The sequence below is a fragment of the Ensifer sp. Root1252 genome (genome assembly GCF_001425885.1).
Lineage (GTDB): Bacteria > Pseudomonadota > Alphaproteobacteria > Rhizobiales > Rhizobiaceae > Ensifer > Ensifer canadensis.
Genome location: NZ_LMDT01000022.1, coordinates 1 through 54,427 on the forward strand (window position 1 = coordinate 1; position 54,427 = coordinate 54,427).

Here is a 54,427-nt window from a genome sequence, read left to right on the forward strand (position 1 = left end):
CCGTTCGGGGCATACAGTGTCGCCAGCGCAATGCCGGCGACCGCCGTCGGCAGCGCGAACGGCAGGTCGACCATGGCGTCGATCACCCGCTTGCCGGGGAAACGATAGCGCACCAGCACCCAGGCGAGGATGACGCCGAAGATCAGATTGACGATGGCGGCGACAAAGGCCGTGCCGAAACTGATGCGCAAGGCATTGAGCGTGCGGGTGTCGAGCGCCAGCGTCATGAACTGCGACCAGCCGAGGCCGCTCGAGCGCCAGATCAATCCCGACAAAGGAATGAGGATGATCAGCACCAGCCAGGCCAGCGTGACGCCGAGCGCCAGACCGAACCCCGGAAGCACGCTCGGCTGACGAAACCGCCAGCGCCTGTTGTGGCCATGCTTTCTCAAATCCAACTCACCTCTCATGCCCAAGGTAAAAAGACCAGGCGGTCCTCAATGATCGACCCGGCCGTTTCCAACCAGGCGATCGCCATTCCGATCAAGCTCAAACAAACCCGACGCCTTAGCACCGCCGGTCGGGCAAAACCTATCTGGTCCGCCGCCAACCTTGCTGTTCTTTCGCCCGGCTTGTCGAGTTGGCCGAACACAGCACCACTCCTCAAAACTTCGATTGCGCTTGCCGCCGAAGTCCTCGCGTCAAATTATCAATTTCGCAGGCACCAACAACGCAATTTTTGACTGCCGGGGGCCTCAAAACGAAACTGATTTCGCTGAGAAGCGCGACAAAAGAAACACTCTGCCTCAAGCATTGTTCCACAGCCGATACGGCAATTTCAGTGGGCTGAATCAAAGTCGAAGAAAGTGATGCTATAGATTTTATGGATAATGGGTATTCCTTGCTTACTTCGTGCCAGTTGCCTTCGCATAATCGCCCCATGAATTGTTTGATAGGAAGACGATCGGCGCACCGTCACTTGGCCCGTGTCGCAAGAGGCTGATACCATGGCAAAAACCTTGATCATCCCCGGTCTTTTCGGCTCGGGCGCGGGGCACTGGCAGCGTCACTGGCTGGACGACCAGCCGCGGGCGACGCTCGTCGAGCAAGATGACTGGGACCATCCGGTGCTCGAGCGGTGGCGTGACGCGCTGGAGCGCGCCATTCTCCGTCACGGTGTTGTGGACGTTGTTGCCCACAGCCTGGGCTGCATCCTCGTTGCCAGCCTGGCGCGAAGACCGCTGGCACGGCAGATCAGAAGCGCGCTTCTGGTGGCACCCTGCGATCTAGACGTGACGGGGCGGCTGCATCCCGGCTCGATCGCGTTCGGCGCCATGCCCGAGCATCCGTTCCCGTTTCCGAGCCTGATCGTCGGCAGCCTCAACGACCCCTATATGTCGTTTGATCGATTGCGGCATATCTCGACCCGCTGGGGCAGCCGGCTCGTCGATCTCGGTCATGCCGGGCACATCAATGTCGCCAGCGGTTTCGGCCGGTGGTCGCGCGGCTATGACCTGCTGACAGTCCTGAATGGCATCGCACGGCGCGAACAGCCCCCGGCGAGCGCTGCACAAATCGCTGAAAACCGAGAGGGTCGCGTCGTCGCTGGCTGATAAATACCGGCGCGGTCTCACCTTGTACTTGCGGTCTCGAAACACAGTGGCGACACAAAGGGCTTGATGTCCGCTGGAAATCGCGTTCTAATAGCGCATAAACTTTATAGAGTATGCCGTATAGGGATGACCATGTGCCGAGGTGCCAGGCCAGCCAGAACAACGGATACCTACTCGCCGGCCCATGCGGCTGGCGGCACCATCCCCGACACTGCAGATTTGAGCCCCGTCAGCGGCCGATCTCGGTGCTGGGCGATACCCCAAGGTCCGATCCGTGTTCGGGATCGGAACAGCCATGCGTTTCAAACTTTGCCGGCTGACCGCAGTCAGGCTACAAGGGAGCTCACATGACTGTCCACGGATTGTTTGCCAAGATTTCGCCCGACAGTGACAGCCCTCGGGAAAAGCCGCGCATTGCCATCATTGGCCGCGGCTTCTCGGGGATCATGATGGCGATCGCGCTGATGAAGTCGGTGCGAACAGCATTTCATGTTCATCTCTTTGACCCGCAACCAACCATCAGTGGCGGGCAGGTCATGGCCGCCGCCCAGAGCGGCGAAATCCTCAATAGCCGCGTGCGCGATCTGTCGGTGGCCGCCGGACAGCCGGAGGATTTCAACGAGTGGCTTTGTGCCAACCAGGATTTTCGCTCCGCCGTCTCTGCCGCCATTCCAGGCTTCCAGCAGATCTTCGTGCCGAAGAGTATCTTCAGCGACTATGTCTACCAGCGCTTTTCCGAAGCGTTGACGCGGCGACCGGATATCTCCATGCAGCTCTCCTGCCAGGCGGTGCTGGGCCTGCGAAAGCTGCCATCCGGGCGTTTTTTGGTTGTGCAGGAAGAAGGCTCGATCGAATGCGACGTTGCGGCACTCGCCACCGGATTCGGTATCCGCACGCTTGAAATGGAGGTTGCGGACGATGAGCGTCCCCTGGTGAGAGCGCGGCGTCTGGTGGTGCCGCGCCATGCGGTGCTGCTCGGCAGCGGGGTGCGTGTCGTCGATCGCCTGCTGCAAATGCGCGACAACGGCTATGCCGGCGAGATCACCATCATTTCGCGGCATGGGTTTCTGCCGCAATCGCACACGCGGCTTTCAGCAGCGCCGACTTTCCCGGTGGATCCGATGCCGACGAGGCTACGCGACATCGTCCGCTTCGTCAGGCAAGCCTGCGCCGAGGCAGAGGCCAACGGTCTGAGCTGGCAGGCCGCCATGAACGGGCTCCGGCGCCGCGCGCGTTCTCTGTGGCAAGCTCTGCCAGAACAGGAGAAGCGTCAGTTCAACCGTCATCTGCGCTCGATCTACGACAGCCATCGCAACCGCCTGCCGGCGCCAATGCACCTGCGACTGCAGCAGGAACTGGCCGACGGCCGCACCGTGGTACGCAAGGGCTGGGCCGGGCGGCGCCGGCCCGACGGGCTCATGGTTCGCTGGGCAGGAGCGCCGAAGGAAGATCTGCTGGTGGCAGATCAGGTCATCGACTGTCGCTGCTCTGCGCCTGACCTCAAGGCCCCGGTCATTCAGAACCTCTTTGCCGGCGGTCTGGCGCAGCCGGACGAGCTCGGGCTCGGCCTCGCCGTCAGCCCGGCCGGCGAGGTGCTTTCGGACAGCCATCCAACGGCCAACCTCTACGCGATCGGCCCCCTGGGTCTCGGCAGCCTGCCCGATATCGATCTGGTGCCCGAGATCGTCACGCAAACCTATGCTGCCGCCCGATTGATCGCCACGCGCCGCCGGGCGACGCAGAAGTCTGCATAGGAAGAGCCGTGGTTGCCCGTCAGCGGTGGTGCGACCACGGCACCAGCCGCCGCTCGATCCGTCGTGCAACGACTTCAAACAGGAAGGCGACGGCAGCGATCACCACGATGCCGGCTATGACGATGTCGGTGACCAGGAACTGGGCCGCCGATTGGATCATGAAACCGAGGCCGCGTGTTGCCGCCACGAGCTCGGCGGCAACTAGGGTCGACCAACCGGCGCCGAGCGCAATGCGTGTGCCGGTGAGAATGGATGGCAGCGCGCCCGGCAGGATCACATGCAGCAGCAATTGCCGTCGCGATGCGCCGAAGGCGCGCGCGGCATTGATGTGGTCGGGCGACGCGGATTTCACGCCCGCAGCCGTCGAGAGAATGATCGGCGGCAGCATTGCGAGCGCAATCACGGCAATCTTCGATGCCTCGCCGATACCAAGCCAGATGATGACGAGGGGCAGATAGGCGAGCGGCGGCAGCGGACGCAGAAACTCGACGATCGGATCGAGGATGCCCTTGCCCCAGCGGCTGGTGCCGATCGCCAGGCCTGCAGGCACGCCGAGGATGAGTGCCACGCCGAGCGCACCGAAGATGCGCGAAAGGCTGGCGGCGATATGCTGGACGAGCGTCGCGTCGACAAAGCCCGTAAGCGTCAGGCCGCTCAGCGCCCGAAGGACGGCGAGCGGCGATGGCAGGAACAGCGGCGGCACCAGGCCATAGGCTGAGACGAGGCTCCAAAGGCCGACCAGCGCGGCGACCGTTGCCGCTGAAATCCAAAGAACGGGCAGCGTGCGTGGCGGCTTGACCTCGATTTCGCCGCTTGGATCGGGGCGGGTGGACGTCGCTTCCAGGGAAAGGGTCATGCTGCCACACCTTCGTCTTCGGAATGAATGAGACCGGTCAAATCATCGTGCAACCGCTTGAATTCGGCAGCGGCGCGCAGCTCGTTTTGAGGTATTCCGGAGAGATAGTCCCGACCGAAGCTGACCGGAATGATCTTGGCGATCCGGCCCGGGTTCGCGGTCAAGACGACGATGCGCGTCGCTAGCATCAAGGCTTCATCGATGCTGTGTGTGATGAGCAGTGCACCGGCCCGGCTGGCCCGCCACATGTCCAGGAGAAAGCCTTGCATGCGCACACGCGTCAGCGCATCCAATGCGCCGAGCGGCTCGTCCATCAGCAGGAACCGTGGCTGCGAAGCCAGGGCTCTGGCAATGCCGACACGCTGGCGCATGCCGCCGGAAAGCTCCCAGACCTTGCGCTCTGCCGCATCCGGCAAACCGACGCGCTCCAGCAGCGACTGGGCTTCCTTCAATCGTTGGCCCTTGCCGACACCCCGCAGGCGCAAAGGGAATGCAACATTGTCGATCGCGCTCAGCCATGGGTAAAGCGCATCATCCTGAAAGACGACGGCGCGGCCGGAACCGGGGCCGGACAGCGACCGGCCATCAAGCGCGATCCGGCCGCTGCTTGGCGTCAAGAAGCCGGCCGCCAGATTGAGCAGGCTCGTCTTGCCCGAACCGGATCTGCCGATGACCACGACGAAATCGTCGCCGGCAATCTCCAGATTGATCCGATCCAGAACCAGCGGCGCTTGCGATCGCCCTTCGCCAGGCGCGTATCGTAAAGAGATATTCTCGAGCGCAAGCACGGACATTTTGTCGTCCCCATGATCCATGAAGTGGGCCGGAGGATGGGCTAGCGTTTCACGCCCTCAGTCGTGTCGCCAACCGTTCCCGCGGCAATCCCGCCTTGCTCAGAACGAGAGCTTGGCGGCTTCCTGCGCCCAGCGCGCCGAAACGTAAGGGCCATAATCGGTCAGAACTGCCGGGATCTTTTGCTGCTCGAGCAGGAAGGCCGACGTTTCTGCAATGGCCTTGGCCGTTGCGCCGCCGAGAAGATCGGATGTTGCCTGCTCCTCCAATGATGGGAAGTAATATCCCTTGAGCAGGGCGGGCACGTCCTCCGGCTTGGCGCCGGTCAGGCGGGCGATCTTTTCGGCCTGCTCCGATGTGGCATTCCATGTCTCCGGCTTGGCCCGGTAGTCGGCATAGGCATCACCGGTCACCTTGACGAACCCGGTGACGATATCCGGATGTTCTTCGGCGAATTTCTTGCTGACGATCCAGGCATCGAAGGTCGGGCCACCCCACTGGGCAACGTCGGCAGAGGTGGCCAAGACGGTCGATGTCTTCTTGATCTCGGACAGCACCGGATCCCAGACATAGGCGCCGTCGATGTCGCCACGCTGCCAGGCCGCCGCAATTTCCGGCGGGCGCAGGTTGAGGATCTCCACCGATTTAGGATCGATGTTCCAGTGCTTCAGCGCCGTCAGCAGGCTGTAGTGAGCCGTCGACACGAAGGGTGTTGCGATCTTCTTGCCGGCGAGTTCTTCGGGCTTGCTTACGCCCTTGACGGCCAGGGCTTCCGCGTCGCTGATCAGGCCGACGACGAAGATGGTTTCGAACGGCAGTTCCCGGCTTGCCGCAGCCGCCAGCGGCGACGAGCCGACATAGCCGATATCGATCGAGCCGGATGCAAGCGCAGCGATGACATCGGCGCCGCCGTCGAACTTCTGCCAGTTGATTTTCGCGCCGGTCACCTTCTCATACGTGCCATCGGCCTGCGGCACGCGCGACGGCTCGACGATCGGCTGATAACCGATGGTCAGTGTGGTGTCCGCGGCCTGAGCCGCAAGCAGTCCCTGCGTCGCCAACACCAGCGCTGCGGTTGATACCAGAAGGGTACGTCTTGCTATTGTCATTGCCTGCTCCTCAACGGTTTGCCGATGGCCCCGTCGTGGAGCCTGTATTGATAATCTCAAAACCCATGGATTTTATAGAGATAAAAAATACCCCGTTTGTGCGACGGGGTATGAAGCCATTCCAAACTTCGGTCGATTGGGCATCATCTTTGCCCGCTCGAACGTGGTCCCCTCCAGTTACGGCAGGAAACTGCCGTAACGGCCGCTGTGGTAGAGGACGGGTTCGCCTGAGCCTGCCGCAATCGCCAGGACCCGTCCCAGGATGATGGCGTGGCTATGACGCTCGATGATCTCCTCGACTTCGCAATCGATCGCGGCAAGTGCCCCATTCAGGGCGGAAGCGCCGCTGACGAGGGTCCGCCAGTCTGCGCCGCCGTAGCGTGCCGCGCCTTTGAGACCACCAAAGCCCGCGAAGCGCTCGGCCACGTGCTGCTGCTGGCTTGCGAGAATGTTGACGCAGAAATGCTGGTAACGCTCGATCACCGGCCAGGTGGATGACGTCCGGTTGATGTTGACGATCATCGTCGGTGGATCGACCGAAAGCGCCGTTGCCGACGTTACCGTCGCGCCTGTGCGATCGTCGCCGATACCGGCGGTGATGACCGAGACGCCGCCCGACAGGTTGCGCATGGCGGATTTCAGTTCCGATGGCGTGATGGGGTTAGGGCGATCGATCGCATGACTTGATGTCGTGAATGCACTGGAAGCGGCGAGAGCGATGTTCATGGCAAAATCCTCGAAAAATTTGACCTGCTTCCCGGTCGTGAAGCCGCGATCCGGGAAAAAATTTTTCCTCTACTCAAAAATGATCGCCGGATTTTTCATTGTCAATAAATTTTATAGAGTTTATCTTTTTTGGACTGCCGGCCCTGTCTGGCGCCTGCCGTCGATCGTGTCCGAGGAGAATTCGCATGAGCAACACGCCTGACAAAGTCAACGTTCTCTGGTTCCTGCCCACTCACGGCGACAGCCGCTATCTCGGCACATCACGGGGAGGGCGCAATGTCGACCTCAACTATCTGAAACAGGTCGCCCAGGCTGCCGATGCGCTGGGCTACTACGGTGTGTTGATCCCCACTGGCCGCAGTTGCGAGGACAGCTGGGTGGTGGCGTCAGCCCTGGCACCCTTGACCGAGAAGCTGCGCTTCCTGATTGCGGTGCGGCCTGGACTGCTTTCACCGATGCTGGCAGCCCGGATGACGGCAACGCTCGACCGGCTTTCCGAGGGACGGCTGCTGATCAACGTGGTGACGGGCGGCGACCCGACGGAAAACAAGGGCGATGGCATCCACCTGTCGCATGGCGAGCGCTACGAAGTCACCGAGGAGTTTCTCAACGTCTACAAATCAGTCCTTCGCGGCGAAGACGTTACTTTCAAGGGAAAACATTTCGATATCGAAGGCGGCAAGCTGCTGTTCCAGTCGGTGCAGACGCCGCATCCGCCGCTCTATTTCGGCGGTTCCTCGGGCAAGGGCCAGGAGGTGGCGGCCAGAACGATCGACAAATATCTGACCTGGGGTGAGCCACCGGAAGATGTCGCCAGAAAGATTGCCGAAGTGCGCGCACTGGCTGAGGCCGAGGGCCGGGAAGTTACATTTGGCATCCGGCTGCATGTGATCGTGCGCGAGACCGCAAAGGAAGCATGGCGGGCGGCCGACGACCTGATACAATATGTCGATGACGAGACGATCGCCGCGGCACAAAAGGTGTTCGAGCGTATGGATTCGGTAGGTCAAAGTCGTATGAGCCGGTTGCATGGCGGCCGGCGCGACAAGCTCGAGGTGGCGCCCAACCTCTGGGCCGGCGTCGGGCTTGTGCGCGGCGGTGCGGGCACCGCCCTTGTCGGTGATCCGGATCAGGTCAAGGCGCGGATGGAAGAGTACCGCGAGATCGGCATCGATACGTTCATCATGTCTGGCTACCCGCACCTGGAGGAGGCCTATCGCTTCGGCGAGCTCGTGCTGCCAAACCTGCCGCTTGGTCACGCGGTTCCCGCGCGCGAAACATCGATCAATACCGGTCCGTTCGGCGAGACCATTGCCGGCGACCACAGGCCCAAGCTCAAGGTGTCGCAATCGTGAAGCGTCGACCCCGCCGACCGGTTGTCGCAATCATCGGCGGTGGCTTCACCGGGGCGGCGGTTGCCGCCAACCTAGCCAAGAACACGACCGGTCAGGCGGTCGATATCATCGTCTTCGAGCCTCGGGGGCGCCTGGGTGCCGGTCTTGCCTACGACACCTCCGATCCGGCGCATCGCATCAACGTACCGGCGGCGCGCATGAGCCTGATACCGGATGAGCCGGACGATTTTCTGCACTGGCTGGCCGCTGAAGGTGAGCCGCGCGACGACCAGGATGCGCTGACCGAAGACGGGAATCTCTACCCTCGGCGCGCGGTCTTCGGCCGCTATGTCGGCGACTTCATCGCACCTTTTCTTCGGAGCGGTCAGGTCCAGCACTGTCACGAACGGGTGGCCCAGATCGTCAGGACGGGCGAGCAATGGCGGATCGCGGCCGATGGAGGAACTGATATCCTGGCCGACATCGCCATCGTTGCCACGACCCACCCGGCACCGTGTGCACCCCGGCACATTGCCAAGGCGCTCGCCAGCCATCCACGTTTCGTCGCCGACTCGACATTGTCAGGCGCCCTATCCGTAATCCGCGGGGAGGATCGCGTCCTCCTGATCGGCAACGGACTGACTTCGGCCGATGTCATCGCCTCGCTCAGACGAAACGGCCACCGAGGGCCGATCACCGCCCTTTCCCGCCGGGGGCTTCGGTCGAGGGGACACGCGACAACGGCGCAGGAGCCATTTGGCGATTTCGTCACCGATCCTTCGCGAACCGCTCGTTCGCTGTTGCGTAGGATACGCCAGGCAGTTCAGGAGGCGCCGACGGCGGGTCATAGCTGGCACGCGGTTTTCGACGCGTTGCGCGCCCAGGGCGGCGAAATCTGGGGAGCCCTACCTATCCCGGAGCGAAAACGACTTGTTCGCCACCTGAGGCCCTATTGGGATGTGCATCGCTTCCGGGTCGCACCACAGATAGATGCGGTCATCGGCCAAGGGCTTGACCACGGCGATGTGAGGGTTCTTGGCGGATCGGTGAAAGAGATAGCCCGGGCCGGCGAGACCATCACCGCCGAGGTTAGACACCGTCATACCGGCAAGTGCGAGCAGATGACATTTGACGCCTGCGTCGTGACCACCGGCCCGGCGCACACGGCTATCCTCAGGAGCCAGGGTTGGCTGGCCGATATGGCCGATGCTGGCCATTTGCAACTGGATGGGGTGGGCCTCGGCCTTGCCTGCGATGAACAAAGCCGCGCAGCCGACCGCGACGGAAAAAGCGACGACGCGCTTTTCATCGCCGGCCCGCTTGCCCGCGGCACATTCGGCGAGTTGATGGGGCTGCCGCAGGTGAATGATCATGCGATCTTCGTCGCTCATCAGGTCGCGCAGCGTCTCGCAAGCCAGTCCCGGTCGAGGCCTGCGGTGCAAATCGCCTGACACAGAGCAGGCTTTCTACGTTTGCCGGGCAAGCAAGCCGGGGCCACATCTACCCTTCGTGCTGGCCCTCAAGACGCCGCGTCCAGTCCTCGACCTTGCGGGTCGCCAGCCGCTTGATCGCGTAGTCGCGCCAGTTCGTCGGCAAGATATCGAGGTTGGCAATCTCCTGAAGGGCGTCCCGGTTCATCGTGTCGACGTAGAGGTAATGCCAGAGTCGCCTGATGGTCCAAGTCGGGTATCGGCGCTCGACCAGAGCGAGGGCGTCTTCCGCGCAAACGCGCCCTTCCTCGATCACGCGGTAGTACCATCCGGTGCGACCGGATTGCTGGACACGGCGGGCCATGTCGCTTTGACCGAAGCGCTTGTTCAGTTTCCAGCACGGCTGCCGGCCCTGGCTGACTTCGAGCAGGGCACGGCCCAGGCGAAACCGATCTCCGACGGCCACATCATCTTCCGTCAGTCCGGATGTCGACAGGTTTTCGCCGAACGCTCCAGGGTGATCGAGAACCGCTGCCGGGCCGATCTCCGACCGCCAGAGCCGGTAATGATCGCCGGGGTAGTGGTGCACAGCCTTCTCGATGCCGCCGTGTCGTTTAAGGTCGCCCTGGTGATCGCCAACGAAGCCGGTCGGCGACAGGTGCAACGCCCCGGCGACCGGCTTCTTGTCGATACCGCTTTGCGTCCCGCGTTCATCGATGGCGGTCAGTGAACCCACCAGCAATGCATTGAGGGCAATCGGCTTTATTTGCTCAGGCCGCATGCAACTGCTCCAACCATGCCGTCATCATCGAGTCGGCGGCCGTCGCTAGTGTGGCCCCGTATTGCGTCGCATCGTCGCGAAGTTTTCCGATGTCGATCTTTGCCGCCACCAGCTCGCAGGCGTGACCGACCAGCCACCGCTCAAACGCCACTCCCGCATCCGCCTCGGGGTGAAACTGAAGCCCGAGAATATTGTTGCCGATGGAAAACGCCTGCTGCACGGTCTTTGGGGTCGACGCCAGCAAAGTGGCGCCGGCGGGAAGATCGTAGGTATCGCCGTGCCAATGCAGCATCGGCACGCCATCCAGATGACGAAGCGGAGAAGCACGGCCGGCCTCGCTAAGGCTGATCGGGTCGAAACCGATCTCCTTGATCCCCAATGGAAAGACCCGCGCGCCGCTTGCGCGCGCAATCAGTTGCGCGCCAAGGCAGATGCCGAGGGTCGGCCGACCGGTCTTCAGTCGTGCTGCTAGCACCTCGACCTCCCGCTGCAGAAACGGGTAGGTCCGGTCCTCGTAGGCGCCGATCGGTCCGCCGAGTACAACGACAAGGTCGGGGGCGTCCGGCGCGAAATCCAGAAAATCGGCGGTTCCGACATCGCGGTATTCTATCCCGTAGTCAGCGCGAAGGGGAGCGGCAAAGGTGCCGAGATCCTCGAAATGAACATGCCTGATCACCAGGGCCGATTTCAGTGTCATCGCTTTCCTGTCTCTATTCGACGTGAAATCTCATCGGGAATTGCGCAGCCGTCAGTCGTGCAGCCGGCGATGTCCACCGGCACAGTCGTTGCCGGCAGCGGTTCTGCAAGTGCTGTCGCCAGCCAAGCTCCGACGAGCAGATCGTCCTCGATCCCGAATCGATGGTGGCGGACCTTGCCGTCGCGGCCAATGATGATGGTCGTGGGCGTGCCACGCATGCCGTAGCCCTGCATCGTGCGCGGTATCGGCGTATCGGGTGATGCCGCGTCGACGCCGATCGGAAAGCTTAGACGGTATTCGTGGATGAACGCCTTGAGGGCCTCCGGACCCATCGCCGTATGATGTTCGAAAACCGTGTGCAGGCCGATCACTTGGAGATCGGTGTCGCGAAACAGCCGCTGCACGCGCTGGGTCTGCGGCAATCCGTACGATACGCAGGCGGGGCAAAGCATCTGAAAGGCGTGGATGAAGACGACGCGTCCGCGCAGCATGCCGAGGCTCAGCGGCGTTGCGGTGTTGAACCAGTTGCTCACGTCCAGTTCCGGCGCCTGATTTGAGAGATCAGCGATCATGAGGCCATTCCTTTTGGGAGGGGCCGGGCAGGCAGGACCTGCCCGGCGGGATGTCAGGCCGCTTCGCGCACGAGCTTGACGCCGGGGAAATCGACCGGCACGGCGAGGGCCACGTTGATGTAGTTGGTGAAGAGATTGAGCGCCACGTGCGCGATGATCTCGACAATGTCCTGATCGTCGAAGCCGGCATTGCGCAACGCCTTGACGTCAGCATCCGAGACCTGACCGCGTTCGTCGACCAGGATGCGGACGAATGAAAGCACCGCCGCGGTCTTCGGATCAGCGGAGTGGCCGCGTTGGGCGTCAGCCATGTCCTGCGCTGTCGCGCCGGCCTTGCGGCCGAGAGCCGTATGCGCCGCCAGGCAATAGTGGCAATCATTGCGGTCAGCGACGGCGACGGCAATCTGCTCGCCGAGTTTGGCGCCGAGCCGGCCATTGCCAAGCGCGCCGAACGAACCCCACATGCTGGCAAGTGCCGCCGGGGAATTGGCCACCGCCTTGAACATGTTCGGTGTCGCGCCGAAGGCCGCGTGGATGCTGCCCAGCAGTTCTGCACTGGCACCGGTTGCCGTCTTGGGGTCAACTAGATTAATTCTGCTCATGGTTTTCTCTTTCTATTTGCGTGGAGGGAGAAAATGCCGGTCCGCCGATGGCAGTCGACGGGCCGGCGCCGACATCATCGGGGCCGAAAGCGCGCTTGAATGCGGTGAAATCCTTTGGTCCCGAGGGTGAAGCGGTTTGTCCTGGTGCCGACGTCAGCACGCTGGGGCGTGGCAGCGCCGGTCCATTGGTCGAAACAAATGATGGGTCGGTGGTGTACTTCATTGCATCTGCCCCACCTCAGGCCGCGCCACGGTTGAATATCTTCCAGGCGGCGGCCTGGCTTGAGGCGTCTGCCGTTTCGTATTCGCCGCAATCGATGCGCAAATCCGCTTGGCCAAACGGTGCGTTGACGAAGGCGCAATGGTGCGGCTCTTTCGAACCCGGATAGGCATTGGGCTGGAAGTATCGGCAGTTCACACACATGCGTTGTTCCGGGATGGCGCCGGACGCCTGCAGCGTGCGGATGATCTTGACCAGATGAAGCAGCAGATCTTCCTGTTCGAGCGTCGATAGCGACGCAAAGGCAGCGTCTGTCGCCGAGGCAATCATGCCGGCGCGGCGCACGGCGGCCTCGCCTTCGGCCGTCGCGGCCACCGCTACGGCCCGCGCATCCGAAGGGTCCGCCAGCTTCTCGACAAAACCCTTGCGCGTCAGTGCATTGATCGAATCCGTCGCAGTCGGTTGGCTGACGCCGAGATGGGCTGCGATCTGTTTGACGCGCATGCCAGCTTTGCCACGGCCCACCAGAAAGATCAGGATCTGCAGTTGTGTCGGGTTCAACCCGATCACGTCGGCTGCCGTCCATGCTTCGGTCCGCATCGCCGTCGCTATCCGTGCGAACCCGTCGCCTATGCGGTCGATAATTGCAGGCGGTGTTGTCGTGTTCTTTGCCATTCCTGATATATATAGGAGTCCTATTTAGTGTCAATTCACCGTCGCCGGGAATCCGCATCCAATTTGACGCGCATCAAATTAGGTGCACGGCCTTCGGACTAATACTGCGGCGAACAACCCAAGCACGGGCTGCTCGGTCAAACGGAGAAGACGATGTTGAAAGCAATCAAGAGCGGATTGGGCCTCGCAATGGCGGTCATGCTTATCGCTGCGCCCGCAACCGCCGCGGATTTCGAAGTGCACATGCTCAACAAGGGCAAGGAAGGCGCGATGGTGTTTGAACCTGCGTCGCTGAAGGTTGCGGCCGGCGACACGGTGACGTTCATCCCGACCGACAAGGGCCACAACGTCGAAACGATCAAGGGCATGATCCCGGATGGCGCAGAGGCATTCAAGAGCAAAATCAACGAAAACTACAAGGTGACCTTCACTGCACCCGGCATCTACGGCGTGAAATGCACGCCGCACTACGGCATGGGCATGGTCGGCCTGGTTCAGGTCGGCGACAGCCCGGCCAACCTCGCAGCGGCGAAGGGCACCAAGAACCCGAAGAAGGCGCAGGAACGGCTGGACGCCGCATTCACAGCACTCGGCAACTAAAGCAAAGCCACACTGAAACGAGCGGGCGGGGACGGGCCGCTCGACGGCGCCGCCCACCGGGCGGAAGGCGGCGCCATCATGCGGAACCAATGCGAAGCACTCGCGTTGGTTCCGCATGGAGCAAATCGTAGCAGACATGTTTCCGCCGTCGCAGATTCCCTATCCGGTCATCTTCGCGCGCATTCTCGGGGCCTTGCTGATGGGCTCGATCATTGGCTTCGAGCGTGAAGCCAAAGCCCGCCCGGCCGGTCTCAAGACGCACATGCTCGTGTGCCTCGCCGCCTGCACCTTTGCAGTCATCTCGCTTGAAAGCGTCTATATGAAGGGCTTCATAGACGAGCGGGTCCGGATCGATCCCTTGCGCGTCGTTGAAGCGGTCACCGCGGGCGTCGCCTTTCTTGCGGCGGGCACCATCGTACTGTCGCGCGGACAGGTCCAGGGCCTGACGACCGGCGGTAGTCTGTGGTTGGCGGGCGCCATTGGCCTCGCTCTCGGCTTCGGCCACTGGATCATCGCTGCCTTTGCGACAGGATCCGCCTTTCTTGTTCTTTCCGTCGTCGGCAGGCTCGAAGCGGTAGTTGAGGAGGAAGAGCAACCCGGCCCTCAACCTCAGGCATCCAAGCCTCGCGACGAGAAGGTGAGCCGCATCCGCAAGACCACCCGATAGATTTCGCATCCTGCGCCGCTTGGGACGGCACCATTTTTCACTCACCGGCTCTGCAGCGTTTCTTTCGATCCATGGCTTTCTTGGCCGGCAGATCAGGCCGGGCGCAATGGTCATTTGCATCTTGCAAAAGGCCTCCATATGTGAACAGTATCTTTACATAAGAAAATTCATGGAGGAGATAATGCCCAACCAGCACAGCCGCGCCCATATGATAAGCGCGACCACTCGCTGCCAGCTGCCAATGCGGATACGAGCCAGCGCAGGGTTTTCTCATGAATGAATTCTCGCCAACCGTTGGCGTGTCTACGACACGCCCCACCGACATGCCGGAGGATCACGCTGCCCTTCCGGTGTGGAATGCCGAAAACTGGTTTTACGAGGATTGGCCGGTCGGCCAGCGCATCCGCTCGTTGCGCCGGACGATCTCCGAGAGCGACAGCCACCTGTTCAACACGCTGGTCGTCGACATCCACCCTTATGTCCAGGATCAGATGTTCGCGGAACGGGAAGGCATCTTCGGCCGCCGACTGGTGGCTGGCGCCTTCGTTTTTTCGGCCGGCCTCGGCCTCGTCGCTACCAACTGCGTCAACGCTTTTTCCTACGGCTATGACAAGCTGCGCTTCATCAAGCCGGTCTTTCTGGGCGACACGATCTACACGATCCGCACCAACATGGACAAAACACCGCGCTACAAGGAGCTGGGCCTGATCCGGGCCAGTTATCAGGTCTTCAAGAACGAGGGTGAGCTGGTGCTCTACTGCGAGCATCTGCAGACGGTGAAGTACAACAATCCGGCTGACTTCGTCGGCAAGACAGAGAAATAAGAACAGCGATGCACGAGGAAAACGAACTGCCTTTGGCCGGCCTTGTCGTCGTCGACATGAGCCAGTTTCTCTCCGGTCCCTATTGCTCTCTACGGCTGATGGACCTGGGCGCGCGCGTCATCAAGATCGAGCGCCCGGATGGCGGCGATCTATCGCGCCGCCTCTATCTCAGCGACACCGAGATCGGTGGCGATTCCACCATCTTCCATGCGATCAATCGCGCTAAGGAAAGTCTGGCAATCGATCTCAAGGACGAATCCGATGTCGCGGCGCTGAAGGCGCTGCTCGCCAAGGCCGACGTCCTGATCCAGAACTTCCGACCTGGCGTCATTCAACGGCTGGGCTTGGACTACGAGGCCGTTCGGGCGATCAACCCGCGCATCGTCTACGCTTCGATCAGTGGTTATGGAGAGGAGGGTCCCTGGGTCAAGCGGCCTGGTCAGGACCTGCTGGCGCAGGCGCGTTCCGGCGTGATGTGGCTGAATGGCGACGAAGCGCAAGGGCCGGTCCCCTTCGGTCTTGCCATTGGCGATATGCTTGCCGGCGCTGCAGCGGCCCAGGGCATTCTTGCCGGCCTCGTCCGCCGCGGCATCTCCGGCAAGGGCAGCCTGATTGAAACCAGCTTGCTCGAAGCACTGGTCGACTTCCAGTTCGAGGTGCTGACGACCCATCTCAACGACGGCAGGCGGCTGCCGAAGCGCTCGGATTTCCGCAGCGCACACGCCTATCTGTCGGCGCCCTACGGGGTCTACCCCGCCAAGGACGGCTACCTCGCCATCGCGATGACGCCGATCTCGAAACTTGCCGACCTCCTGGAGATGCCGCAGCTCGCACCCTATTGCGACGACCCGTCTTCATGGTTTTCCGCAAGGGACGAGATTAAGGCCCTGATCGCCGAGCGCATCGGCGAAAACACGGTGGACCATTGGCTGGCCGTGCTCGAGCCGGCCGACATCTGGTGCGCTCGCGTGCTCAACTGGAACGAACTGCTGGAAAGCGACGGCTTCCGCACCCTCGACATGCTGCAGACGGTCAACCGCGAAGACGACGTGTCGATCCTGACCACGCGTTCGCCGCTGCGGGTCAACGGTCGGCGCGCCCAGGTCGATCGCGCTGCCCCGAGAATCGGCGAACACAGTGCATCGATCCGGAAGGAGTTCGGCCTATGACCGTCACCCTCAAGGGAATGACGTGGAGCCATCCACGCGGTTACGACCCTATGGTGGCCTGTTCGAGGCTCTGGCAGGAAAAGACCGGGGTTGCCATCCATTGGGAGAAGCGCTCGCTGCAGGATTTCGAGACCTATCCGGTCGAGGAGCTCGCCAAGGCATACGATCTGATCGTCATCGATCACCCGCATGTCGGGCAGATCACCAATGAAGGGTGCCTTGCGCCTCTTGATGTGGCCGGTCGAGAAGCGGAACGTTCCGTGCTTGCAGCCGGGTCGGTCGGGCAATCCTATCCGAGCTATGGCTGGAATGGGCGTCAATGGGCCTTTCCGATCGATGCCGCGGCACAGGTCCAGGCCTGGCGCCCTGATCTCGGAGAGCGTGTTTCGAGCTGGTCCGGCATGTTGGACCTCGCGCGCAAGGGTGCGGTGCTGCTGCCGCTGCGACCGCCGCATTCGCTGATGAGCTTCTACACGCTCTGCGGCAATCTCGGTCACCCCTGCGCAGTGAGCGGACAAGCGGACCTGGTGGACCGTGACGGAGGCGTTGCCGCCTTCGAGATGCTCTCCGAGCTTGTATCGCTGATCGACCCCGCCTGCTTCGCGATGGATCCGATCGCGGTGCTGGAGGCGATGTCGGCCCCGGAGGCAAAAGCCGCCTGCGCGCCGTTAATCTACGGCTACGTCAGCTACTCGGTTGCCGGTTTCCGGCCGTCGCTCATCCGGTTTGGCGACATTCCGGTCGCGGGCCAGCATGGCCCAAGCGGTTCGGCGCTTGGCGGAACGGGCATTGCCGTCTCCGGCTTCTCGTCGTCCATCGACGCCGCGACCGACTTTGCCTATTGGGTTGCAAGCGGTGCGGTCCAGCGCCAGGCCTACGCCTTTGGCGGCGGACAGCCGGGACACGGCGACGCCTGGGACGACGATGCGGTGAACGCGGCGACATCAAACTTTTATCGCGCGACCCGTGCGACGCTCGAAACCGCCTGGGTGCGTCCCCGACACGATGGTTACATGCCGTTCCAGCAGGCGGCCTCGGATCGCATCAATGACGGGCTATTGCGCAAGGAGAAGGCGCGACAGGTCGTTGACGATCTCAACCGGCTTTTCACCGAAAGCTTCGCGGCGGCGTAAAGAGAAACACCGGAGATAAGCGATCGGCTCATCTCCGGTGTTCAGCAAAAAAAGGCCGACCTAACGGTTTCAGGCTTTGTCGTGCGGGTGGGTGGCCACAATGGGCCGCGTTGCTTCCTTACGCGAGATTCCAGATTCGACGTGCGTTTGCCGACAGCAGCTTTGTCCGCTCGTCCGCACTGCAGTGCTCCAGCAACGCGTGAGTGGTCGCAACCCAGGTTGAAAGGTTGGCGCCGAGCGTGCAGACGGGCCAATCGCTGCCCCAGACGACGCGGTCCCAGCCGAAGGTGCCGATTGTATGCTCGACGTAAGGTCGTAGCGTCTCGACATTCCAGCTTTCATCCGCATAGGCGACGACGCCGGATATCTTGGCAACCACGTTCGGCCGCTTTGCGATCTCGCGCATATGGTCACGCCAGGGATGTTCGGCGCCGCTGCGGATATCGGGAACGCCGCAATGGTCGAGCACGAACTGCAGATCGGGCACGAGATCGGCAAGGGCAATCGCTTTGGGGATCTGGTGCGGCAGGACGCAGAGATCGAAGGTAAAACGGTTACCGCCAAGCCGCCTGATGTTCTCGCGGAAGAGGGCGCCGTCCGACAGATCGTCCGGGACCACATGCAGGACACGGCGAAACCCCTTGACGAGGGGATCGTCCTGTTGCCGTTCGAGATAGGCGGCAAAGCCGTCCTCTTCCGGCCGGCACGCGGCAATTGCCCCCTTGAGCAGACTGCCCGCTCTTTGCGAGAGTTGCCGAACTTCTGACGTCTCCAATTCCATTTCGCCTGGGTCGACATCGACTTCCATGTGCAACGCCGTCTCGATGCCGACACGCCGAGCCTCCGCCTCATAGGTCGAATAGAGGAAATCGCGATCCAGCGCCGGGACGCCCGTCAGCCAGGGATAGGTCAACGCGGACTTGTTGATGAGATGCAGATGGGTGTCGACGATCACGATGCGGTATCCTCCGTACGCCTCACACTCTCACACGAGAAGAGATCATTCAAATAAGAAATTGACAGTATGCAGCGATCGCGGACGTCGTGTGCCGACCGTAGATCCGGAACCTGCTCATTCCGACGATTGCGCCACATCCGATCCCGCGAGCACCGAGAGCTGTGTCGCCGCGCTGCGCAGGAGCGAGATCGTCTCGGTGATATCAGGCGCAGATGGCGCATTGACCAGCGCAATATAGGGAATGGTCAAGGCCGCGATGCCACGGCCGTCGGGGCCGAGAATGGGGGCCGAGAGGTTGTAGACGCCGGCCGTCTGGGCGCTTGCCATCATTTCGTAGCCACGCTCGCGGATCTGGTCGAGCCGTGCATAGAATTCCGGACCAAGCGAAATCTCGTCCTTGCTGCGCGCGTGCTCGGCGATCATCATTTCCCGTTCCTCCGGCGTGCGGAAGGCGAGCAGGATGTGACCGGAGCCGGTATCGAACAGGCTGATATGTGAGCCGACCCTGATTGAGATACCCCAGTAATCAGGCGCTTCCTGCTGGGCGATGACCACGGCCGAGCCGCGATCGAACACGGCCAACTGGTTGGCCTGCTTCGATCGCTGGGCAAGATCGCGCATCAGTGGCGTCGCATAGGAGGCCAGCCGCCGCACCGGTGCGTGAAGCTGGGCCAGGCCGAAAAGCTTCAACGTCAGGGAATAGCGATCGCCATCGATTCGCGTGACGTAGCCGCGGCGCACGAGCCGGTCGAGCATCCGGTAGAATTCGTTCGGGCTCCGATTGAGCCTTTTCGATATTTCCGCCTGCGTCAGGCCTCCATCGACGCTCGCCAGCAGTTCGAGAATATCAAGTCCCTTGTCCAGCGCGGGGGCGCGGTAGCGATCGGACTCTTCGGTGTCCATGGGCGTCCTCCTTAGTGAATATCGATATCCATATACGCAGAGAAAGCCGCCGACAAAAGAAAGTTCACCCTTGACGAGCGATAAAATTGTTGTTTGTATATGAATTAGTTTCTCACAAATGAGAAATGCGGGCCGGGATGAGGGCGCGCTACAGTGGAGGAGAGGTTATGAACAGGCTGCTTTCCGGCGTCTCGGCCGGAGTCATCATGCTTGCCTGCGCAGTGGGAGCGGCCAGCGCCGCGGAACTGCCCGGCAAGTTCGAAGGCGTCACCATCGACGCCAAGCTGATCGGCGGACAGCAATACGAAAAGCTCTATGAGCGCATCGCCGAATGGGAGAAGGCGACCGGCGCCAAGGTCAATATCCTGTCGAAGAAGAATCACTTCGAACTCGACAAGGAGATCAAGTCGGATATCGCCACGGGCGGTATCAGCTGGTGCGTCGGTTCCAACCACTCTTCCTTCGCCCCGCAATACCCCGACATCTATACCGATCTCCTGGCACTGCTTCCGCCGGAAGAAATCGCAAAGTTCGTGCCGGCTGTCATCGACGCCTCGACGCTCGGCGGCAAGCTCGTCATGCTTCCACGCGCGCAGTTCGACGTGTCGGCGCTCTACTATCAAAAGAGCCTCTACCAGGACGATGCCAAGAAGGCCGCCTTCAAGGAAAAATACGGCTACGACCTCACGCCGCCGGATACCTGGGCGCAGGTCAGCGACCAGGCAGAATTCTTCGCGGCCCCGCCGAACTTCTACGGTACGCAGTTTGCCGGCAAGGAAGAGGCCATCAATGGCCGCTTCTATGAAATGCTGGTCGCCGAAGGTGGCGAATACCTCGACAAGGATGGACGTCCGGCCTTCAATTCCGAAGCCGGCATCCGGGCGCTCGACTGGTTCGTCAAGCTCTACAAGGACAAGGCCGTTCCTCCGGGCACGACCAACTACCTCTGGGACGATCTCGGCCAGGGCTTTGCTTCCGGCTCGATCGCCGTCAATCTCGATTGGCCTGGCTGGGCGAGCTTCTTCAACGATCCGAAGTCGTCGAAGGTTGCCGGCAATGTCGGCGTCAAGGTTCAGCCGGCAGGTTCCTCGGGCAAGCGCACGGGCTGGTCCGGGCACCACGGCTTCTCGGTCACCGAGGACTGCGCCAACAAGGAAGCGGCAGCTTCGCTCGTCTGGTGGTTGACCAACGAGGATAGCCAGAAGCTGGAATCGGCGACCGGTCCGCTGCCGACGCGCACCGCCGTCTGGGAATACAACATCAAGGCCGCCGAGGGCGATGCCTACAAGACCGAGGTGTTGCAGGCTTTCCAGGAAGCGGCAAAGCATGCATTCCCGGTTCCGCAGACTGCAGAATGGATCGAAATCTCCAACGCCGTCTATCCTGAACTCCAGGCCGCCATCCTCGGCGACAAGACGTCGAAGGAAGCGCTCGACACTGCCGCCGAAAAGGCGACCGGCATCCTGGAAGACGCCGGAAAGCTGTAAGTAGAGACAAGGAAGGCGGCGCCGATACCAAGGTGTCGGCGCCGCCTTCGTCATTTACTGCGTAACTCCCTGGATCGGAAATGGTCAGGAAGGATTATGCAGCAAGTTTAATGCCTTGCAGCGTCTTTTTCGCGTCATATCTGACGCGCGGCACTGTGATGTCACCCTCAGGAATGCCTGATGAAGCTCAAGAAACTGTCCGCACCGGTCCTTCTGCTGCTACCGGCCTTTGTCGTGCTGGCAGCGGTCATCGTGGTGCCGTTGCTCTTCTCCTTCTATTCGAGCTTCACGCCGTTCCGGCTGACCAAGCCTGAATCGCTCTGGATCTTCGTCGGTCTGCGCAACTACATCACGGTGCTGAGCAACTGGGATTTCTGGGTCGCTTTCGGCCGCACCGTCCTTCTGCTCACCGTCGCACTGAACACGGAGATGCTGCTTGGCCTCGGCCTCGCGCTCCTTGTCAACAAGGCCACCCACGGCCAGCGGCTGCTGCGGACGATCATGATGTTCCCGATGATGTTTTCACCGGTGCTCGTCGGCTTCCAGTTCAAATTCATGTTCAACGACAACATCGGTTTCGTGAACAATGCGCTGCAATCGCTCGGGCTGACGGACCGCGCCATCCCCTGGCTGATCGACGGCAACCTGGCGCTGATCTCGATCATCATCGCCGAGGTCTGGTCGTCGACCGCAGTCTTCGCGATCCTCATTCTTGCCGGTCTTCTGGCGATGCCGAAGGACCCGGTCGAGGCGGCGCATGTCGATGGCTGCACGCCATGGCAGACATTCCGCTACGTCACCTGGCCCTATCTCATGCCGTTTGCCTTCATCGCCATGACGATCCGTTCGCTCGATGTTGCCCGCGCCTATGACATCGTGAAAATCATGACCGATGGCGGGCCGGCCAAACGAACCGAACTGCTGTGGACCCTGATCGGCCGCACGGCCTATGCCGACGCCCGCATGGGGATGGCCAACGCCATGGCCTATGTCGCCATCCTTCTGTCGATCGTCTTCACCGTCTATTTCTTCCGCAAGCTCGCCGCCGCGCGCCAGCAGATCGGAGCCGAGTGGTAATGGATATCAATTCGTCACATCGCCTGCGCCGGCGCCTCCTGAAGACGGCGCATCTGATCGGGCTGTTTCTCGCAATGGCCGTAATCTGCCTGCCGGGCCTCTGGATCGTGCTGTCGTCGCTGCGCCCGACCGTCGAGATCATGGCCAAGCCGCCAGTCTGGATCCCCGAAAGCATCTCGCTTGATGCCTACCGCGCGATGTTCGCCGGCGCCGGGCAGGGTGGGGTTCCCGTCTGGGACTATTTCCGCAACTCGCTGATCATCTCCGTCACCTCGACGGTGATCGCTCTCGCGATTGGCATGGCCGGCGGTTATGCCTTTGCCCGCTACCGCTTCAAGGCGAAGTCGGCAATCTTCCTCGGCTTCATGCTGACGCGTGCTGTTCCCGGCATCGCGTTGTCGCTCCCGCTCTTCATGATCTATGCCCGCACCGGCATCATCGACACGCATTTCTCGCTGATCCTGACCTATGTCGCGCTGAACGTGCCCTTCACTATCTGGCTGATCGACGGCTTCTTCCGTCAGGTACCGAAGGATCTGGCGGAAGCAGCCCAGATCGACGGCTGCACACCCTGGCAGGCATTCTGGCAGGTGGAGTTTCCGCTTGCTGGCCCCGGCATTGCCTCCGCGGGCATCTTCGCCTTCCTCACGTCCTGGAACGAATATGCTCTGGCCTCGCAGATTACCCGCTCGGTCAACTCGAAAACTCTGCCCGTCGGCCTGCTCGACTACACCGCTGAGTTCACGATCGACTGGCGCGGTATGTGCGCGCTCGCCGTGGTCATGATCGTCCCGGCGCTCACGCTCACCTTCATCATTCAAAAGCACCTCGTTTCGGGCCTCACCTTCGGCGCGGTGAAAGGATAACATTCATGGCTCCTGTCACCCTCAGGAAACTGGTCAAACGCTATGGCGCGCTCGAAGTCGTTCACGGCATCGATCTCGAGGTGAAGGACCGCGAGTTCATCGCCCTGGTCGGCCCGTCCGGTTGCGGCAAATCGACGACGCTGCGCATGATCGCCGGCCTCGAAGATGTCAGCGGCGGAGCCATCGAGATCGGTGGCCGCAAGGTCAACGACCTGCCGCCGCGCGCCCGCAACATCTCGATGGTCTTCCAGTCCTACGCGCTCTATCCGCATATGACGGTCGCCGAGAACATGGGTTTCTCGCTGAAGATCGCCGGCCGCTCCACTGACGACATCAAGGCGCGCGTCGATGAGGCTGCGACCATTCTCGATCTCGGCCATCTGCTGGAGCGTCGCCCGTCGCAACTTTCCGGCGGTCAGCGCCAGCGCGTGGCGATGGGCCGCGCGATCGTGCGCCAGCCCGACGTCTTCCTGTTCGACGAGCCGCTGTCCAACCTCGACGCCAAGCTGCGCACCCAGGTGCGCACCGAAATCAAGAAGCTGCATGCCCGCATGCAGGCGACGATGATCTATGTGACGCATGACCAGGTCGAGGCGATGACGCTTTCCGATCGTATCGTCATCATGCGCGATGGCCATATCGAGCAGGTCGGGACGCCGGAGGAAGTGTTCCAGAAGCCCGCGACGAAGTTTGTTGCCGGCTTCATCGGCTCGCCGCCGATGAACATGGACGAGGCCGTGGTCGACCATGGCCAGTTGGTGTTTGCGACCGGCGTCCGTCTGCCCATCCCGCCGCGGTTTGTCGGCGCGCTCCGCGCCGGCCAGAAGGTCACATTCGGCCTGCGCCCCGATGATATCTACCCCACGGGCCACGGCCTCCATGCCGGCGATGCCGCTGCCGTGCACGAGGTTGAGCTGCCCGTCACCATCACGGAGCCGCTCGGCAACGAGACGCTGGTGTTCATCCAATTCAATGGCCGCGACTGGGTTTCGCGCATGCTCAATCCGCGTCCGCTTCGCTCAGGCGAAAGCGTGCGCATGAGCTTCGATCTCTCTCGCGCCCATCTCTTCGACATCGAGACAGGAAAGGCTCTGGAAGGCTGACATGGCAAGGATCGAGAAAATTGAACTGCGTATGGTCGATCTGCAGCCGAAGGTGAAGCGGACCGACGCGATCCAGAGCTTCGTCAGCCAGGAAACGCCGATCGTCACGATCACCGATTCCGACGGCGCGACCGGGACGGGCTACAGCTACACGATCGGCACGGGCGGATCCTCCGTCATGCGCCTGCTGTCCGACCACCTCGTTCCGATCCTGATCGGCGAGGACGCCGATTGCATCGAAGCCATCTGGCACAAGATGGAATTTGCCACCCATGCGACGACGATCGGCCCGATAACGGCGCTGGCACTCGCTGCCGTCGACACCGCCCTTTGGGACCTGCGCGCACGGAAACAGAAGCTGCCGCTCTGGAAGCTCGCCGGTGGCGCCAAGGACAGTTGCCCGCTCTACACCACCGAAGGCGGTTGGCTGCATATCGAAAAGGAAGCCCTCGTCGAGGATGCGCTTCAGGCCAAGGCCAAGGGTTTTTCCGGCTCCAAGGTCAAGATCGGCAAGCCGCACGGCTCCGAGGACTATGATCGCCTCTCGGCGATGCGCAAAGCGCTCGGCGATGGCTTCGAGATCATGACCGACTGTAACCAGGGTTTTACCGTTGACGAGGCGATCCGCCGGGCCGCTCGGCTGAAGGAGCTGGATCTCGCCTGGATCGAGGAGCCGCTGCCGGCCGACGATCTCGACGGCCACATCCGCCTGACACGCTCGACCCCGACCCCGATCGCCGTCGGCGAATCCATGTATTCGATCCGGCATTTCCGTGAGTACATGCAGAAGGGGGCCTGCTCGATCGTCCAGGTCGACGTCGCCCGCATCGGCGGCATCACGCCTTGGTTGAAGGTCGCGCACGCTGCTGAGGCTTTCGATATTCCGGTCTGCCCGCATTTCCTGATGGAACTGCATGTCAGCCTTGTCTGCGCCGTGCCGAACGGCAAATATGTCGAATATATTCCGCAACTCGATGAACTGACGACCAAGGGCATGGAGATCCGTAACGGACGCGCCATCGCGCCGTCTGAAGCCGGCATCGGCATTGCCTGGGACTGGGATGCCGTGAAAGCGCGCTCGATCAACGAGTTCACCCGGGAATTCGTGAAGTAGGGAGGCCGCCATGCAACGAATGGGAATGGTGATCGGTCTTCAGCCCGACAAGATCGCCGAATACAAGACGCTGCACGCTGCCGTCTGGCCGGAGATCCTCACGCTGATCTCCGAATGCAACGTCACGAATTACTCCATCTTCCTCAAGGAGCCGGAAAACCTGCTGTTCGGCTACTGGGAATATGTCGGCGAGGATTTCGCAGCCGACATGACAAAAATGGCCGCGCACCCGAAGAACCAGGAATGGTGGTCGGTGTGCATGCCATGCCAGAAGCCGCTCGAAACGCGCGGGGATGGCGAGTGGTGGGCGATGATGGAGGAAGTCTTCCACCACGACGGAAAGGTCTTGCATCGTGACTGACCAGTTCGATCCCACGTCGCTGCAGCAATCTTGGCCTTCGCCCGAAAAACCGCGCCCGATCGTCATCTTCGGCGCCGGCAGCATTGTCGGTGATGCGCATCTTCCGGCCTATCGCAAGGCAGGCCTTCCCGTCGCCGGCATCTTCGATCCCGATGTCAAGAAGGCGGCGTCGCTTGCTGCCGAATGGGGCATCCGAGCGTTTGCGACCGAGACCGAGGCGCTGGCAATCCCAGATGCGATCTTCGATCTGGCGACGCCGCCGGCAGCGCATGCTGCAATCCTGTCGAAACTGCCAGTAGGATCGGGCGCCCTGATCCAGAAGCCGATGGGCGCAGATCTGGCAGCAGCCACGGAGATCCTCAACATCTGCCGTGACCGGCAATTGCAGGCGGCAGTCAATTTCCAGCTTCGCTTTGCCCCGATGATGCTGGCGCTGCGCGACGCGATCAAAAAAGGCTATCTCGGCCAGATCGTCGACTTCGATGCGTGGCTTGCACTTGCCACGCCCTGGGGTCTCTGGCCGTTCCTCAAAGGTTTGCCGCGGATCGAGATCGCCATGCACTCGATCCATTATCTCGACCTGATCCGCGGACTGCTCGGCAATCCCGACGGTGTGCACGCCAAGACGATCGGCCATCCCAATCATGAGGTGGCGCAGACCCGCACGGCCGCCATTCTCGACTACGGCGACCAGGTGCGCTGCGTGCTTTCGGTCAATCACGACCATGATTTCGGCCGCAAGTTCCAGGCCTGCGAGTTCCGTATCTCGGGAACCGAGGGGGCGGCATACGTCAAGCTGGGCGTCAATCTCGACTATCCGCGCGGCGAGCCCGACGAACTGTGGATCCGGCCAGCCGGTGGCACGGAATGGATGGAGGTGCCGCTCAACGGCGCCTGGTTCCCAGACGCTTTTGCCAATCGCATGGCCAACCTGCAACGCTTCGTTAGTGGCGAGGACGAGCAGCTGATCGGCGCAGTCGACGACGCCTGGCAGACGATGGCGCTGGTCGAGGCCGCCTACCAATCCAGCGCGCGGCCTGCAACCGCGATCGCGCCACTTCCCGGACGTTGACGATGTTGGAACAGACAATCCATTTCGAAGACTATGAACTCGGCCATGTCAGGTTGAGCACAGGCCGTACGATCACCGAGACCGACTTCGTGGTCCATGCCGGGCATACGGGCGACTTCTTCCCGCACCACATGGACGCGGAATTCGCCAAAACCTTGCCCGGCGGCCAGCGGATCGCCCATGGCACCATGATCTTTTCCATCGGCGTCGGCCTGACGGCGTCGCTGATCAATCCCGTCGCCTTTTCTTATGGCTATGATCGGTTACGGTTCGTGCGTCCGGTTCATATCGGCGACACCATCCGCACCCGCGTGACGATCTCCGCCAAGGAGGACGATCCGAAGCGGCCGAAGGCGGGACGTGTCGTCGAACGGTGCGAAGTTATCAACCAGCGTGGCGAGGTCGTCCTCGCCGCCGATCATATCCTGGTCGTCGAACGCAAAGCATGAGGGGTCAACAATGACAACGGGTCTTTCGGGTAAGGTCGTCCTTATCACCGCCGCAGCCCAGGGCATCGGCCGCGCCACCGCGCTTGCCTTTGCCAAGGCCGGCGCCAAGGTGCATGCCACCGACATCAACACCGAGGCACTCGCAGCGCTGGCCGCAGAAGCCTCTGTTGAAACCCATCGGCTCGACGTTCTCGACCCAGGCGCTGTCGAGGCGCTGGTTGCCAAGATCGGTCAGGTCGACGTGCTCTTCAATTGCGCCGGTTTCGTGCATGCCGGCTCGATCCTCGACATGAAGGATGCCGACCTTGAATTCGCCTTCGACCTCAACGTCAAGGCGATGATCCGCACCATCCGGGCCGTGTTGCCGGGCATGCTTTCGCGCAAGGACGGCTCGATCATCAACATGGCTTCGGTTGCGTCCAGCATCAAGGGCGTGCCGAACCGCTTTGCCTATGGCGTGACCAAGGCGGCCGTCATCGGCCTGACCAAATCCGTTGCCGCCGACTATGTCGCCGACGGCATCCGCTGCAATGCCATCTGCCCTGGTACGGTCGAAAGCCCATCGCTGCAGGATCGCATGCGGGCACAGGGCGATTACGACGCGGCGCGGGCCGCCTTCATCGCCCGTCAGCCGATGGGCCGGATCGGCACGCCGGAAGAGATCGCCGATCTCGCCCTTTACCTCGCCAGCGCGACCTATACCTCCGGGCAGGCCTATGCCATCGATGGCGGCTGGACCATCTGAGCACTCAAATCAGGGATATGACACCATGAAACTTCTTCGTTATGGCGAACCGGGACAGGAAAAGCCTGGAATCATCGACTCGAACGGCACGCTTCGCGATCTTTCCAGCCATGTCGCCGACTTCTCCGGTGCAGCGCTTGACCCCGACGCGCTTGCAGCGCTGGCCAAGCTCGATCTTGCCGGCCTTCCGGCCGTAGCCGGCAGCCCCCGCCTCGGCCCTTGCGTCGCGGGCACCGGCAAATTCGTCTGCATCGGCCTCAACTATTCCGACCATGCAGCCGAAACGGGTGCGACCGTTCCCTCCGAGCCGATCATTTTCATGAAGGCAACGTCGGCCATCGTCGGTCCGAACGATGACCTCGTCATTCCGCGCGGCTCCGAGAAGACCGACTGGGAAGTCGAACTCGGCGTCGTCATCGGCCGCAAGGCGAAGTATGTCAGCGAAGCCGAAGCCCTCGACTATGTCGCCGGCTATTGCACGGTCCACGACGTGTCTGAGCGCGCGTTCCAGATCGAGCGCCAGGGACAGTGGACCAAGGGCAAGTCCTGCGACACCTTCGGCCCGACCGGCCCATGGCTGGTGACGAAGGAGGAAATCCCGGATCCGCAGAACCTGCCGATGTGGCTCAAGGTCAACGGCGAGACGATGCAGAACGGCTCATCCAAGACCATGGTCTATGGTGTCGCATATCTCGTCTCCTACCTGTCGCAGTTCATGTCGCTGCAGCCGGGCGACATCATTTCGACCGGTACGCCGCCGGGTGTCGGCATGGGCATGAAGCCGCCGCGTTACCTCAAGGCCGGCGATGTCGTCGAACTCGGCATCGAAGGTCTCGGCACCCAGAAGCAGTCCGTACGCGCGGACGACTGATCTATTCTCATTGGAGCAAACATGACCCGCATCACCGATCTGCGCGTCTTCGATCTGCGCTTTCCCACATCGCAGAGCCTCGACGGTTCCGATGCCATGAACCCGGACCCTGACTATTCCGCGGCCTATGTCATCCTCGACACCGATAGCCCCGGATTGGCGGGCCATGGCCTGACGTTCACGATCGGGCGGGGCAACGACATCTGCTGCATGGCGATCAAAGCCATGCAGCATCTCGTCGTCGGCAGCGATACGGCGGAGATACTCGCCAATCCAGGCCGCTTTTGGCGACATCTGACCAGCGACAGCCAGCTGCGCTGGATCGGCCCGGAGAAGGGGGCCATTCATCTGGCCACCGGTGCCATCGTCAACGCGATCTGGGATCTGCTCGCCAAGGAAGCCGGCAAGCCGGTCTGGCAACTCGTCGCCGACATGTCGCCGGAGGAGATCGCCGACATCGTCGACTACCGTTACATGACCGATGTGCTGACCCGCGACGAAGCCGTGGCGATCCTGAAGCGTGCCGAAGCCGGCAAGGCGGAGCGTATCGCGACGCTGAAGAGCGAAGGTTACGCCTGCTATACGACGTCTGCCGGTTGGCTCGGCTATGACGACGACAAGCTTCGCCGGCTGGCGCAGGAGGCAATCGACCAGGGCTTCAATCACGTCAAGATGAAGGTCGGGCGTGATCTCGCCGACGACATCAGGCGTTTGACCATTGCCCGCGAAGTCATCGGCCCGGATCGCTACCTGATGATCGATGCCAACCAGGTCTGGGAGGTCGGTGAAGCCATCGACTGGGTCAAGCAACTGGCCTTTGCCAAGCCGTTCTTCATTGAGGAACCGACAAGTCCCGATGATGTCGCAGGCCACCGCAAGATCCGCGAGGCGATCGGTCCGGTGAAAGTTGCGACCGGAGAGATGTGCCAGAACCGGATCATGTTCAAGCAGTTCATCGCCGAAGGCGCGATCGACGTGGTGCAGATCGATTCCTGCCGCATGGGCGGCCTGAACGAAGTGCTGGCGGTTCTGCTGGTGGCGGCGAAGTATGAGCTTCCGGTCTGGCCGCATGCCGGCGGGGTAGGGCTCTGCGAATACGTCCAGCATCTGTCGATGATCGACTACATCGCCGTGTCGGGGACGAAGGATGGCCGGGTGATCGAGTATGTCGACCATTTGCACGAGCACTTCCTCGAGCCGTGCATCATCCACAACGCCGCCTACATGCCGCCGGAACGTCCAGGCTTTTCGATCGAGATGAAGCCGCAGTCCATCAAGGATTACACGTTCAAGGGCTAGTAGCGCCGATTATCCCTGAGAGGGTATTCATATATAAGTTGTGAATTCAAACGCGTTGCTTGAAGCCGCTGCAGGATCTCTGCGGCGGCTTTTGCTTTTTCCGCCAACGGGACGCGGAATGGGGCTCTCGCCTTCGAACAGCCGCGGCACCGAGACATTCCACTTGACGCTTGTGACTCATTCGTAAATAACTTATTCATTCGCTTATGAATGAATTCCGGAGGGGAGTCCGGAACAGGAGGATCCAATGAAGAAGTTCGTGCTCGCGGCTGCCATCGCCGCTCTGTCCTATTGCGGTAGCGCCAATGCGCAGGAATACAGCCTGCGTTTTTCGACCTCGCAGGTGAATCCCAACGAGCCGATCGTCAAGGCGATGAAGACCTTCTCCGAGCGCGTCGAGAAGCGTTCTGACGGCCGAATCGCGATTACCGTGATGACCGGCGACCAGCTCGGCGCGCAGAAGAAGGTCAATGAGATGGTGATGAGCGGCGCCAGCCTGCTCAGCGCCACCGACTACGGCCAGCTCGGTCAGTTCGTGCCCGATATGTCGATCCTGGCCGGCCCCTACGTCTATCCGAGTCTTGAGGCCACGGACCGGCTGTTTGCATCGGACCTCTACAAGGAACTGTCGGGCAAGCTCGAGGCGCAGGGCATCAAGATCATCATGCCCAACGGCCTCTTCGGCTACCGCCACATCATCTCCAACAAGCCCGTCCGCACCCCGGCCGATCTTGCCGGCGTGACGATCCGCGTGCCGTCCTCGCCGATCATGATGGCGACCTTCGGCAGCTACGGCGCACGCCCGACGGAACTTCCCTGGGGCGATGTCTACAACGCGCTGCAGACCGGCGTCGTCGATGCCGCTGAAGGGCCATTCGGTTCGATCGCCGGTGCGAAGCTGAACGAGACCCGCAAGGTCGTCTCCAAGACCGGCCACCAGATCATGTTCACCGCCTGGGTCGCATCCAGCCAGTTCTTCAACAGCCTGCCGGAAGATCTGCAGAATATCCTTCTGGAGGAGGGGCAGACGATCGCCAAGGAACTGACTGAGATGACGCTCGAAACCGACGACGCCTATGCCAAGCAGCTTGCCGACTCCGGTGTCGAGATCGTTACAGACGTCGACGTTCCGGCTTTCGTCGAGGCATCGCGCGTCGCCTACGACAAGGTGCCGAACATTACCCCGGGCATCTACGATCGCGTTCAGAAGGCGATGGCCGAGTAGGCGGACACGCTCCCGCCGCCAACCCGGCGTCGGCTCGACGGTCGACGCCAGATCGGCAGATTTTCTCGCAGGGAATGTGAGATTGGCACAGCCGAACTGAAAATGGGTGGCGCAACACGCCACCCATATCCTTCTCTTCAAATGACCGAGGCCGCTATGGAAACCTCACACCTTCAAGAAGAGACAATACCTCTTCTCAGTTTTCGCCGCGCCGACGAGGCGATCGGCGTTGTCGCGCTCATCGTCATCGTCTTTTCGATCCTCTGGGGTGTCGTCAGTCGCTATATCTTCCCGCAGCCGGCCGCCTGGACCTACGAACTGGCGATCATGGCCTTTGCCTATCTGGTGTTTTTCGGCGCCGTTGCCGGTGTTCGGTTGGGGACGCATGCGGCGATCGATGTGCTGGTCACGGCCTTCCCCGCGAGCTGGCAGAAGGCGATTGCCTGGTTCAATTACCTGTTGCTCGCCGTCTTCTTCCTGGTGATGACGGTGCTGTTTGCCTGGCAGGCATGGACGTCGCGCCAGGTCCACACCATCGCGCTCGACCTGTCGCGCAGCCTCTCCTATGGCCCGCTCGCCCTCGCGTCCGCCGGCATGTTCGTTCAGCACCTGATCGTCGAAAGACCGTGGACTGCGCGGGTGCATCGCAATGTGGAATCGCTGATATGACCTTCTTTCATCTTGCCGGTCCGTCGCTATTGGTCGTCGTGCTCTTCCTTTTGTCCACCCCGATCACCTGGGCGATGGCGATTGGAGCGTTGGCGTTCTTCCTCATCAACATGGACATGATCCCGCTTGCCAATTTCGCCCAGGAAATGGCCGAAGGTAGCCAGTCCGTGTCGCTGCTGGCGCTGCCGCTGTTCGTACTCGCCGGCTGCATCATGAACGCCTCGGGCATCACCCGCCGGCTGCTCAACCTTGCTGACGTCCTCGTCGGCCATATGACCGGCGCGCTTGCCCAGATGTGCACGGTTCTCGGCACGCTGCTTGGCGGCCTGACTGCATCCGCCAACGCCGATGCGGCGATGCTTGCCAAGACGCTGGGCGTCGAAATGTCGGAGAGGGGATATAGCCGCGCCTTCGCCGCCGTCATCACGTCGTCGGCCGCCATCATCACCAGCCTGATCCCGCCGTCGATCGGTCTTATCGTCTATGGCTTCCTTGCCGAAACCTCGATCGGCCGGCTGTTTGCGGCTGGCGTCGTGCCCGGCCTTGTGCTTGCCGGCGGCCTGATGATCACCACCTACTTCATTGCCAAGAAGCGTGGCTACAAGCCGCTGCGCAAGGAGCGGGCGACCCGCGCCGAAGCGATGAAGGCGCTGATCGACGGTCTCTGGGCGCTGTCGATACCCATCGTCATCTTCGCCGGAACTCGCTATGGGCTGTTCACCACCACCGAAGCCGGTGCGGTCGTCGTCGTCTACGTGCTGTTCGTTGCCGTCTTCGGCTACCGCGAGTTCACCATCCGCCAGATCCCGGAAGTGCTCGCCGAGTCGGTGCGCGACTCAGCTGTCGTCATGATCATGATCTGCGCGGCCGCCGCCTTCGGCTTCTATCTCGCCTGGGAACAGGTGCCGCAGGCGATGTCCGGCTGGCTGGGTGCAGCAACCGACAACCCGCTGTTGATGTTGTTGCTGATCAACGTGCTGTTGATCGTCATCGGCACGGCGATCGAAGGGTCGGCAGCGCTGATCATACTCACGCCGATGCTGATCCCGATCATCGACGGCGTCGGTATCGATCGCGTGCATTTCGGGGTCGTCTTTATCACCAACCTGACCATTGCCGGCATTACGCCGCCGGTCGGTGGGCTGATGTACATCTCGTCGATGGTGCTGAAGGTTCCGATGATGGCCTATGCACGCGAAGTGCTGCCCTATCTCGCGATGATGATGGTGCTGTTGCTGATGCTCAGCATGTTCCCGCAGCTTTCGCTCTGGCTGCCGAACCTCGTCTACGGGACCGCGGCTGTTCAATAGGTCAGCGCCGGTCGCGGTGGAGAACCGCGACCGGCAAACGCTTGCCGTTTACCCCGCCTGCGGCACCAGGTTTGCCGGTGCGCGCTGACCGATGGTCAGGACCAGCAGTGCGGCGACGATGCACAGCAAGCCGGCGGCAATAAGCGCTGGCGTATAGGTCTCGAGCGACGTCCTGCTCGCGCCGGCGAGGAATGCGGCGCTCGCCGCGCCGAGCTGGTGTCCGGTAAACACCCAGCCGAAGACCAGCGCCGCCCGCTCTGCACCAAAGCGTTCCGCCGAAAGCTTCACGGTCGGCGGGACGGTCGCGACCCAGTCGAGGCCATAGAAGATGGCGAAGATCGACAGCGTGTAGAGGTTGAAGCCGCTGAAGGGAAGGAACAGCAGCGACAGGCCGCGAAGGCCGTAGAACCAGAAGAGCAGCCAACGATTGTCATAACGGTCGGAAAGCCAGCCGGAAAAGACCGTACCGACGAGGTCGAATACGCCGATCAGCGCCAGGAAACCGGCCGCACCGACGGCAGCGATGCCTACATCGCCGCAGATCGACACCCAATGCATCTGGATCAGGCCATTGGTACTGAAGCCACAGACGAAGAAGGTCGCAAACAGCACCCAGAACGTGTTTGAACGGGACGCTTCCTGCAGCGCCTTCAATGGCGAAAGTAACAGGGTGCGCAGATTATGCTTCTGTGCTGGAGCCGGCACGATCGCCCGGCCGCCATAGGGCGCCAAGCCGACGTCAGCAGGCCGATCCTGCATGAACAGGAGCACGAGGAGGAAGGCAAAGGACAGGACCGCGATGACGACGGTGAGGGCGGTGCGCCAGCCTATCGCCTCGGTGAGAGAGGCGAGGAGGGGCAGGAACACCAACTGCCCGGTGGCATTGCTGGCCGTCATCAGGCCGACAACGAGGCCGCGCCTTTTGTCGAACCAGCGCGTGGCGACGGTGGCACCGAGCACTAGCGCGGTCATGCCCGTGCCGACGCCGAGAACGACACCCCAAAGCGCTACCATCTGCCACAACTGCGTCATGAAGAACGACGCAATGATGCCGGTAACGATGAGAACCAGCGCCGCGGACACGACCTTCCTGACGCCGAAGTGGTTCATGAAGGCTGCCGCGAACGGCCCAAGCAGACCGAAGAGCACGAGGCGAATGGCGAGCGCAAACGATATCTCGGCAGTCGACCATCCGAACTCTGTTTCGAGTGGCTTGATCAGAACGCCCGCGGACCCCATTGCACCGGCCGTCGCCAGCATGACGAGGAATGTAACGGCCGCGACAGCCCAGCCATAATGGATGTCGCGTTTGGCGAGATACCGCGCAAGCACCGGTCCGAACATCGGCCATTTCCTTCCATCGATCGATTGTGTTGATTTGACTAGAGAGCCTGCAGCAGGGCCGTCAGTTGGGCCGACGCTTCATCCCCGAGCTTGGCTTCGATTGCCGTCTGAACGCCGTCCCAGAGAGGAGCCCCGTCACGCAGGACCTGCCGCCCCTTGGCGGACAATTCGACAGCAGATTCCCTTTGATCCTGCCCGCTCACCATTACGACCAGCTCCATTTTTTCAAGGACCTTGACGTTCCGGCTGACCGTCGAACGGTCGAGTTCCGTGCGCTGGCCGAGATCCGTCAGAGAGATGGGCTCGGCCCGCTGGATATTTCGCAGCAGACTGAACTGCGCGAGATTGACGCCAATAGGCGCAAGCGCGTCGTCATAGAGCGACGTCACTCGTCTCGAGGCTTTGCGCAGGAGGATGCAATAACAATAGGACATATTGCGTGTATATGCACGCAATATTCTGACGTCAAGCCCTGCGTGCGATGGCACGCCCAAGGGTGCGGCAACGGCCGGTCAATCAGACAATCACCCGATGAATCGTGACCGCCCTTTCAAGGATTGCGCAGCCCGACCGGCTGCGGCTAAGACCTCGTCTTGAAAAGAGCCCTTCGAGCGGGCAGGGCGAAGCCAACCCTTCACCAGAGACAATCAGCAAACGCATTGGAGCCGGATCATGAGAACCGCCTTGCAACGGAAGATATTGGAAGTTTGCGATCGGAAGATCGCTGAAAAAGGGCCGGGCGTCGGCCTCTCGTTCTACGCCTTCTTTGCCAACAAAAACGAAGACCCAGAGCTTTTGATGGAGGCGGCCGAATGGTGGATCAGGACCCATCGGCTCGACCATTTCGAGAAAGCCGTGAAGATCCGCGCGATGGTCGCCGCTTTGGGCGAGCAGACGCCGATCCGATAAAGGCGAACCGCGGGCGTTCTTTCGAGCACCCGCGGCTTAGCTGATTGTCACTGAAATGGATTGGCTGCCCTCTTGGGCAGCCTCCGGGCGTATCGCCTCGTCTTGACGGAGGTCGCTTTGCCGAGACTTACTCGGCCGGTATCGCCTCCCCGCGCGTCTTGACCAGGCTCCAGATCACGCCGCTTGCGATGATCGCAAAGGTGATGCCAAGCGACAGCGCCGCCGGGAATTTCTCCAGGCCCAGCAGATCGGCAACGAAGATCTTCGAACCGATGAAGATCAGAACCACGGCCAGAGCCGGCTTCAGATAGCGGAAGCGGTGGATCATCGCTGCCAGTGCGAAGTAGAGCGCCCGCAGGCCGAGAATGGCGAAGATGTTGGACGTATAGACCAGGAACGGATCGGTGGTGATGGCGAAGATCGCCGGTACCGAATCGACGGCGAAGATAACGTCAGCCACTTCGATAAGCACGAGGGCCATGAACAGTGGCGTGATGAACCAGATCAGCTTGCCGCTCTTCGGATCTGCCCGCTTGACGAAGAAATGTTCGCCGTGATGGGTCTCCGTTACATTGAAACGGTTCCGCATGAAGCGCACCAACGCGTTGTTGGAGATGTCGGGCTCGGCTTCTTTCATGAACAGCATCTTCAAGCCGGTAACGACGAGGAAGGCAGCGAAGATGTAGAGTAGCCACGAGAATTCAGCGACAAGCGTCGCACCGACGCCGATCATGATGGCGCGCAGGACGATGACGCCGAGGATGCCCCAGAACAGCACCCGATGCTGGTAGAGACGCGGGACGGCAAAGAATGAGAAAATGAGGGCGATGACGAACACGTTGTCGAGCGCGAGCGTCTTTTCGACGACGAAGCCGGTCATGTAGGCAAGGCCGGCGTCGGCGCCCAGATACCACCAGACCCAGCCGCCGAAAGCGAGGCCAAGCGAGATGTAGAGCGCTGAGAGCTTGATGCTCTCGCCGACCTCGATTTCCTTGTTTTCCTTGTGCAGCACGCCCAGGTCGAAGGACAGGATAGCGATGACCAGCGTGATGAAGCTGAGCCAAATCAAGATTGGCTTACCCAGCCAATCGATAAACAAAAGGGAAGTATCCACGGAATAGAGCTCCGCCGGCGCAGATGTCGGATAAGGTCCGACATCGCAAGAGCGCCGGAAGCTCTCGCCAGAGGGGCCCGGACCAGCGGGTTGCTGGATAGTTGGGAGGGCGCCGGCCGGCCTTCAAGTGTCTGACACCGCTTTTTTGATACACGCGTCGACGGCATCCTCCGACATCGCCGGTCACTCTGCCATCATCAACCACATCCAATTCTTGAGGCGTTTGACGCAGGTGCCATGGAGCGCATTCGCAAACGGCACCCCTCACATTGGTTGCCGTATCCGGAGGCGATCCGAAGGCGCATTTTTCGACGGTGTCAAACCGATCAGCGGTTTAGAGGGGTGTTTTGCCGCAAGCCATCCCGACGCGAACGGGTGCCACAGCAATCCTTGAATTTTATGCCGGAGCCGCAAGGGCAGGGATCATTGCTGCGGCGTTGCAATCGGCCGATCAATGGCAACATAACTGCGGATGGCAGCCACGCTGCGGCAAACGCCGCAAGTTTGGCGGAGATTCCCGGCACGACGAGACGCCGCCCCGACTTGAACCCGCGCCAAGCGCGCTCGGCGACATAGTCGGCATCAAGCTTCGGCAGGACCTTGAAAAGCGGCACGCGATCGGCGCCGGATCGCTGCAGGAATTCGGTCGATACCGGACCGGGAGCAACGCATGTCACCGTGACGCCGGTACGGCGTAATTCCTGGTGAAGGGCCTCGGAAAAGGAGCGCACGTAGCTCTTGCTTGCGTAGTAAAGCGCCATGTTAGGGCCGGGCATGAAGCCGGCAATGGAGCCTAGGTTGAGGACGCCGCCGCGACCGCGCGCCACCATCCCCGGCAGGAAATGAAGAGACAAGTCGGTAAGCGCGCGGATGTTGAGGTCGATGATCCCCAACTGATCCTGGACGGGGAGTGTCGTTGCCGCCCCCCGCAAACCGTAGCCGGCACTGTTGACCAGGACGTCGCAGCAAAGGTTGTTTGCCGTGAGGAAATCCCCCAGGCGCGCCGCCGCATCGGCCGAGAACAGGTCGAGGTCCAGCACGAATGCTTCGCCGCCGGCCTCCCCAATCTCGCTCGCCACTGCGACCAGATCGTCGTGGGATCTCGCGACAAGTACGACGGGTGCTTTTTCTCGCGCGGCAACTTTGGCGATCGCCCGACCAATACCGCGCGAGGCTCCAATGACCACGACCGCCGGTCGCAATTCGGCCTGTACCATCATGTGGTCTTCCGCGACAGCAAGGGCGTGCGAACGGCTTCGTCTTGAGAAAGACCCAACACTTCCTGGGCAACATCACCGTTCAGGATCGCTTCGAAGCGCTCCAGCGCGCGCGCGACGTTGGCACCATCCATGACCCTGTGATCGTAGTGGATGCGTACGGTGACCGTGCCGTCCGCGGCGATGGGGCCGTAATTGAAGAGGGTGGTGAGGGGGGTCAGGGGATTGAGCGATTCCGCCCCGAGGCCCGAATAGACCGACAGTTGGAAGGTGCCGAAGTAGTGGGCGCGCCGCGCGCCGAGATTGAGTCCCAGCCACATGAGCAGCCAACGGAATGGGCCCGGCATGCGGGCAATCTTCAGCGCGCGCCGAAACTCCTTTATCTCCGCCACCGGGCGCGACCGCGCCGCATCGATCAGGGCGGCCAGTTCAGGGATCGGGAGGCGCTCCGGAGACTTGATCTTGCTGAGCAGGACCACCCGCTCGCCGTCATGCTCGCGTTCATGCGCAATGGACGCCACGCTTTCCGGGTATTCATAAAGCTGAGGTCGGGGGAGCTTGACGTATGCACGCCGGAATTCCGGCGTCTCCCGACAAAGAAGCGCGTATCCCTTCAAGAACAGCACGGTCCAAGACGGCCTGCTGGTCTGGGCGATTCTCGCCCTTTGCAGCGGGTCGAGGTTCATTTGCCGCTGAACGGTAACGCGCGGCACCCCGATCGAAAACCGCATCAGGTCGCAGACAAGGCGCCGTGGCACCGAAAGCTTGATGGCTCGGCCTCGCATCATGTCACCTTTAATAGAGATACGGGACGATTCGCTTGGTCCGCTGCATGTAGTCACGGTACTGCGGCCCGAAAATCTCCAGCATCATACGCTCTTCCTTGTCCACCCTTAGAAAAAAAAGCACCGCGAACCCGAGCAAGCCCGCCAGCCCTGCCACCCAATTGGACAGCAGAAAGGCCTGACCGAGACCCATCAGCATGAAGGACGTATACATCGGGTGGCGAACAAAGGCGTACGGTCCGCCGGAGATCAGCTCGTGCTTGTCACGAATCTCCAACGTGATCGACCAGTTCCGACCGAGCTCCTTATGTGTCCGGCGAAAAACCCACAGGGCAAAGAAAAAAATGACTGCGCCTAGCACGATGGCCCACGGACGGGCCGAATAGTCGGCGGAACCCGGCATTCCGGTGGCAACGTAGAAAGCTGGGATGATCGCCAGGCCAAGGAGGCCGGACGCAAGCCCGAACATGTCAACCGGCGAGCGGCGGGTGCTGACGACCTGCACGCGCTTTGCCCGGCGTTCGAACGGCACACGAATAAAGTACCAGGCGATGATGCCGACTACCCACACGATTTTGCCCAGAGCGGCGATCGATATGATCACTTCAAGTCACCGAAGCCTTTCTGCGATATACGATCGATTGGGCGCGAAACGCCGGACCGATCGCCTTTAGCCCGCGTTCATCTGCCGGAGTTTTGTAACGAACTGCTGCGGCCTTAGCCAGATGCTGGGCGTCTGATATCCCATGGAACGTGCGATATCTGCGACGAACGCATTGCAGTTGTAAACCGACGCCTGCCAGAGGCGCGATTTGGCTTTAAGCTGCCTGATGTAGGCAACGGTCTTGTTGTATTCCGCTTCGGTCAGCATGACGCGCCAGCTTGCTGACCTGTATGCCTCCTCAAGATCACCGTCGCTGGCACCGGTTTCGGCCGGTACGGGCAAAAAGTGACCGAGGACATAGGGAGTTGTGCTGGTACCGGCCGGTGCAAGACCCGCGACTTCGGGATCAATCATCGCACCCGCCTTATCCGTGCGCCCGAAAATCACATAGGTATGGCCGTAGCTTAGGGCGTATCGGGATCTGAATTCGATAAAGTAACCGGCTTCCCGGGCAACGCCTGCGCTCACGGCAGGTGCGCCACTGGTACTCGAGACAAAACGCGGTTCGGGTTTTTTATCAGTTGATTCGCAGGCAGCCGTCGCAAACGCGAGCATTGCCACGAGTGTTAGTCGGCCAATCATATGCGGCATCACTGTGGAATATCTCCTGAACTCCGATGAGCACAGCCCGGCGAGCCTTGCAGCTTTACGGCCGGTTGGGATGACGTGGGGAGGGCGCTAGCCCTCCCCACCCATCAGAAGTTCAAATTACTTATAGACTGGTGCCGGTTCGGCCGACTCGACCGGCGGCGGGGCTTTACCCTTGCCTTTACCGATAGTATCGCAGCCGCTCAGGCCGACGACGGAAAGCAAGGTAACGATCATGATTAGATTTCTGCTCATCAAGAAGTCCTCTCCTCTATGCGGAATGGGAATCAAAGGCAACGCTTATATTAATAGGGCGTTCTTCGCTCTCGCCTAGTGCAAAAAGAACACAATTTGCGTCGGCGAGCATAAAAGCTTGATCAGATGACCAGAACCTTGGCCCCAACGGGAGTTCGGTTGTACAGATCGACGATATCCTCATTGGTCAAGCGGACGCATCCGCTCGATACTGCCTGGCCTATCGTCCAGGGCTCGTTTGTTCCATGCAGCCGGAACATGGTATCCTGCCCGCCGCGATAGAGATAAAGAGCGGCTGCGCCAAGTGGATTATGGTTCCCACCGCTGACGCCTCCGGCATATTGCCGTAAATGCGGCTTGCGCTCCATCATGCTTTCGGTCGGCGTCCAGGACGGCCATTCGGCCTTGCGCCCGATTGACGCCGGGCCCTTGAGCGTGCGTCCATCTTCGCCGACAGCGACGCCGTAGCGGATGGCCCGACCACCGCCTTCAACCAGGTATAGGTAGCGTTCCGTGGTGTCGACGACGATCGTCCCAGGGGGCTCACCTCCGTCATAAGCCACATCTCGACGCCGATAGCGGGAAGACGGGCCACCTCCGAAGGCAGAAAAGATGGGCTCGCCCAATCGTTGTGCCGTTGATGTGCATCCAGATGCCGTTAAAGCCAAACTGCCGAGCAGGATCGCCCGCCGGGTAACGCGGTTACTGTTCATATCCACCTACGAGTAATCGGTGAGCACTGTTTCGTCTTTAACACTCAAGCGTTCGTTGGCCAAGTCGCTATTCTTCGCTTTTCCGAGGAGAAAACTAGTAGTGCAGGAAGAGTAAAGACCATTGCACTTCGCGTTTCGCAGGTGCAGGCTGACAAAGCACGCCACAATTGATGAAACTGCTTGCAGCTTGCGTCCGTCCCTGGTCGATTGGGCTCTTGAATAAGGATACACAGAATGGAGCTTGGCTTCGCCGGCAAAGTCGCGCTTGTAACCGGCGCAGGGTCTGGGATAGGTGCCGCGGTTGCCCGCCAGCTTGGCGCAGAAAGGGCGAAAGTCGTCGTAGCGGATATCAATCCCGATGCGGCGCAAGCGGTCGCCAACGAGATCTGTTCCTCTGGCGGGACGGCCTTCCCCGTGGAGGTCGATGTCGCCAAAGCCGGCGACGTGGCGAAGCTGGTCGAAACCGTTGTCCAGACACACGGGGGGCTGCATCTGGCGGTCAACAATGCCGGAATCGACGGCATTCGAAGGGCGACGGCTGATTACCCGGTAGACGAGTGGGAAAGGTTGATCAGCGTCAATCTCAACGGCGTGTTCTATTGCATGAAGTACGAGATCGCCGCCATGGCGGCGCAGGGTGGTGGATCCATCGTCAACATGTCGTCGATTCTGGGCTCCGTCGGCCTGCCGACCGCATCGGCATACACCGCAGCCAAGCACGGGGTTGTCGGCCTGACGAAGGTCGCCGCGATCGAGTATGCAAAAAGGGGCGTACGAATCAATGCGGTCGGGCCTGGCATGATCGAAACGCCACTGCTATCCGAGCAGTCCGAGTTGACAAGCAACCGACGCTTGGAGGCGCTTCAGCCCATGGGCCGACGCGGCACGCCGGACGAAGTTGCAGCTCTTGTGTGTTTTCTCCTGTCCGAACGAGCGAGCTTCATCTCCGGTAGCTACCATCTGGTGGATGGCGCCTACACCGCGCATTAGACCAGGCGCCTCGGCAACCCATCCCGCTTATACGCTGATCGGCGTTCCAACTGGTCGAACGACGATGGCCGCTAAAGCGCGTCGCGATCTCTCGGATTCGCTTGCTGCGCTCTAAGCTCTTGTTTTTGCGCATGTCTTCATCGCAAAACCGCTGTGCACTTTTGCGCGACATGCTCTAGCGCGGTGCAAGAGCCGCGCAAAGCGCTGCCGCAAGCATCAGACCGCCGGCGGCAACAGGGAGAGCAAAAAAGCTCGCCGCAGAATAGAGGTTGCCAAAGGCAAGTGTGCCGGCGAACAGGGCAAGATAGGTGACGCCACTGTTTAGTCCCATGATGGCGCCGCGCCGGGTGGGGCTGAGCGCCGTCAGCCGCATGATGAGCACATTGAGTCCGAGGTGGTTGGCAAGTCCCCAGAAGAAGACGACCGCCAGCATGGCTTTGTAGGAACCGCTGGCTGCTGCCATCGCAACGTAGACTGCGGCGACAACGAGAAAAATGAGCGGCAGTAATTTTCCGGCACCGAGGCGATCGATCAGACGGTCGAGGAAGGCGGCACTTCCAAAACCGACTCCATAGAAGGCCGCGATGAAGCCGTTGGCGCTGAGGGGCAGTTCCAAGGCGGCATGGAGATGATCGCCGATATAGGCATAGACGCCATAGAAGGCGGCCATGAAAGCGGCGCAGGCGGAAAGAAGCGGCACGGCCCCACGAACGCCGAGCGCCGTCAACGGCGACGAAGCCGCCGCTTGAGGCGCATCCCGGACGACAGCCATCCGCACCGCAGCACATACGATAAGGGCGGCCGCGGCGACGACAAGGAAGGTCACGCGCCAGCCGGCGAAATCGGCAATAGCCGCCGACAACGGCACACCTGCGACCATGCTCAGCGTCCAGCCCGTCAACACCAGGCCGATGGTCTCGCTCTCGCGTCCCGCCGGCGCGACAATGGCTGCCAGCGTGTAGATAGCCGGCAGCGCGATGCCGGCGGCAATCCCCACCAGCAGCTGGGCTGTCACAAGGAAGGGGAGCGCCGGTGCGGCCGCGCTGGCGCCAAGCCCGATCACAAGCAGAAGCAATGCGAGCACAAGCATTCGGCTCGGGCCGTAGCGATCAATGAAACGTCCAAGGAAGATGGCGCTCGCCGCCGTACCGAGACCGAAAACCGCCGATGCCGTCATGACGGCCGGAGCGCCCACGTCAAGACTGCGTGCAACTTCTGGCGCAATCGGCCCCAGCGCCAGCGAGTTCGACCCGATGACGCCGATGCAGGTCGTTAACACGAAGGCAAACGGAGGGATGCGGGAGCGCTCGACAGGTTTAGTGGAAATATGTTGATCTGTATTCGTCATATAGCGATAATTGCAGAATGTCATTCTGCCACAAGAGGGAACATCAGAATGGACCAAAATACAGAAGAGGTTCGGCGCAAGCGTCATCCCGAACGTGATCTGGATGCGATGGACCGAAAGCTATTAGGCGCCTTGGTCGAGGACGCGACCATGAGCTACGCCGAACTCGGGGACCGTGTCGGACTATCGCCACCGGCCGCGCACGAGCGGGTCAAGCGCCTGAGGCGCTCTGGCGCAATTCGTCGCGTGGCGGCGCTCATCGATCCCGAGGCCGTCGGCAAGACGCTGCTTGCCTTCGTTCATGTCGACACCACCGGCTGGGGCAAGACGCCAGCATTGCTTGCTATTGAAGAACATCCCGAAGTGGAGGAGGTGCATTCGGTGGCGGGGGACACCTGCATGCTCCTCAAGGTGCGCACGGAGAGCACGCATGCGCTGGAAGGACTGCTGGCGCGCCTGTATGACACGCCTGGCGTCAAGGCGACCCGGAGCTATGTCGTGCTTTCGACCTATCTGGAACGGCCGGTGCAGCCGGGCGTGACGAGCGAATGGCCGGCGCTTGCCAAGAACGTCGAATTCGGCACCGCTGCGTTCAACGACCATCGCGGACGCGGCAGATGAGGCTATTCGACCTTGGCGCCCGCAAACGGTGCGCTTTGGACATTAGATATCCGCAGCGTACCGGCTCGCCAACAAAGGCGGCGGCCGACGATCGCATTGCAGTTAAGAGCCAGTCGCGTAGCAAGGTTTCTGCAAGGCGACCGGGCCGCACTGGCGTTTTCGGTGCTCGGTGAAAGCCACAAAGCTGCCGTTCAATGGTCAGCAAATTGCCCTGACGCTGCCCCACCTGGCCCTTTCGAGGGTTTCATTGTCCAGACCACGCCCCGCATTCATCCGGTTTGGGGGCGAATGAGCAAGGCGCTGTATTGCTGCCTGGCACGTTATAGAGGAATGGACATGATCAATCGTTACGCACTCATTGCATCGCTGACCGCCACACTCGTCAGTTTCACGGCCTTCAGTCCGGCGTCCGCCTTGGAAATGGCCCAGGCACAAGAGACGCAGCCAACCCAGGGCCAGGCCGGCAAGGGCACGGATGCCGCCATCAGCGATCAGAAGATCCAGGCATTTGCAGTCGCTTACCTTCAGGTCGACAAGGTCCGGCAGGCGTATTCCGCGAAGATAGAAGCAACAACGGACGCAGCGGCAAAGGAGAAGCTGCAGACTGAAGCCAGCAAGCAGATGGTGGAGGCTGTGGAATCCTCGTCCGCTATTTCGGTGGAGGAATACTCTTCTATCCTGACAGCCGCCCAAAACGACCCGGCTCTGGCCAAGAAGGTTCAGGAAAAAATTCAAACCACGCCCCCAGCCCAACAGTAAGCTGAGCGCGCCGGGCGTAAGATCGCGTGAGATTGCCGCTGCTGCGAACCGTCGAAATTCGGTCTTGCTGCCTATGGGCAAAAGATGTCAGTGCCCGCCGGTCGGCGGGGACTGCCGTCCGTCGATCCGGCAAGCGGCGATTGGCAAGGAACAGGTCGCCATGGCTCCAAGGCCACGGCAGCTCGATGCGATTGACCGTACGGAGAGCCCGGTCTCAATCCTGTTGTCTCAATCCAGTTCCTGCACGCCATCACCCGAGACGGTAACAATCTGACCACTGATCCGGCTGGTGAACACAAGAACGAGGCGGCGTTTGCCATGTCCTGGGGTTCGCCCGGTCGGCGGATGGGCGTGTGCGCCGGCATCCTTTCCTCGATGTCATCATTCAGCATGGATCCAAGTGCATCCGTCCGCGTGGCGCCCGGTGCGATGCCGTTGACGCGGATGTTTTTGGAGCCGAGGTCGAAGGCGATATTGCGGATCAGGTGATTTGCGGCTGCCTTCGACGATCCGTAGGACGCCATGCGCTTGTTCTTGTCGTTACCCGCCATCGATGCGATAGCGAGTATGGCGCCACCACCGGCCTTTTCCATCTCCGGCGTTGCGATCTGCGCGAGCCGGAATAGCGAAACCACATTGAATGCATCAGGAAGTGGCCGCCCGCTGCGAAGGTGTCTTGTGCTGTCACCAGCTTTTTCCGCAATGCTAAGCTGGACCGTCTACAGCCTCACGTCCTTGTATAGGACCTGCCCAACCGGATTGTGTCTTACGAAGACTCAAGTCTCCCGCTCTGTGGTTGCAGGTCAGCCTTGCCCGTGAAACTGGGAGATGGTCGCAGAAGTTCCAGCAGACGAAGCGTGGCGGGGCTGAGATAACCGCCACGACGCGTGACCGTGTAAATTGGGTTTGCGACGATCAGGTCTGCAACCCCGACCGTGGCGAGTGAACCTGCGCGCCTTTCCTCATCGATCGCGCTTTCCGGCAGTAACGCAATGCCGAGGCCGGCCTCGACCAGGCGTTTCATCGCATTGAGGCTGTCTATGGCCGACCAGCGGATTTCGCCGACGCCGCGCGCCTGAAACTGGGCAAAGATGTTGTCGGCGAACGTTTCGCGCTGATCGTAAGAATTGCGGAAAGCGAACCAGGTCTCATGGCGCAGCTCAGTCAGAGATTTGATTTCCTTGCCCGCCAGGGGATGGTCGGCGTGACAGATGACGGCCATGGGTTCCGAGGCGACATGCTCGCAGATGAGATCCGGTGCGATGTCGAGGAGATAGCGCAGACCAATCGCCGCTTCACCCCGCCGAACCAGCTCGCTGACTTCGGCGCTGGTTGCGGTGCTGATCGCAAGTTCGATCCCGGGATGCTCGGCCGTGAAGTGTTTGAGAACCACGGTCAGGTTCGTGCCGGCGAGTGTGCCAACAGCGACGATCGCGACACGCCCCACGACGTTCGTTTGCATGGCTTTGATTGCACTCGAGGCATCGCCGAGCGCAGCAAGTACGCGCTCTGCATGTGGGAGCAGGGTGCGGCCCGCTTCGCTCAACACAATGCCACCGGCGGCACGCTCGAAAACCGGCACGCCCAGTTCCTCTTCGAGCAGGGCAATGCGCCGGCTGATGGCGGGCTGGGAGCGGCCGAGAATGTCAGCGGCGCGCGAGAACCCGTTGGCCTGGTGGATGGTCACGAATGTGAGCAGTGCTTCGCTGTCCATGGCCATGCATAAAGCTGATCGGTATCAGAAATACTATAACTTGGACAAATGCAAAGGCAAGGGACATTAAGGGACAAGGCGGCTCATTGGCCCGAACGCAGGAGTATTGCCATGAACACAATCATACTTTCCCCCGACGAACCCGCGCATGTTCGTGCTGCGCCATCTCATCGCGACCCTTCCGCCTATTATAGCCGTCTGGCACAAGAGCAGCCTTTCTTTCATGACGAGGCAAATGGCTGGTGGGTGGCTGCGAGCGCGGCTGCAGTCAAGGAGGTTCTGACCAGTAAGATCTGTCTCACGCGCCCCTTGAGCGAACCGATCCCCGAGGCCTTGCTGGGTGGTGCGGCCGGCCAGATATTCGGGCGCTTGGTGCGTCTGCGCGATGACGACGTCGGCGACACGTTGAGGGGGGCGGTCGCAAGCGTCTTGCGTGGCGTCGATCTCGGGCAGCTCGCTGTCGTTGCGCACCGGCGTGCCATGGAACTCGACAGTGACGCACAAGAGATGTTCAGCGTGGATAGAACGATGACGTTCATGTTTGCGTTGCCGGTGCAGGTTGTCGCGCAACTGCTTGGCATCCCCAAGGCCAGCTTCGGCGATGTCATGGCGTGGCTCGGCGATTATGGCGCCGCCGCTGCGGCCGCGGCAACCGGGATCCCCGCATTGACTGCAGAACTGCTCGCACGGGGCCACCACGGCGCCCAGGCGCTGTTCGAGCTAGTCATGAAGATCAGGCGCGACAGTCAACAGTGCGGTCCGTTGCTTCACGCCCTGGCAAACGAGGCAAGGCGGGTCGGGTGCGATGATGAAACTGATGTCGTCGTCAACGCCATCGGCTACCTGGTTCAGGGCTATGTGGCGATGGCGTCTCTGATCGGATCGACGCTCCTGGCGCTGGCGCGCCAACCGGCGCTGCGCACGCAGGTCGTCGCGGATCCGACATTGCTGCGACCGCTCATTCAGGAGGTTTTGCGGTGTGATCCCGTCACCAACAGCACTTTTCGCTTCATGGCGCGTGACGGGAAGATCGCAGGCCATAGGGTGCGGCAGGGCGAGATGATCATCGTATTGCTGGCGGCGGCCAACCGGGACCCGGCGTTAAATCCGGATCCGGATCGTTTCGATATCACACGGGCGGACAGAAAGTTTCTTGAGTTCGGTGCCGGCGTGCATGCCTGTCCCGCAGAGAAATTCGCACCGCTGATCGTCGAGGTCGCTGTCGCTCATCTGCTCCGTCGCGGCTTGCCGTTCGAGCAACTCGAATCCTCGCTCACATACGCTGCTTCGGGGCACGTTCGCACACCCTTGTTCAAACGCTGAGTACGGAGTGGCGGTACCAATGAGGACCGCTACTCCTGGGATGCTGTGGATGTCAGCTTAAGCCGTGAGATCGCGGCGCGGCCCGACCGTCGAACTGATGCCGACCGGAGCGAAGCGCAATTCGATATCGGGGAGGCGTGACGTGTTTGCCGGCAGTTCGGGGCGTGTCTCGCCTGGTGCTGCCGGGTCCAGCAGATCATTCCTCACAAGGCACATTTCGATAACCAATGGATCGCCCTGATCGTCCGTGCCGCTAAAATTGTTCGGGTGAAGGAAAACGATCGAGAAATTCGACATTCCCTCCACAAACCTGCGGATTCGATCTTTGTGTATGTCGATATCGTGGAGTTCGATGACGACGCTGGTAAAGCGGTCCGAATATTTCACGATATCGTCCAGTATCCGGTACTCAGATCCCTCAATATCGATCTTGAGGAAAATATTGTCTTCGGAGAATTCCTTGAGCAGCCCCTTGACGCTAACTTCCCCCGGTTGATCATAGCCGATTCTGATGGGCTGGTGCTCGACGCCTGGCCGGCTGAAGAACCATCGATAATCCAGATATCGCGCCAGTCTGCCCCAGCGAAGCCGCAGAACCTGCTCGACATAATACCGCAGCCAGAACTTCCAAGTGACGGAATGGTCGAAGCAGACGATGCCAACGCCTGCGAGCTGCCGAAATTCCTTCTCGAACTGCCAATCGTCGTTCAGTCCCATGCTGATCAAGCGCTTTGAGGCAAGCACGGCGCGCTTCGGAACGACATAACCGCCGTCGCGTGCGGATCCCAGCCGGATCAGGCCACCGGATTCAATCGGCTTCCATGGTGCAGGCAGCATGACAGCTCTCCCTTTTCAACCCAGGAGTGCTAACATCACCGGCTTTCGATCGCGTTAATTCCAGGCGTTTGACGGCCATGTATGGCCGCACCCTTGCTGCGGAATGAACCTGCCGGGTGTCGTGATCAGCGCTAATCGTCGGGCGCAAGATGCCGTGACCGATCCCGACGGTCACGTTTTCAAAGGTAACGGTCAATGTGCTACGCAAAGCCGGTTTCTGACGGGTGAACCGGTAACTTCAGCAGCTATCTTCTGGGCCGCATCGCGCATCCGGACGGATGACACCACCCCATCCAGGTAGATGACACCGTGCTCGTGCGTTACCGAAATGTCGACGTCCGTCAACACGTCAGAGTAGGCGATGGTAGTCCTGACCGCCACGACCCCAGCAATGTCAATGGGTTGCAAAGAGAATTGTGAAGCGAACGTTAGGCCGAACATGGGCGCCCGTTCCAAACTTTGATCAAATATCTGTTCATCTCCCGTTCATGTTCGCGACTAACCGACCACATGTCGACCCCTCAAGTGAACACAATCCGGTCACGATATTTTTATCGAGGTCGCACGTCTCAGTCAGGCGAGGCACAAGCAGTGCATTGCGCGGGACTTGCGCCTGGTCGGCGGCAATGGGCATTTTTTCGGGTGCTTTTCGTTAACACTTTGACAACGATTGCGACCGCGAATGGCGCATCTTGTGTGCGGTCGAAACGCACTGCCTGATCCGTCCATGCCAAAGGAAACAAGATGAAATCCAGAGTTATTGCTGCTTGCGCTATCGTCCTTACCACCTACGCTTCAGCGCAGGCGCAACCCGTAAAGCTCAACTCCTTCGGCGCCTGGGGCGTGTATTCCTACAAAAATGACGGGCGCGACACCTGCTACATTCTCTCGATCCCAACGACGATGAAACCTGATCACGTCGACCACGGCGACAACTTCTTCCTTGTCGCGCCGTCGCCGCGGCCGGCCACCGGATATGTGCCACAAGCCATCATGGGCTATGATCTCGAGGCCGGTTCCACCCTGACTGCCACGGTGGGCGACAAGGCTTTCACGCTGGCACCGCAGGGCAGGGCCGCATGGACGCGACGCGAGGCCCGTGATGCCGAGCTCGTAGCCGCCATGAAGGCGGGCGCCACAATGACGCTGAATGCGCGCTCACGCCGCGGCACGGAAACGACCTATTCGTTTTCACTGAAAGGCATGACGGCAGCCCTCAAAGGTGCTGCCCGCTGCACACGATGAGTCCAGCGCCAGATGGCCTCGCTGATCATCTGGCTTTATGTCACGCCCGGTTTGCCGCTCGAGGGTTGTGGAAGAGTCCGGCAACTGGCGAATGCTTCGCGACGCGGACGGCGCTATCGGCTGGATGTCGGCAGCGCTGCTCTCCGGTCAACGGATGGCCACCGTCGGAAACTGGCTGGATTCGAACGCAGCACTGAGAAGCGCGCCTGCAGCGACAGCCACGGAGCGCGCCAGCTTGCAAGGCGGCGTGCTCCTCAGGCTTGATCGTTGTGATGGAACCTGGTGCGAAGTGACGGTCAGGCGACACGGTCTCATTGGATATGTCAGGCAGGTGGACCTATGGGGCGTCTACTGCAATGAGGTCGCCGGCTAGCCGTCAGCGGTCCCTTGTCGATGTCGCACATCGCTCCGGAAAACCCTTTCAACCGGCGTCAAACCGAGCACGCGCATGCGCGCTTTTGCAGGGTGTTCGGGCGTCCACGGGACCTCGTTGAGTTGCTCAGGCGGACCATGATCGTCAAAAAAAATAGAATTTTCAATGGACATCCGGAACTCTGCGTCGTAATAAAGGCAATCCTTTGCGCCTCGGCCATCATTCGCCATTGTAGAAACGACAGTTTCTCCGCGCTCATCAATGCAGCATGTATTATTATAATAATGCTCACCTGACGATTGCCGAGGATTAACTTCGCCATATTCCGCGCGATGGAATTGGTGCCTAAAGAAATCATTTCCTTGAGCGGTATTTGCTTGAGGAATGCTGAAGATCACAAACAAGGAGAGTGCGTCAGCTATTGAGCAGGCGGCAATTTTTTATGGCTTTTACGACGGAACACGAGAACGGCACGTCCGAGAGTTCGACCAAGATAAGATTGAAGGACGTCTACAAGATTTTCGGGGAATACCCGGAAGATGCTCTGGAGCTCATTCGCTCCGCCAAGAGCAAGGCAGACATTCACCGAGCAACCGGTTGCTCCATTGGCGTCAACGACGCCAGCTTCGATATCAAGGCAGGCGAGATCTTCGTGATCATGGGCCTGTCCGGTTCCGGCAAATCCACGCTTCTGCGCCTGCTCAACCGGCTCATCGAGCCGACATCCGGTTCCATCGAGATCGACGGCCAAGACATCACGAAGATGTCGCGCAAGGCGCTGATCGAGCTCCGTCGCCGAGACATCAGCATGGTGTTCCAGTCCTTCGCGCTTCTCCCAAACCGCAATGTTCTAAACAACGCCGCCTTCGGGCTGGAAGTGGCAGGCGTCGGCGAAGCCGAGCGCAAGGCGAAGGCCATGGTGGCGCTGAAAGCCGTCGGGCTTGACGGTTATAGCGAAAGCCGCACTGACGAACTCTCCGGCGGCATGAAGCAGCGCGTCGGCCTTGCCCGGGCATTGGCAAGCGAACCGTCGATCCTGCTTATGGACGAAGCGTTTTCGGCGCTTGATCCGCTCATCCGCACGGAAATGCAGGACGAACTGGTTCGGCTGCAGTCCGAACACAGCCGAACGATCGTCTTCGTCAGCCATGATCTCGACGAGGCGATGCGCATCGGTGACCGTATCTGCATCATGCAGAACGGAAACGTCGTCCAGGTCGGCACACCTGACGAAATCGTCGGCAATCCCGCCAACGACTATGTTCGGTCGTTCTTCCGCAATGTCGACGTCTCGCAGGTTTTCAAGGCCGGCGACGTCGCGCGAAAGACCCAGATCACCATCATAGAGCGTCAGGGTGTTTCCGCCGCTGCCGCGCTGGAGCAGATGAAGAGCCGCGACAGGGAGTTCGCGATCATCGTCGGCCGCGACATGAAATACCATGGCATGGTCAGCCAGGCGTCATTGATGGAGAAGATCCGCTCCAAGGCGGAAGATCCATATCGGAAGGCTTTCCTTGCCGACGCAGCGCCGATCCTTGCCAGCGAACAGCTCTCGAGTGTCCTTGGGCAAGTGGCTGCAAGCGCATGGCCGGTTCCTGTTGTCGACGACCAAGACCGTTACATCGGCGCCATCAGCAAGTCGACGCTGCTTGAGACGCTCGACCGCGCCAACTGAACCTCACCAGCCAATCGGATAAAATTATGAGCTTCGACATCGGAGACGGCATCGATTCGGCCGTCAATTACATCCTCGACAATTTTTCGCCCGCGCTCGACTTCATCGCTGCGTCGATCGGGTTCGTGACGAACGGATTGCAGAACGGTCTGCTCAGCATTCCCGCGCCGGTTGGTATAGCGATCTTCGCTCTTCTCGCCCTGTGGCGCGTCTCATTCGGCTTTGCGGTCTTTGCCGGATTGTCGCTTTCGCTGGTCGGGCAAATGGGACTGTGGGCAGCGATGATGGAGACGTTGTCTCTTGTCATTGCTTCGACTGTCATCGCGATGATCATCGGCTTGCCGCTCGGCGTCGCCATGGCGCGACGGGATTCCGTCGCCGCGGTCATCCGCCCGGGGCTCGATCTGATGCAGACGATGCCGGCCTTCGTCTACCTCATCCCGGCGGCGATGTTCTTTGGGCTCGGCGCGGTTCCTGGCACCATTGCGACCGTCATCTTTTCCATGCCCCCGGTCGTGCGTCTGACCAATCTCGGCATCCGGCAGGTGCATGTGGAGTTCGTCGAGGCAGGCAATGCCTTTGGCTGCACGCCGACCCAGCTTCTCCTCAAGGTCCAGCTACCCAACGCAATGCCGTCGATCATGGCGGGCATCAACCAGACGATCATGCTGTCGCTGTCGATGGTGGTCATCGCCTCGATGATCGGCGCGGGCGGCCTCGGTAACACGGTGCTGACGGGCATCCAGCGGCTCGATGTCGGCACCGGCTTCGAAGGCGGCCTGGCCGTGGTCATCCTCGCCGTCATTCTCGATCGCCTTACCCAGAGCCTTGGAAAGAAAGGCGCTTCCTGGCGCCTGCCGTTTGTGAAGTTCGCACAGCGCGAGCCCGAGGCCAAGACGGCCTGAGCGCAGCGTCTTCATCGGCGGGCGTTCCGCCCGCTGTCATTCGAAATGCATAGGAAGGATTGGATATGTTCAAGACAATCGCAACCATCGGCCTTGCGGCCATGTTTATTGGCGGGCCGGCAGGCGTAAGCTTCGCGCAGGAGACAAAGCCTGTGAAAATCGGCTGGGCAGCATGGTCGGATGCGGAATTCGTCACCAAGCTCGCGGCGAAAATCATCAAGGATGAACTCGGCCACGAGGTCGAGCTTGTCCAGACAGACGTCGCTCCGCTCTATCAAGGGGTCAGCCGTGGCGATCTCGATGCGATGATGATGGCATGGCTGCCGCAAACCCATGCCGATTACTACGGCAAGGTGAAGGACAAGGTCGAGACCCTCGGCACTGTCTATGAGGGCGCCAACCTCGGCTGGGTCGTCCCGGCCTACATTCCCGAAAGCGAACTCAACTCGATCGAGGATCTGCAGAAGCCCGAGATCAAGGAAAAGCTTACTTCGACGGTTCAGGGTATCGATCCGGGCGCCGGGCTGACGCGTCTCTCGGAAAAGGCGCTCAAGGATTATGGCCTCGACGGCTACAAGCTTCAGATCTCCAGCGAAGCCGGGATGCTGACGGCGTTGGATCGCGCAATCAGAACTGAAAAGTGGTTCGTCGCTACGTCCTGGAGCCCGCATTGGATGTTCGGCAAATACGAGCTTCGCTACATCGCCGATCCGAAGGGCTCGCTCGGTGAGGCCGAGCATGTCGACGTGCTGGCGCGCCAGGGGTTCAAGCAGGACAATCCTGATGTCGCCGCCTTCCTCTCCCGCATGAAACTGCCGATCGGCGATCTGGAGGCTGCGATGTTCCAGGCGCAGGAGACTTCCTATGAAGCTGCAGTCGAGAAATACATCGCTGATCACCCCGATCAGGTGAAGGCCTGGACCGGAAGGTAAGCCGGTCCACCCACGGGAGAAAGAGCCCGGCGTCAGCCAAATGCCGCCGGGCGACCGCTCACATCAGAATGGAAAGGGATACCGATGAACTTCAACAATTATGAAAACACGTTCTGCACCCAGGATGACACAATCGGCGGACGTATGTCGCTTGCGCGCGATGCGCTTGACGTTTCGGCACAAAAGGCCGCCAGGATCGTCGGCGTCGAGACGAGCACGTGGTTCAACTGGGAAAACGATCGAGATGCCCCACGTGCCAATCGCCTGGCGATGATCGCCGGCGTCTTGAGCGTAAGCCTCTCGTGGCTGTTGACGGGACGGGGGCAGGGGCCGCGCTGAAAACAAAATTTAGCGCGCTCACTGGCGCTGCACGGAGGAAATGCGGATCGTCGACATTTACCGCCGCTGCCAAGTTGCTGAAATCAGCAACAGATTATAGCTTCGCGACACAGTGAGCCGACATGGAGAGTAACGATGGAGCGGATTGGAATTGCGGGAGACGTGGAGCTTTCGCGGATTGTCTACGGCATGTGGCGGCTGGCAGACGATCAGGACACGTCGATCGCTCACATCCGCTCAAAGATTGAAGCGTGTCTCGATCAGGGCGTGACCACGATGGATCACGCCGACATCTACGGCGGCTATATGGTCGAAGAACTCTTCGGCAAAGCGTTGCGTGGCAGCGGACTTCGTCAGCGCATCGAGATCGTCACCAAATGCGGCATCGTCTACCCTGCCGGCAGGCACGGCGCCGCGAAGGTCAAGCATTACGACACAAGCGCCCGCCATATCACTGCCTCGGTCGACGAATCGCTCCGACTGATGGCCACGGACTACATCGATCTTCTTCTCATTCACCGGCCTGACCCGTTCATGAATCACGTCGAAACGGGTGCTGCGCTCGACGCACTGGTCAAGGATGGAAAGGTACGATCGGTCGGCGTCTCGAATTTTCGCCCATGGGATCAAAGCCTTTTACAGTCGGCGATGAGTACAAGGCTCGCGACCAACCAGATTGAACTCAGTCTGTTGGCAACGGCGCCCTTCACCAACGGGGATATTGCTCACCTCCAGCAAATGTCGACCCCGGCGATGGCCTGGTCCCCGCTTGCA

Annotated in this window: 61 protein-coding genes and 3 pseudogenes (1 of these 64 cut by a window edge); 36 read left to right on the top strand and 28 right to left on the bottom strand. The window is 60.8% G+C overall.

Annotation, left to right across the window (positions count from 1 at the left end; translation table 11 throughout):
* A pseudogene (locus tag ASD02_RS20940) lies at positions 1–398 on the bottom strand (molybdate ABC transporter permease subunit); the annotation flags it as partial.
* Between the two features lie 42 nt (positions 399–440).
* Here ASD02_RS20940 and ASD02_RS20945 point away from each other — a divergent pair.
* From ASD02_RS20945 to ASD02_RS20955, 3 genes are all read left to right on the top strand, one after another.
* Positions 441–683, top strand: coding sequence for a hypothetical protein (locus ASD02_RS20945; RefSeq protein WP_057208070.1), 243 nt, complete (start codon positions 441–443; stop codon positions 681–683).
* 264 nt (positions 684–947) lie between these two features.
* Positions 948–1,553, top strand: coding sequence for an alpha/beta hydrolase (locus ASD02_RS20950; RefSeq protein WP_057221275.1), 606 nt, complete (start codon positions 948–950; stop codon positions 1,551–1,553).
* 347 nt (positions 1,554–1,900) lie between these two features.
* Entirely contained in the window at positions 1,901–3,307 is a 1,407-nt protein-coding gene (locus ASD02_RS20955; protein ID WP_057221276.1) for an FAD/NAD(P)-binding protein, read from the top strand.
* 19 nt (positions 3,308–3,326) lie between these two features.
* Here ASD02_RS20955 and ASD02_RS20960 read toward each other — a convergent pair whose 3' ends face one another.
* The 4 genes from ASD02_RS20960 to ASD02_RS20975 all read right to left on the bottom strand — a co-directional run bounded on the left by ASD02_RS20960 (position 3,327) and on the right by ASD02_RS20975 (position 6,790).
* The gene (locus ASD02_RS20960; RefSeq protein ID WP_057214696.1) at positions 3,327–4,163 is read right to left on the bottom strand and encodes an ABC transporter permease subunit; all 837 of its coding nucleotides are present in this window, start codon (positions 4,161–4,163) and stop codon (positions 3,327–3,329) included.
* Positions 4,160–4,957: an ATP-binding cassette domain-containing protein gene (locus ASD02_RS20965; RefSeq protein WP_057221287.1), complete on the bottom strand. Its 798-nt coding sequence runs from the start codon at positions 4,955–4,957 to the stop codon at positions 4,160–4,162. Before ASD02_RS20965 ends, ASD02_RS20960 begins: the two co-directional genes overlap by 4 nt.
* 99 nt (positions 4,958–5,056) lie before the next feature.
* Positions 5,057–6,064: a taurine ABC transporter substrate-binding protein gene (tauA, locus tag ASD02_RS20970; protein ID WP_057208062.1), complete on the bottom strand. Its 1,008-nt coding sequence runs from the start codon at positions 6,062–6,064 to the stop codon at positions 5,057–5,059.
* A gap of 177 nt (positions 6,065–6,241) precedes the next feature.
* The gene (locus ASD02_RS20975) at positions 6,242–6,790 is read right to left on the bottom strand and encodes a flavin reductase family protein (protein WP_057208060.1); all 549 of its coding nucleotides are present in this window, start codon (positions 6,788–6,790) and stop codon (positions 6,242–6,244) included.
* Positions 6,791–6,975: 185 nt separating this feature from the next.
* Here ASD02_RS20975 and ssuD point away from each other — a divergent pair, with 185 nt between their 5' ends.
* Together ssuD and ASD02_RS20990 are read left to right on the top strand one after the other, a co-directional pair.
* A complete protein-coding gene (gene ssuD, locus ASD02_RS20985; protein WP_057208056.1) occupies positions 6,976–8,145 on the top strand; it encodes an FMNH2-dependent alkanesulfonate monooxygenase in 1,170 nt (389 codons plus the stop codon).
* Positions 8,142–9,575: an FAD/NAD(P)-binding protein gene (locus tag ASD02_RS20990; RefSeq protein ID WP_244494254.1), complete on the top strand. Its 1,434-nt coding sequence runs from the start codon at positions 8,142–8,144 to the stop codon at positions 9,573–9,575. The genes ssuD and ASD02_RS20990 overlap by 4 nt, the downstream gene beginning before the upstream one ends.
* Before the next feature lie 49 nt (positions 9,576–9,624).
* On the opposite strand, the gene ASD02_RS20995 is transcribed toward ASD02_RS20990, so the two are convergent.
* The 6 genes and pseudogenes from ASD02_RS20995 to ASD02_RS21015 form a co-directional block, all read right to left on the bottom strand.
* Entirely contained in the window at positions 9,625–10,335 is a 711-nt protein-coding gene (locus tag ASD02_RS20995; protein ID WP_057208052.1) for an MOSC domain-containing protein, read from the bottom strand.
* Positions 10,325–11,032 carry a glutamine amidotransferase gene (locus ASD02_RS21000; RefSeq protein WP_198956849.1) on the bottom strand — a complete coding sequence of 236 codons (708 nt, stop codon included), beginning with the start codon at positions 11,030–11,032 and terminating at the stop codon, positions 10,325–10,327. Before ASD02_RS21000 ends, ASD02_RS20995 begins: the two co-directional genes overlap by 11 nt.
* A gap of 98 nt (positions 11,033–11,130) precedes the next feature.
* Positions 11,131–11,604 (bottom strand): annotated as a pseudogene (locus ASD02_RS21005) (redoxin domain-containing protein); the annotation flags it as partial.
* Positions 11,605–11,657: 53 nt separating this feature from the next.
* On the bottom strand, positions 11,658–12,206 hold the full coding sequence (locus tag ASD02_RS21010; RefSeq protein WP_057208047.1) for a peroxidase-related enzyme: 549 nt from the start codon (positions 12,204–12,206) through the stop codon (positions 11,658–11,660).
* Complete coding sequence (locus ASD02_RS38395; protein WP_156407982.1) at positions 12,193–12,429, bottom strand: hypothetical protein; 237 nt, start codon at positions 12,427–12,429, stop codon at positions 12,193–12,195. The genes ASD02_RS21010 and ASD02_RS38395 overlap by 14 nt, the downstream gene beginning before the upstream one ends.
* Before the next feature lie 15 nt (positions 12,430–12,444).
* Positions 12,445–13,026: a MarR family winged helix-turn-helix transcriptional regulator gene (locus tag ASD02_RS21015; protein WP_234907940.1), complete on the bottom strand. Its 582-nt coding sequence runs from the start codon at positions 13,024–13,026 to the stop codon at positions 12,445–12,447.
* Between the two features lie 264 nt (positions 13,027–13,290).
* On the opposite strand from ASD02_RS21015, the gene ASD02_RS21020 reads away from it, so the two are divergent.
* The 5 genes from ASD02_RS21020 (at position 13,291) to ASD02_RS21040 (ending at position 17,494) form a co-directional block, all read left to right on the top strand.
* Positions 13,291–13,701, top strand: a complete 411-nt coding sequence (locus tag ASD02_RS21020) for a pseudoazurin (RefSeq protein WP_156408442.1) — start codon at positions 13,291–13,293, stop codon at positions 13,699–13,701.
* A gap of 115 nt (positions 13,702–13,816) precedes the next feature.
* Positions 13,817–14,368, top strand: coding sequence for an MgtC/SapB family protein (locus tag ASD02_RS21025; RefSeq protein ID WP_025428731.1), 552 nt, complete (start codon positions 13,817–13,819; stop codon positions 14,366–14,368).
* A 272-nt stretch (positions 14,369–14,640) separates the two neighbouring features.
* Entirely contained in the window at positions 14,641–15,192 is a 552-nt protein-coding gene (locus ASD02_RS21030) for a MaoC family dehydratase (RefSeq protein WP_025428732.1), read from the top strand.
* An 8-nt stretch (positions 15,193–15,200) separates the two neighbouring features.
* Positions 15,201–16,361: a CaiB/BaiF CoA-transferase family protein gene (locus ASD02_RS21035; protein ID WP_025428733.1), complete on the top strand. Its 1,161-nt coding sequence runs from the start codon at positions 15,201–15,203 to the stop codon at positions 16,359–16,361.
* Complete coding sequence (locus tag ASD02_RS21040) at positions 16,358–17,494, top strand: ABC transporter substrate-binding protein (RefSeq protein ID WP_057214708.1); 1,137 nt, start codon at positions 16,358–16,360, stop codon at positions 17,492–17,494. The genes ASD02_RS21035 and ASD02_RS21040 overlap by 4 nt, the downstream gene beginning before the upstream one ends.
* Before the next feature lie 118 nt (positions 17,495–17,612).
* Here the strand turns inward: ASD02_RS21040 and ASD02_RS21045 are convergent, their stop codons facing one another.
* Both ASD02_RS21045 and ASD02_RS21050 read right to left on the bottom strand, forming a co-directional pair.
* The gene (locus tag ASD02_RS21045) at positions 17,613–18,449 is read right to left on the bottom strand and encodes an amidohydrolase (RefSeq protein ID WP_057221277.1); all 837 of its coding nucleotides are present in this window, start codon (positions 18,447–18,449) and stop codon (positions 17,613–17,615) included.
* Between the two features lie 117 nt (positions 18,450–18,566).
* Complete coding sequence (locus ASD02_RS21050; protein WP_025428736.1) at positions 18,567–19,355, bottom strand: IclR family transcriptional regulator; 789 nt, start codon at positions 19,353–19,355, stop codon at positions 18,567–18,569.
* A 206-nt stretch (positions 19,356–19,561) separates the two neighbouring features.
* Between ASD02_RS21050 and ASD02_RS21055 the strand changes: the two genes are divergently transcribed.
* The 14 genes from ASD02_RS21055 to ASD02_RS21120 all read left to right on the top strand — a co-directional run bounded on the left by ASD02_RS21055 (position 19,562) and on the right by ASD02_RS21120 (position 33,003).
* The gene (locus ASD02_RS21055; RefSeq protein WP_225906524.1) at positions 19,562–20,842 is read left to right on the top strand and encodes a sugar ABC transporter substrate-binding protein; all 1,281 of its coding nucleotides are present in this window, start codon (positions 19,562–19,564) and stop codon (positions 20,840–20,842) included.
* Positions 20,843–21,022: 180 nt separating this feature from the next.
* Positions 21,023–21,919, top strand: coding sequence for a sugar ABC transporter permease (locus ASD02_RS21060; protein ID WP_025428738.1), 897 nt, complete (start codon positions 21,023–21,025; stop codon positions 21,917–21,919).
* Positions 21,919–22,785, top strand: coding sequence for a carbohydrate ABC transporter permease (locus ASD02_RS21065; protein ID WP_025428739.1), 867 nt, complete (start codon positions 21,919–21,921; stop codon positions 22,783–22,785). The genes ASD02_RS21060 and ASD02_RS21065 overlap by 1 nt, the downstream gene beginning before the upstream one ends.
* A 5-nt stretch (positions 22,786–22,790) precedes the next feature.
* Positions 22,791–23,888: a sn-glycerol-3-phosphate ABC transporter ATP-binding protein UgpC gene (gene ugpC / locus ASD02_RS21070; protein ID WP_025428740.1), complete on the top strand. Its 1,098-nt coding sequence runs from the start codon at positions 22,791–22,793 to the stop codon at positions 23,886–23,888.
* Position 23,889: 1 nt separating this feature from the next.
* Positions 23,890–25,002 carry a mandelate racemase/muconate lactonizing enzyme family protein gene (locus ASD02_RS21075; protein ID WP_025428741.1) on the top strand — a complete coding sequence of 371 codons (1,113 nt, stop codon included), beginning with the start codon at positions 23,890–23,892 and terminating at the stop codon, positions 25,000–25,002.
* A 10-nt stretch (positions 25,003–25,012) separates the two neighbouring features.
* Positions 25,013–25,363: an L-rhamnose mutarotase gene (locus ASD02_RS21080; protein WP_057214714.1), complete on the top strand. Its 351-nt coding sequence runs from the start codon at positions 25,013–25,015 to the stop codon at positions 25,361–25,363.
* Positions 25,356–26,435: a Gfo/Idh/MocA family oxidoreductase gene (locus tag ASD02_RS21085; protein ID WP_057221278.1), complete on the top strand. Its 1,080-nt coding sequence runs from the start codon at positions 25,356–25,358 to the stop codon at positions 26,433–26,435. Before ASD02_RS21080 ends, ASD02_RS21085 begins: the two co-directional genes overlap by 8 nt.
* A gap of 2 nt (positions 26,436–26,437) precedes the next feature.
* Positions 26,438–26,884: a MaoC/PaaZ C-terminal domain-containing protein gene (locus tag ASD02_RS21090; protein ID WP_025428744.1), complete on the top strand. Its 447-nt coding sequence runs from the start codon at positions 26,438–26,440 to the stop codon at positions 26,882–26,884.
* 10 nt (positions 26,885–26,894) lie between these two features.
* Positions 26,895–27,629, top strand: coding sequence for an SDR family oxidoreductase (locus ASD02_RS21095; protein WP_057214722.1), 735 nt, complete (start codon positions 26,895–26,897; stop codon positions 27,627–27,629).
* Between the two features lie 25 nt (positions 27,630–27,654).
* Positions 27,655–28,500, top strand: coding sequence for a fumarylacetoacetate hydrolase family protein (locus ASD02_RS21100; RefSeq protein WP_057221279.1), 846 nt, complete (start codon positions 27,655–27,657; stop codon positions 28,498–28,500).
* A 21-nt stretch (positions 28,501–28,521) separates the two neighbouring features.
* Entirely contained in the window at positions 28,522–29,799 is a 1,278-nt protein-coding gene (locus tag ASD02_RS21105) for an L-fuconate dehydratase (protein WP_025428747.1), read from the top strand.
* Between the two features lie 247 nt (positions 29,800–30,046).
* Complete coding sequence (locus ASD02_RS21110; RefSeq protein WP_057214728.1) at positions 30,047–31,024, top strand: C4-dicarboxylate TRAP transporter substrate-binding protein; 978 nt, start codon at positions 30,047–30,049, stop codon at positions 31,022–31,024.
* Positions 31,025–31,180: 156 nt separating this feature from the next.
* Entirely contained in the window at positions 31,181–31,693 is a 513-nt protein-coding gene (locus ASD02_RS21115) for a TRAP transporter small permease (RefSeq protein WP_057214731.1), read from the top strand.
* Positions 31,690–33,003, top strand: a complete 1,314-nt coding sequence (locus ASD02_RS21120) for a TRAP transporter large permease (protein WP_057221280.1) — start codon at positions 31,690–31,692, stop codon at positions 33,001–33,003. The genes ASD02_RS21115 and ASD02_RS21120 overlap by 4 nt, the downstream gene beginning before the upstream one ends.
* Positions 33,004–33,051: 48 nt before the next feature.
* Here the strand turns inward: ASD02_RS21120 and ASD02_RS21125 are convergent, their stop codons facing one another.
* Complete coding sequence (locus ASD02_RS21125) at positions 33,052–34,347, bottom strand: MFS transporter (RefSeq protein WP_057214736.1); 1,296 nt, start codon at positions 34,345–34,347, stop codon at positions 33,052–33,054.
* 38 nt (positions 34,348–34,385) lie between these two features.
* Positions 34,386–34,781, bottom strand: a complete 396-nt coding sequence (locus tag ASD02_RS21130; protein WP_057214739.1) for a MarR family winged helix-turn-helix transcriptional regulator — start codon at positions 34,779–34,781, stop codon at positions 34,386–34,388.
* A gap of 238 nt (positions 34,782–35,019) precedes the next feature.
* Between ASD02_RS21130 and ASD02_RS21135 the strand changes: the two genes are divergently transcribed.
* Entirely contained in the window at positions 35,020–35,256 is a 237-nt protein-coding gene (locus ASD02_RS21135; protein ID WP_057208094.1) for a DUF6500 family protein, read from the top strand.
* A gap of 127 nt (positions 35,257–35,383) precedes the next feature.
* On the opposite strand, the gene ASD02_RS21140 is transcribed toward ASD02_RS21135, so the two are convergent.
* The 8 genes from ASD02_RS21140 to ASD02_RS39890 all read right to left on the bottom strand — a co-directional run bounded on the left by ASD02_RS21140 (position 35,384) and on the right by ASD02_RS39890 (position 40,961).
* Positions 35,384–36,370: a TerC family protein gene (locus ASD02_RS21140; RefSeq protein ID WP_057221281.1), complete on the bottom strand. Its 987-nt coding sequence runs from the start codon at positions 36,368–36,370 to the stop codon at positions 35,384–35,386.
* 326 nt (positions 36,371–36,696) lie between these two features.
* Complete coding sequence (locus tag ASD02_RS21145; protein WP_057214745.1) at positions 36,697–37,590, bottom strand: SDR family NAD(P)-dependent oxidoreductase; 894 nt, start codon at positions 37,588–37,590, stop codon at positions 36,697–36,699.
* On the bottom strand, positions 37,587–38,372 hold the full coding sequence (locus ASD02_RS21150; RefSeq protein WP_057214863.1) for a hypothetical protein: 786 nt from the start codon (positions 38,370–38,372) through the stop codon (positions 37,587–37,589). The genes ASD02_RS21145 and ASD02_RS21150 overlap by 4 nt, the downstream gene beginning before the upstream one ends.
* A 10-nt stretch (positions 38,373–38,382) precedes the next feature.
* Positions 38,383–38,970 carry a protein-S-isoprenylcysteine O-methyltransferase gene (locus ASD02_RS21155; protein ID WP_057214866.1) on the bottom strand — a complete coding sequence of 196 codons (588 nt, stop codon included), beginning with the start codon at positions 38,968–38,970 and terminating at the stop codon, positions 38,383–38,385.
* 72 nt (positions 38,971–39,042) lie between these two features.
* Positions 39,043–39,627 carry a hypothetical protein gene (locus ASD02_RS21160; RefSeq protein ID WP_057214748.1) on the bottom strand — a complete coding sequence of 195 codons (585 nt, stop codon included), beginning with the start codon at positions 39,625–39,627 and terminating at the stop codon, positions 39,043–39,045.
* Positions 39,628–39,744: 117 nt separating this feature from the next.
* The gene (locus ASD02_RS21165) at positions 39,745–39,879 is read right to left on the bottom strand and encodes a hypothetical protein (RefSeq protein WP_025428759.1); all 135 of its coding nucleotides are present in this window, start codon (positions 39,877–39,879) and stop codon (positions 39,745–39,747) included.
* A 122-nt stretch (positions 39,880–40,001) separates the two neighbouring features.
* Entirely contained in the window at positions 40,002–40,592 is a 591-nt protein-coding gene (locus tag ASD02_RS21170; RefSeq protein ID WP_025428760.1) for a L,D-transpeptidase, read from the bottom strand.
* A 6-nt stretch (positions 40,593–40,598) separates the two neighbouring features.
* Entirely contained in the window at positions 40,599–40,961 is a 363-nt protein-coding gene (locus ASD02_RS39890; RefSeq protein ID WP_244494256.1) for a hypothetical protein, read from the bottom strand.
* On the opposite strand from ASD02_RS39890, the gene ASD02_RS21175 reads away from it, so the two are divergent.
* On the top strand, positions 40,881–41,582 hold the full coding sequence (locus ASD02_RS21175) for an SDR family oxidoreductase (protein ID WP_244494255.1): 702 nt from the start codon (positions 40,881–40,883) through the stop codon (positions 41,580–41,582). The two genes, ASD02_RS39890 and ASD02_RS21175, sit on opposite strands and share 81 nt — an antisense overlap.
* 175 nt (positions 41,583–41,757) lie before the next feature.
* On the opposite strand, the gene ASD02_RS21180 is transcribed toward ASD02_RS21175, so the two are convergent.
* The gene (locus ASD02_RS21180) at positions 41,758–42,930 is read right to left on the bottom strand and encodes an MFS transporter (RefSeq protein ID WP_057214869.1); all 1,173 of its coding nucleotides are present in this window, start codon (positions 42,928–42,930) and stop codon (positions 41,758–41,760) included.
* 48 nt (positions 42,931–42,978) lie between these two features.
* On the opposite strand from ASD02_RS21180, the gene ASD02_RS21185 reads away from it, so the two are divergent.
* On the top strand, positions 42,979–43,551 hold the full coding sequence (locus tag ASD02_RS21185; RefSeq protein ID WP_057214751.1) for an Lrp/AsnC family transcriptional regulator: 573 nt from the start codon (positions 42,979–42,981) through the stop codon (positions 43,549–43,551).
* A 336-nt stretch (positions 43,552–43,887) separates the two neighbouring features.
* Entirely contained in the window at positions 43,888–44,310 is a 423-nt protein-coding gene (locus ASD02_RS21190) for a DUF4168 domain-containing protein (RefSeq protein WP_025428764.1), read from the top strand.
* Between the two features lie 228 nt (positions 44,311–44,538).
* On the opposite strand, the pseudogene ASD02_RS37265 reads toward ASD02_RS21190, so the two are convergent.
* Together ASD02_RS37265 and ASD02_RS21200 are read right to left on the bottom strand one after the other, a co-directional pair.
* Positions 44,539–44,954: pseudogene (locus ASD02_RS37265) on the bottom strand (SDR family oxidoreductase); the annotation flags it as partial.
* A 122-nt stretch (positions 44,955–45,076) separates the two neighbouring features.
* A complete protein-coding gene (locus tag ASD02_RS21200; protein WP_057214759.1) occupies positions 45,077–46,030 on the bottom strand; it encodes a LysR family transcriptional regulator in 954 nt (317 codons plus the stop codon).
* A 105-nt stretch (positions 46,031–46,135) separates the two neighbouring features.
* On the opposite strand from ASD02_RS21200, the gene ASD02_RS21205 reads away from it, so the two are divergent.
* Positions 46,136–47,347 carry a cytochrome P450 gene (locus ASD02_RS21205; protein ID WP_057214763.1) on the top strand — a complete coding sequence of 404 codons (1,212 nt, stop codon included), beginning with the start codon at positions 46,136–46,138 and terminating at the stop codon, positions 47,345–47,347.
* Between the two features lie 57 nt (positions 47,348–47,404).
* On the opposite strand, the gene ASD02_RS21210 is transcribed toward ASD02_RS21205, so the two are convergent.
* Positions 47,405–48,064: an FkbM family methyltransferase gene (locus ASD02_RS21210; RefSeq protein WP_162255918.1), complete on the bottom strand. Its 660-nt coding sequence runs from the start codon at positions 48,062–48,064 to the stop codon at positions 47,405–47,407.
* Between the two features lie 864 nt (positions 48,065–48,928).
* Here ASD02_RS21210 and ASD02_RS21220 point away from each other — a divergent pair.
* Positions 48,929–49,429, top strand: a complete 501-nt coding sequence (locus tag ASD02_RS21220) for an invasion associated locus B family protein (protein ID WP_057214771.1) — start codon at positions 48,929–48,931, stop codon at positions 49,427–49,429.
* A 37-nt stretch (positions 49,430–49,466) separates the two neighbouring features.
* On the top strand, positions 49,467–49,802 hold the full coding sequence (locus tag ASD02_RS21225; protein ID WP_082555586.1) for an SH3 domain-containing protein: 336 nt from the start codon (positions 49,467–49,469) through the stop codon (positions 49,800–49,802).
* Here ASD02_RS21225 and ASD02_RS38400 read toward each other — a convergent pair.
* Positions 49,799–50,206: a hypothetical protein gene (locus ASD02_RS38400; protein WP_156408441.1), complete on the bottom strand. Its 408-nt coding sequence runs from the start codon at positions 50,204–50,206 to the stop codon at positions 49,799–49,801. The two genes, ASD02_RS21225 and ASD02_RS38400, sit on opposite strands and share 4 nt — an antisense overlap.
* 38 nt (positions 50,207–50,244) lie before the next feature.
* Between ASD02_RS38400 and proV the strand changes: the two genes are divergently transcribed.
* From proV to ASD02_RS21255, 5 genes are all read left to right on the top strand, one after another.
* Positions 50,245–51,477, top strand: coding sequence for a glycine betaine/L-proline ABC transporter ATP-binding protein ProV (gene proV, locus ASD02_RS21235; RefSeq protein WP_057214777.1), 1,233 nt, complete (start codon positions 50,245–50,247; stop codon positions 51,475–51,477).
* Positions 51,478–51,503: 26 nt separating this feature from the next.
* On the top strand, positions 51,504–52,382 hold the full coding sequence (locus tag ASD02_RS21240; protein ID WP_057207997.1) for a proline/glycine betaine ABC transporter permease: 879 nt from the start codon (positions 51,504–51,506) through the stop codon (positions 52,380–52,382).
* Between the two features lie 65 nt (positions 52,383–52,447).
* Entirely contained in the window at positions 52,448–53,314 is an 867-nt protein-coding gene (locus ASD02_RS21245) for a glycine betaine ABC transporter substrate-binding protein (protein ID WP_057221283.1), read from the top strand.
* A gap of 84 nt (positions 53,315–53,398) precedes the next feature.
* Positions 53,399–53,653, top strand: a complete 255-nt coding sequence (locus tag ASD02_RS21250) for a helix-turn-helix domain-containing protein (protein WP_057207993.1) — start codon at positions 53,399–53,401, stop codon at positions 53,651–53,653.
* Between the two features lie 135 nt (positions 53,654–53,788).
* On the top strand, positions 53,789–54,427 hold the 5' portion of the coding sequence (locus ASD02_RS21255) for an aldo/keto reductase (protein ID WP_057214786.1). 252 nt of this gene lie beyond the right edge of the window; the window shows 639 of its 891 coding nt (coding positions 1–639); the start codon lies at positions 53,789–53,791; the stop codon falls past the right edge of the window.

Bases quoted from the DNA above. Each gene is read 5' to 3' on its own strand.
- ASD02_RS38395 (WP_156407982.1), bottom strand. From the start codon at position 12,429: ATGAAGTACACCACCGACCCATCATTTGTTTCGACCAATGGACCGGCG.
- ASD02_RS21130 (WP_057214739.1), bottom strand. From the start codon at position 34,781: ATGTCCTATTGTTATTGCATCCTCCTGCGCAAAGCCTCGAGACGAGTG.
- ssuD (WP_057208056.1), top strand. From the start codon at position 6,976: ATGAGCAACACGCCTGACAAAGTCAACGTTCTCTGGTTCCTGCCCACT.
- ASD02_RS21100 (WP_057221279.1), top strand. From the start codon at position 27,655: ATGAAACTTCTTCGTTATGGCGAACCGGGACAGGAAAAGCCTGGAATC.
- ASD02_RS21060 (WP_025428738.1), top strand. From the start codon at position 21,023: ATGAAGCTCAAGAAACTGTCCGCACCGGTCCTTCTGCTGCTACCGGCC.
- ASD02_RS21170 (WP_025428760.1), bottom strand. From the start codon at position 40,592: ATGAACAGTAACCGCGTTACCCGGCGGGCGATCCTGCTCGGCAGTTTG.
- ASD02_RS21075 (WP_025428741.1), top strand. From the start codon at position 23,890: ATGGCAAGGATCGAGAAAATTGAACTGCGTATGGTCGATCTGCAGCCG.
- ASD02_RS21115 (WP_057214731.1), top strand. From the start codon at position 31,181: ATGGAAACCTCACACCTTCAAGAAGAGACAATACCTCTTCTCAGTTTT.
- ASD02_RS20975 (WP_057208060.1), bottom strand. From the start codon at position 6,790: ATGAACATCGCTCTCGCCGCTTCCAGTGCATTCACGACATCAAGTCAT.
- ASD02_RS21125 (WP_057214736.1), bottom strand. From the start codon at position 34,347: ATGTTCGGACCGGTGCTTGCGCGGTATCTCGCCAAACGCGACATCCAT.
- ASD02_RS21145 (WP_057214745.1), bottom strand. From the start codon at position 37,590: ATGATGGTACAGGCCGAATTGCGACCGGCGGTCGTGGTCATTGGAGCC.
- ASD02_RS21190 (WP_025428764.1), top strand. From the start codon at position 43,888: ATGATCAATCGTTACGCACTCATTGCATCGCTGACCGCCACACTCGTC.
- ASD02_RS21240 (WP_057207997.1), top strand. From the start codon at position 51,504: ATGAGCTTCGACATCGGAGACGGCATCGATTCGGCCGTCAATTACATC.
- ASD02_RS21065 (WP_025428739.1), top strand. From the start codon at position 21,919: ATGGATATCAATTCGTCACATCGCCTGCGCCGGCGCCTCCTGAAGACG.
- ASD02_RS21225 (WP_082555586.1), top strand. From the start codon at position 49,467: ATGTCACGCCCGGTTTGCCGCTCGAGGGTTGTGGAAGAGTCCGGCAAC.
- ASD02_RS21015 (WP_234907940.1), bottom strand. From the start codon at position 13,026: ATGCGGACCGAAGCATGGACGGCAGCCGACGTGATCGGGTTGAACCCG.
- ASD02_RS21135 (WP_057208094.1), top strand. From the start codon at position 35,020: ATGAGAACCGCCTTGCAACGGAAGATATTGGAAGTTTGCGATCGGAAG.
- ASD02_RS21180 (WP_057214869.1), bottom strand. From the start codon at position 42,930: ATGACGAATACAGATCAACATATTTCCACTAAACCTGTCGAGCGCTCC.
- ASD02_RS21110 (WP_057214728.1), top strand. From the start codon at position 30,047: ATGAAGAAGTTCGTGCTCGCGGCTGCCATCGCCGCTCTGTCCTATTGC.
- ASD02_RS21210 (WP_162255918.1), bottom strand. From the start codon at position 48,064: ATGGGACTGAACGACGATTGGCAGTTCGAGAAGGAATTTCGGCAGCTC.
- ugpC (WP_025428740.1), top strand. From the start codon at position 22,791: ATGGCTCCTGTCACCCTCAGGAAACTGGTCAAACGCTATGGCGCGCTC.
- ASD02_RS21105 (WP_025428747.1), top strand. From the start codon at position 28,522: ATGACCCGCATCACCGATCTGCGCGTCTTCGATCTGCGCTTTCCCACA.
- ASD02_RS21040 (WP_057214708.1), top strand. From the start codon at position 16,358: ATGACCGTCACCCTCAAGGGAATGACGTGGAGCCATCCACGCGGTTAC.
- ASD02_RS20945 (WP_057208070.1), top strand. From the start codon at position 441: ATGATCGACCCGGCCGTTTCCAACCAGGCGATCGCCATTCCGATCAAG.
- ASD02_RS21055 (WP_225906524.1), top strand. From the start codon at position 19,562: ATGCTTGCCTGCGCAGTGGGAGCGGCCAGCGCCGCGGAACTGCCCGGC.
- ASD02_RS21030 (WP_025428732.1), top strand. From the start codon at position 14,641: ATGAATGAATTCTCGCCAACCGTTGGCGTGTCTACGACACGCCCCACC.
- ASD02_RS21160 (WP_057214748.1), bottom strand. From the start codon at position 39,627: ATGCCGCATATGATTGGCCGACTAACACTCGTGGCAATGCTCGCGTTT.
- ASD02_RS21090 (WP_025428744.1), top strand. From the start codon at position 26,438: ATGTTGGAACAGACAATCCATTTCGAAGACTATGAACTCGGCCATGTC.
- ASD02_RS21080 (WP_057214714.1), top strand. From the start codon at position 25,013: ATGCAACGAATGGGAATGGTGATCGGTCTTCAGCCCGACAAGATCGCC.
- proV (WP_057214777.1), top strand. From the start codon at position 50,245: ATGGCTTTTACGACGGAACACGAGAACGGCACGTCCGAGAGTTCGACC.
- ASD02_RS21245 (WP_057221283.1), top strand. From the start codon at position 52,448: ATGTTCAAGACAATCGCAACCATCGGCCTTGCGGCCATGTTTATTGGC.
- ASD02_RS20955 (WP_057221276.1), top strand. From the start codon at position 1,901: ATGACTGTCCACGGATTGTTTGCCAAGATTTCGCCCGACAGTGACAGC.
- ASD02_RS21000 (WP_198956849.1), bottom strand. From the start codon at position 11,032: ATGACACTGAAATCGGCCCTGGTGATCAGGCATGTTCATTTCGAGGAT.
- ASD02_RS21185 (WP_057214751.1), top strand. From the start codon at position 42,979: ATGGACCAAAATACAGAAGAGGTTCGGCGCAAGCGTCATCCCGAACGT.
- ASD02_RS21095 (WP_057214722.1), top strand. From the start codon at position 26,895: ATGACAACGGGTCTTTCGGGTAAGGTCGTCCTTATCACCGCCGCAGCC.
- ASD02_RS20995 (WP_057208052.1), bottom strand. From the start codon at position 10,335: ATGCGGCCTGAGCAAATAAAGCCGATTGCCCTCAATGCATTGCTGGTG.
- ASD02_RS20960 (WP_057214696.1), bottom strand. From the start codon at position 4,163: ATGACCCTTTCCCTGGAAGCGACGTCCACCCGCCCCGATCCAAGCGGC.
- ASD02_RS21025 (WP_025428731.1), top strand. From the start codon at position 13,817: ATGGAGCAAATCGTAGCAGACATGTTTCCGCCGTCGCAGATTCCCTAT.
- ASD02_RS20950 (WP_057221275.1), top strand. From the start codon at position 948: ATGGCAAAAACCTTGATCATCCCCGGTCTTTTCGGCTCGGGCGCGGGG.
- ASD02_RS21050 (WP_025428736.1), bottom strand. From the start codon at position 19,355: ATGGACACCGAAGAGTCCGATCGCTACCGCGCCCCCGCGCTGGACAAG.
- ASD02_RS21120 (WP_057221280.1), top strand. From the start codon at position 31,690: ATGACCTTCTTTCATCTTGCCGGTCCGTCGCTATTGGTCGTCGTGCTC.
- ASD02_RS21020 (WP_156408442.1), top strand. From the start codon at position 13,291: ATGGCGGTCATGCTTATCGCTGCGCCCGCAACCGCCGCGGATTTCGAA.
- ASD02_RS21250 (WP_057207993.1), top strand. From the start codon at position 53,399: ATGAACTTCAACAATTATGAAAACACGTTCTGCACCCAGGATGACACA.
- ASD02_RS21205 (WP_057214763.1), top strand. From the start codon at position 46,136: ATGAACACAATCATACTTTCCCCCGACGAACCCGCGCATGTTCGTGCT.
- ASD02_RS21035 (WP_025428733.1), top strand. From the start codon at position 15,201: ATGCACGAGGAAAACGAACTGCCTTTGGCCGGCCTTGTCGTCGTCGAC.
- ASD02_RS20965 (WP_057221287.1), bottom strand. From the start codon at position 4,957: ATGTCCGTGCTTGCGCTCGAGAATATCTCTTTACGATACGCGCCTGGC.
- ASD02_RS21165 (WP_025428759.1), bottom strand. From the start codon at position 39,879: ATGAGCAGAAATCTAATCATGATCGTTACCTTGCTTTCCGTCGTCGGC.
- ASD02_RS21220 (WP_057214771.1), top strand. From the start codon at position 48,929: ATGAAATCCAGAGTTATTGCTGCTTGCGCTATCGTCCTTACCACCTAC.
- ASD02_RS21200 (WP_057214759.1), bottom strand. From the start codon at position 46,030: ATGGCCATGGACAGCGAAGCACTGCTCACATTCGTGACCATCCACCAG.
- ASD02_RS21150 (WP_057214863.1), bottom strand. From the start codon at position 38,372: ATGCGAGGCCGAGCCATCAAGCTTTCGGTGCCACGGCGCCTTGTCTGC.
- ASD02_RS21010 (WP_057208047.1), bottom strand. From the start codon at position 12,206: ATGAGCAGAATTAATCTAGTTGACCCCAAGACGGCAACCGGTGCCAGT.
- tauA (WP_057208062.1), bottom strand. From the start codon at position 6,064: ATGACAATAGCAAGACGTACCCTTCTGGTATCAACCGCAGCGCTGGTG.